Source organism: Blastopirellula marina (assembly GCF_002967765.1).
Classification (GTDB): Bacteria; Planctomycetota; Planctomycetia; order Pirellulales; family Pirellulaceae; genus Bremerella; species Bremerella marina_A.
In genome coordinates, this window is sequence record NZ_PUHY01000012.1 from 863922 (window position 1) to 921592 (window position 57671).

The following is a 57671-nucleotide window of genomic DNA, read 5'->3' on the forward strand; positions in this document are numbered from 1 at the left end:
CCGCCGGTGCAACCGTCGAAGCTGGTTGGCTCGATTCGGTTTTGCCTAAGTTCGATCGGGCAGAAGTTGGTGCGGTTGTGCCAGCGACCCTTTTTGCCGAACAGGACCAGCCGATCTTCGGTGTCCAGGCCGACGCGATGGGCGTCCGCGCTGCTGGCACCGCTAGCGAAACGCAAGGGCCAATGTGGCAGGCAGCGTTCTATCGATATTCGCTTCTAGAGGCTCTAGGAGGCTTCTGCACTCGTTTGGAAGAGTATGCCGATTTGGATGTCGCCTTGTGGGTCGCACAAGCTGGTGGTGTCTGTCAGGTGGCTCAGGACTGTCGGATCGAAATGAACGATCCATGTGATGTGAACCAGGTGACGACTCAGCGAATTCGCTTGGCGAAGACCCTGCAGATGCGTCATCAAAACTGGTTTGCCGCTCAAGGGAAGAGCAGCGGAAAGCTGGGCTGGCTGTCACGTAGCGTAGGAAGTGGCTCGTTGTCGACAATGATGTCTGCGTTGACGGCCAAGGCGGACACCAGTGCCGCTCAGCATCGTTTGCCCAACTTAGATGAGGTGCGCGCGGTAATCGCGGGTCAGGGGCAGACCTTTCGTTTCCAACCACGTCAAGAAGATCAACACACGCAACTTCACCGTCACGCTGCGTAACACTCGAAACGCCGGGTAACCGGTCTACTCGTTCGCTGCGTAGAAGTTGACTCAAAAAAAGCGAGGCCGGAACCATGGTTCCGGCCTCGCTTTGGTATGTAGTTGACGTAAATGCCTGAACTCAGTTGTTCGAGGCTTCCAGCTCTTCGGCACCAGCTTCTTCCTCTTCGGCCTTGGAAGCATAGAAGAGGTCGCGGGTTGCTGTCAGCAGTTGGTAGGCTTCCGACTCGCCTGGCTTTTCGTCGATCTTGCGACAGAGCGATTCCAGCATCGGTCGACCTTCCGGCCAGCGAACCGACATGATCTTCTGGCAATCTTCTAGCAGTTGGTAGATGCGAGCACGAGTAACACCCAGGTTACGTGCTTGCATGCGGACACTTTGTGGCGAACCTTCGATGCCAAGTCGACCAGCAGCCAAGTCATGAACCGTTTGCCCAGCGTCGACCAGGATCTGGTTCAGCATTGGGCGAGTCAGGTGATCCATCACGTCACTTCGGCTGATCGGTGTTTCACCCACCAGACGTTCCAAGCCCCAGGCCTGCAGGACTGGTACGAACTTAGGACGCAACAAGATAGCCAGATGCGGTTGGCCCTGAGCCAAGTCTAGCGTTTCGTGAACGCGGTAGAAGACTTCCAGAACAACGCGAATTCGTTTCTCGCCGTGCGTCTTCAGACGACGGATCTCGGCCAAGCTGTGCCCCATATAGAACTCAAGTGGCGTGTTCCAGATGACCGTTGGCAGCTCCACTAAGGTCGGGGCCAAGCGACCGAGGCATTCGTTGCCGAGGTTGTGACGGCGAACCGTTTCTCGCCAGCGAAGCCATAGCACCTCAGAGACGAGCGAAGGATCGAAGTTGCCTTCGCCATCAAGCGGGCTCTTCGTTGAGAAGCTATCGTCGGTGGCAACTTCTGGAACGGCCACGTGCGAGGGCTCGAAACCGGCGTCTTCCTTCGTCGCACGGTTCAGCAAAGTGACCAGCGAACTGATCTTCTTCTGACCGATGCCTGGCGTAGCCGAGAGCTCTTCAAATGGCGTGGCGAGCAGGTCTCCGATCGTGCGACCCAAGAAGGCCAGCGGAAGGCGACGATCGTTGGGAAGGGCCCAGTATGCCAAAGGCTTATCGAGACGATCCGAGTACTTAGTTTCTTCCAACAGGCGGCGCTTCACTTCATCAAAGCTATTCACCAGCTGGAAATCTTCGGCCGAAGTGATTTTATTGAAACGCATTCAATGCCTCTTCAAATCGTGACCACAACTTGGGTCGAGTTGCGTGGGCAACCTGCGGTCGCCCTAAGGGTTAAAAACAGCCCAGGAAATGTTCCGCGCTCCCTGGGTTAGATATCGCGTGAAATTCTATTCTAGTCTTACCAAAAAGAATTTCGCTACCTAAGAAACAAATTATTTCGAAAATTAACCAAAAGGCCAGTAATCTTATGTGGAAAACCGCTAACAGTCCCTAAATTGGTTCCCAAGGGGGGTAGTGGATTGCCTGAAGTAACAAATGTCACAGTGTTTACGATCACAAGGCAAAAATTATGGAAATAACCAATTCTAACTTTAAACACCGAGTGTTGCGGAATGTGTCGGTAAAATATCTACAATCAAGTGAAAAATATCTCTGGCTACTATGTGATCAGCTTTTGCTAGAGGAATCTCAAACAAGCTTCCAGATAGATTTATGGAATCTAATCTTCCGCTGGTCTGATCCTCACTCGATTATCAGCACTCGCTACAATGGTGGCCATGAATCATCCATCTGATCTCCAGGTGCTTGTTATCGGAGCTGGCCCATCTGGGCTCGTGACCTTGAAGACCTTGCGCCAATTAGGAATCAATGCAACATGCGTTGATCGAAACGAGCGAATTGGAGGAAATTGGGATATCGAGTCGCCGTTCAGCAGCGTTTATGAGTCGGCCCATCTGATTTCGTCTAAAGGGATGACCCAGTTCGCCGATTTCCCGATGCCCGAGGAGTACCCCGAATATCCCAGCCATCATCAAGTGCTAGCCTACCTCAACTCCTACGCGGAACGGTTTGATTTGGGTCAGTATATTCGCAAAAAAATCACCGTTAATCGAGTAGAAAAGGTGAATGATGGCTGGATCTTAACCATTTCCCCCTCGGACGGTTTGTCCTCAACAGTCGAGAAATACAATGCGATCGTCATTGCGAACGGGCATCACGCAGAGCCGATGCTACCAGAGGCGGTTGGCGAATTCTCTGGAGAGGTATTACACGCGCACGCTTATAAACATCATCGCCAACTTGCGGATCGCCGCGTCTTGGTCGTAGGGGCTGGAAACAGTGGCTGCGACATTGCTGTGGAAGCAGCTATCCATGGGAGATCGGCGGCGATCAGCATGCGGCGTGGATACCATTTCTTTCCCAAGTTTATTCGAGGAAAGCCCGCCGATGTGGTGGGAGATCGGGTGCGACGCTGGCCGATCCCTCGTTCCTGGCAGCGGCTTCTATCGCAGTTTGTCGTTGATTGGACGATCGGACGTCCGCATCGCTATGGATTGCCGAAGCCAGAGCATCGACTGTTTGAAGCCCATCCGATTATCAACTCGCAATTGCCTTATTACGCAGGGCACGGCAAGTTGTCAGTGTTTCCCGATATTCGACTGTTGGACGGCAATGAAGTCGAGTTCACGGATGGACGACGGGAGACGTTCGATACGATCATCTACGCGACCGGGTATCAGCTGACGTTTCCATTCATTCAGCCAGAGCTACTCAATACGGTTGATGGGATCCCTCAGCTTTATCTGCACGCGTTCCATCCCACTGATGACACACTGTTTGTCGCGGGAATGATTCAGCCCAACAGCGGCCAGTGGCCTCTGACCGATTTGCAGGCGCAAATCATTGCTCGTTACCTGAAGGCAACTCAGAGTGAATCGACGTCGGCGGACGCATTTCGCGAGGAGAAACGATCCGTCCAAAGTGCCGCGACATCGCGTGAAGGCTTTCTGGCCACGCCGCGTCATCGTTTGGAAGTCGATTATTTCGAGTACCGACGCACGCTGCAGAAGATTATTCGAAAGTTGGATGCGACCTAGTTGGTGGGTTAGAATGCACGGCATGCATTTGCGGTTTCAACAGAGGCCGTCGCCGCCCTATCCCACCTTCTGAAGGATTGCCCCTCCTTATGAATCGCCTACCAACGATTGCGCTGGTAGCTTTGATTCTTAGCACGCTGGTTACCTACTTACCGGCTGCGGAATCGAAGCGTCCGAACATTCTCTTTGCCTTCGCCGACGATTGGGGAAAGCAGGCCAGTATTTATGGTCAGCTTGAGCCTGGCGGAATCAATGACGTTATCCAAACGCCTCATTTCGATCAGATCGCCAAGCAAGGTGTTTTGTTCAAGAACGCGTTTGTAAACGCACCTTCCTGCACGCCTTGCCGTAGCTCGCTCCTTTCAGGGCAGTATTTCTGGCGAACTGGGCGGGGTGCGATTTTGCGAGGCGCGGTCTGGGATCCGACGATCCCCAGTTATCCGCTCCTGCTAAACGATGCCGGTTATCACATTGGTCAGACCTACAAAGTTTGGAGCCCTGGTACGCCGGTTGATGCTCCGTATGGAGGTCAGAAGTTTGCTTACGAAAAAGCAGGCGGGGCCTTCAATCAGTTCTCGCAGCGAGCAACTGCCCTCGTTAAGAAAGGCAAGTCGGTTGAAGAAGCGAAAGAAGAGCTGTACGGCCAGGTGCGTGGCAACTTCAAGGCGTTCCTCAGTGCCCGAAACGAAGGGGCGCCCTTCTGTTATTGGTTCGGTCCAACCAACGTCCATCGCAAATGGATCGCTGGAAGCGGCAAGGAACTGTGGGATATCAACCCAGACGATCTGGAAGGAAAGATGCCGAAGTTCATGCCCGACGTTCCTGTCGTGCGACAAGACTTAGCGGATTATCTTGGCGAGATCCAAGCGTTCGATGCCGCGCTCGGGATTTTGGTTGAAGAATTGAAGCAAGCGGGAGAGCTCGACAATACGATCATCGTGGTGAGTGGCGACCACGGCCCGCCTGGCTTTCCTGAGGGTAAGTGCAATTTATACGACTTTGGAACGCACGTTGCCCTGGCGATCGCTGGACCTGGTGTGAACGGAGGTCGCGTGGTCGATGACTTTACGATTTTGCCAGACCTGGCTCCCACCTTTTTAGAAGCTGCGGGCGAACCAGTCCCGGATGTGATGACGGCCAAAAGTCTGTGGCCGGTGCTGATGTCGGAGAAGGAGGGACTTGTCGACCCGGCCCGTACCGCGGCATTTACGGGACGCGAACGCCACGTCGAGATGGCACGGACAGGAAATAAGCCGTATCCAATGCGAGGGATTCAAACGGCTGACTATCAATTAATTGTCAACTTTCGGCCAGACCGTTGGCCAATGGGCAACCCGTACAATTTGGATGGAGATAATCCACCGACCAAGGATGAGTTGACCAATCAAACCTCGGTGACTTATCCCGACGACGATGCAAGTCCGACCAAGGCATTCCTGGTGATGCATCGAAACGATCCGGCGGTGAAGCCGCTGTATGAGCGGAACTATGGGAAGCGACCGCGAATCGAATTGTACGATTTGAAGAAGGATCCTAGTCAGATGACCAACGTGGCAGACGATCCGAGCTATGCCAAAGTCAGAGCTGAATTGACCAAGCGTTTGATGAACGAGCTTGAGGCCAGCGGCGACCCACGGTTGATCGAAGATGGTAAGTTCTTCGAGACACCTCCTATGGCAGGTCCGCTCCCGGATGACGTGCCGAAGCCGAATCGGCAACGTGCTCGGAAGTGATCAAAACAAAAAAAGGGCCTGCTTGATTGGCAGGCCCTTTCTAACTGGGGTCGTCGCTTTACGGAGCGACTTACTTTTCCGCTTCAATTTGGGCAAGCAGTTCTTTCAGTTCGTTGAACTTCATTTGATTCGCTTTGGAAACATCGGCCGTTTCACCTGGATCTTTGGCAAGATTGTACAGCGACAACTTGCTGTTCTTGTTACGGCCTTCGCGAACTAGCTTCCATTCGCCGACGCGTAAGCCAATTCCGCGTGGGGCTTCTTCCACAACGTAGTCGCGACCCTTCGCATCAGCTTCGCCGAGCAACGTTTCCGGCAAAGCTTCGCTATCAGGTAGAGCACCCTCAGGAACTTCTTGCCCAACGATCGATGCGAATGTAGCACCTAAGTCGGTCGTAGTGATCATCTTGTCCGAAGTTTGTCCTGGCTTCACGACCTCGGGCCATTTCACGATGAATGGCGTTCGGGTTCCCCCTTCAAACGGAGTGTATTTGCCACCACGATAAGGGCCAGCCGGCAGGTGATCTCCCAGTTTTTCGACCGCACCATCTTTGTAGCCGTCGTCCAGTACAGGACCATTATCACTGCAAAAGACGATCAATGTGTTCTCGGTAAGCTTCAATTCGTCGAGTGTCTTCACGAGTTCACCCACACACCAGTCGAGCTGAACAATCGCATCACCACGCAGGCCTACTGAAGTCTTGCCTTGAAATCGTTCGTGCGGCATTCGAGGGACATGCGTGTCGTGAGAGGCAAAGAACAAGAAGAACGGCTCGTCCTTGTTGGCTTTGATCCACTCGTTCGACTTTTTAACCCATTCGTCGGCTAGGTCCTCGTCGCGCCAGCGAGCCGCGTGCCCGCCGGTAAAGAACCCAATGCGACCGATGCCGTTGTGAATGGTGTTGTTGTGTCCGTGGCTCCAGTCGAGCTTGAGCGTATCACGCGCTGTCACGCCAGTCGGTTGACCGTCTGGATTCTTGTTACCAACCCACAGCGGATCGTTGGGATCGAGATCGCGAACGCGATGGTTTTCAACATAGACGCTTGGTACGCGATCATTGGTCGTGGGTAGGAGAAAGCAGTAGTCGAAGCCAATCTCCAGTGGGCCTGGTTTCAGTTCGCCATTCCAGTCGGGACCTTTTCCTTCGCCAAGGCCCAGGTGCCACTTGCCAACCACGGCCGTTTTGTAGCCAGCCTTTTGCAGAACTTCTGGGAAGGTTTCGGTCGATGGTTTGATAATCGAGGTAGCGTTCGGCGGAGCGATCCCGGTTCCTTGCTGGCGAAAAGCGTACATGCCGGTCAGAAACGCGAAGCGGGTCGGTGTGCAGGTTGAAGTCGAGCAGTAACCACTGGTGAACCGTAAACCGTCGCTGGCAAGGGCATCGATGTGTGGTGTCGGGATGGCCTTCGAGCCGTAGCAGCCAACGTCGCCGTAACCGAGGTCGTCTGCCATTATGACGATTATGTTAGGCGTCTTCGTTTCCGCAGATCCGGACGAGACAAGGCAACTAAGCACAATGCAGCATGTCAGGGCATGAAGCAGGGTCTTCATAAACCGATATCTTCCTAATGAGAGTGTCAGAGGGGAGCAGATAAGGTGAAACGTGACTCCTATTCTAACCTAAAGTTATGCGCAATATCTAACGTTCCATGCCATGGTGGGGTAAGGCAAGATGATCAATATTGATGAAGATGGTCGAAAACGCACATCGCCATTCGACGATTCCATGAACAGCAGACGATCTGATCTGCGATGTGTCAGTGGACCCATTTTGTCTAAGAGGAAAAGCTCGATGAAATACATCTTGCTGATGTACCATACCGAAGGTGTTTTCACGCCTGAAGAATTGCCGCGGGAAATGCAGTACTCCTTGGAACTGTGCAAGGAGCTGCATGCCAAAGGGCAGTTCCTCGGAGCTTCACCTTTGCTGCCGGTTAGTGCCGCGACCAGTTTAAGCAGTAAGTCCGGTCGACTCGACGTCGTCGACGGTCCATTCGCCGAAACCAAAGAACAGCTTGGTGGCTATGTATTGGTCGACGTTCCGAATCTGGACGATGCGATCGAGGTAGCTCAGAAGTTTCCGGCGGCGAAACGAGGAACGGTCGAGATCCGTCCTTTGTTCGAGTTGGAGGGGATTCCGAAAGTAACCGATTAGTTGGCTTCCCCAACCAGAACCCAGTCTTGCTGGTCAGGAGCCTGGAATTGGCCAGGCCTCTTGGCGTCGGCCGCGTTGCGTTTGCCGGTGCGCGGATCAAACCAGAAGAAATTTTTCACGCGAGCGATCTTCGACGTGTCGAGTACGACCTCGCCACCTACCGGCAAGTACGCCACGAATAGGTTGCCGTTGTCCGATCGCGCGGCCGAGATATGCTCGGCAGGCCTTTGTTTTCCGTTAGGTGACTTGACCACATCATTCGCTGGGCGAAGCTTCCACCAATCCAAGCTTGTGAAAAGCCGTGCCAGATAGCCCATGTCGGTACTGCCTGGCAGATTGATCGCTTCATTCCAGGGGTTGGCAATGCCAGATCCGCCATGGTTCTGCGGTGTGTTTGGTTTTGTTTCCCAACTCCAAACGCCGTGGGCACCATAGCTGACGCCGGCGGTTGGAGCGTTAAGTAAGCTCCAGTAGGCCGCTCGGCGAACGTTGTAAGCGGGATGTGGCTTCTTCGAATTGTATGCGATGTGCCCTTCGTAAGGAGGCTCGGAGTTGATGATTGGACGCGGCGGATCGTTTTGCCACAGCTTCGATGGCGGACCGGAATGAATCCAGCTTAATGCGGCGTCGCTATCACCGTGACCACTTTGATAGATCAGCACATCGAGCCATTTCTCATTCGTGAACGAATCGAAATGCCATTGCATGCCTTGGGGGTGCAAGGTAACCGGAGCATGATGCCGATTGGCAAACACCGCTTTGCCGATCGCTTTCCAATGCTCGGCCCGTTGGCCACTGTAATTCTCATCACCACCGAGAAACCAGAGCACATCGTTGCCGCCGTATCGTGCTTCGATGTACTTGGCCAGCTTGATTGCTTGATCGGTGGGAAGTTTGCCGGGCGTATAGCTTTCGTCTCCCAATGCCCAGAGCATCACAGGCGCTGCCAGGAGATTATGCTGGTTCACAGCGTCGATTCTGGCATCGAGCCGCTTGAAGAATTCGGGATGAATCTGGATCGCTTCACGTCCCTCGTAAGCGACTTGACCTTCCTGGTTTTTATAGGCCGTGCGCCACTGGGTAGTAACGAGTTGAATAGCCGTGAAGTGCTTCGCTTGGCGATCACTGAGGTAGGAGTCCCAGTCCTTTTCATCGGAAAGTAGGGCACCGTTCCACGCGGTATCCGCGAGCCAGAAGAAAGGAGTTCCGTCGGCATGTTGAAGATACCGTCCGTTTGTTGAGACCTCGATCGGACCATGCTGCTGAAAGATGGTCTGCCCGGTGTTTTGCACACAGCGGAAGTTGCCAGACTGATTGCTTAGGCCAGAGTAATAGGCATCAGAGCTCGTACTGAATTTCCAAATCCCGATCTCATCCGGCTTAAAGCGGACCTTCCAAGTACGACCGCCATCCCAAAAGGTCCGTCGCTGAAAGATTTTCCCAGATGGACTGGTCAGCGTTACAGAAACGTCGGCAGATTCTGGCGTCTTGTCGGATGCAGTGAACGAATGTTCCCAGCGATCCCACTTGCCCACATCATCGCCTAGCAAGCGTGACGACGTGAATTCCAGAAAAACGAGCGACACCACGATAAGAAGCAAAAAACGCATCGGAGCGAACTCCCTGAGAGGCGAGCATGTGGGGAAGAAGCTTCAACGAGGTGGGGCTCGTCTTGGAAGGACCATTCCGCGATATCGCGGAATGGTCCGCAGGTTAGTAGGTTTTGGCAAAAGCCGACTTGAGGCGAGTTAGCCCTGGTTCTTGAAAACCATGACCTGAACGATCGTTTTGGCTCGCTGCGAGTCCAATTCGAGCTTGATCATGAGGTCGTCAATAAAGGCCTTTTCATCTGCCTCGACGACACCATCCGCGAGGACGATATCGCATGCGTTGGCGAAAGCGGTCTCGCGTAATTCAGGAGGAACTGCAGGAATCGCCGATGCGATTAGTTTCTCAGGACCACCTCGCTTCAAAATGCCGAGCAGACGATCCATCATCGAGTTAAATCGATGAGGAGGAACATTTTGGTACATCTTCATGCGTGCCAATGCGGTAACCAGAGCGCCAACTTCTTCGTCGGCAATATGGCCATCGCAAGCGGAAGCCGCCAGCAGCGTGCCTGCAAAGCCTTCTTGAGGGCCGAATTGCTCAGGTGCGAAGGAGGAATCGTCGAGGACATCATCAAATAGTGACATAGGGATTTCCAAATCGTCTAAAGGTTCGATTGGCGATTGCGCGTTGCCGTTGTGCTTGGTACTAGCCTTTGTTCTTAATGACCATCACTTCGGCAATCGTCTTGGCAACCTTGGCGTCGAGCTGCAACTTGTCTCGCAGTCGTTCCATGAACACCTTTTCGTCTTGTTCAACAACTCCATCGGCCAGCACAATGTCGCACGCATTCGCAAACGCCGCTTTACGCAAGTCCTTGGGAAGCGTTTCCGTACAAGCATCGATCAGAGCGTCGACACCTTTCTTTTTCATAAAACCATGCAGCTTGTTCAAGGTTTTTCCGTACTGTCGTCCGTCGTACCGTTGGAAAAGTTTCATGCGGACTAGGCAGGTGATTAGGCCGTTGACTTCATCATCGGCGATGTGCCCATCACATCCGCTGGCTCCCATCAGGATGCCTGCGAACGACTCCTGCGGTGTGAGTTTGGAGGAGCTTTCCATTCCTCCGAACAGCGAGTCCAATAGTCCCATCGTGTTGGTTCCCTCTATTTAAGCTGGTACTTGGAGATAAGATGATTTGATAACGGAAATAGGTGTTCGTTGGGTCTCTTCAAATCTTGGAATCATTTCACCAAGAAAGTTGTCAATCAGGATGTCTATTACCTAATGTCCATATTAAACGGTTTCGTTTCTAAGGTCTTCCAAAATTCCCCTAAGTTGTCAAATTGCAACATTCCCCGTTGACGAGAGTTTGCCATGAATTAAGGGGGGAGTCTTCTGCCGAAGTTACCTCAAAGGAAGATAGATCTTCGTGCACCACTGATCGATTGGCAGCTCGTGTGGATCGTTGGTGTAGATTTCGAATGCACTACAGCCACTTTGTTTCATTCGTTTGTAGCGAACGTACTGATTCGCGGCGCTCCACCCATTGCCCAAATGCTTGTAGTCGCCAAGATGTTCGACACAAAGTGCTTTCAGTTCGGGGCACGACCAAACCTCCAATGGCGCGGTCACCGACTTGCTTTGATCATTGGGAACGATCTTGCCAACTGTGTAATCGCATGTCTGCGACTTTAAATTGAATTTGTGATAGGCCGACATCAATGCGCCATCATGGGCAATGCCATGCTTTTCGAGCAGCGGTAGCAGCTCGCTGACCGCAGCTTCCATCGATGGTCCGATCGCTTGAAGGGAACATGACTTTCGTATTCCAATCATTGTGATCGGAGCGACTTGCTCTACGCCAAGGATTTTGGTCTGCGAGTGAACCGTTCCGGTTTCGATATACTCCTTGAGCATCTTCAGGCCACGATCGTAGTCCATGCTGATGAACGTCTGCATCATGGACTTCATCCAAAACATGAACCAGGGAAGCGAGCCATCCATCACCCAGGTAAGTTTCGTGCCATTGCCTGTTCGCTCGATGTCGAATGCGACATTCGATTGCGATTTAAATGGTTTCAAAAATCGGATCTCGTCATCGATCCGCCGATCGGCTTCCAGTTTGACGTGTTCGATCTCGCCACTGCCGACGATTTGACCTTCCCAGGCATAGGTCGATCCGACTGAGTTCGAGTTCTCGCTGACCGTCACCTTGGCGGTTGGTTCCGAACAGAGCCATGGACTCCAACTTGTCCAAGTCTTGTAGTCGACAACTTTCTCGTAGACAGTTTCCGGCGAGGCTGCGATCTCGATCGATCTTTCGACGTGAAAACGGGGCATAACGGTAGCCGTATAGCGTGTGATGCAGAGAAAAGCAAATAGGATAAGAAGTTCTTGGCAGTCGAGATTATGGTGCCCAGAATGGGCTACGTCAAAGATTTTCGTTCCCAAAAGAAGGGCATCTTCGGCCCATTCATTCGATCGAGAAGTTGATAGGCAGAATCACCCTGGCAAGGGGAATATCTTGAACCAAGAGTCCCCTACGACTGATCCAAATCCAACGAACAGCAGCCGAAATCGATGCGGCGAGTCTGGGTTTCGGTGGCCTCTTGTCCGCAAGCGACAACATCGGGATGCAGTTGGTAGATGACGAAGCGACCTTGCTTCTGCGACTGGACGACCTGAGCGTGGCGCAAAACGCCTAGATGGTGGGAAATCTTGACGATTTCTTCACCCAGCTTCTCAGACAAATCGCTGACGTTCATCGCCCCTTGAAACAACTGTTCCACGATACGGAGCCTATCCGGGTCGGCCAGGGCTTTGAGACGCGTGGCACACAGTTCGTATTCGAGCTTCTTCTTCATCGAGCGACCGCGAGACTTTCCGATGCCGTCAACAATTGGCTTTTTAAGGATTCGCTAGGGCCAACGGCTGTCGCCCCAATTGTAAGCAGAAACGGCTTGATTCACCAGATGAACGCTCGGCCAACGATCGGTTCAGGACAACTTCATCGAATCGTCTGCGATTCGTCTTACGGAACATTGCGTGTATGATCGAAGTGCCCGAATGGGCCTGTGATGGTAGGTTGAACTAATTCGACGAAGTGGCACCTTTGATGACCGCAAATGGAAAGTGGATGAATTTATGGGACCGAGCCCGCTCTAGCCTGTGGTTTGTGCCGATTCTCTGCACGTTGGGGGGCATCATGTCCGCCGTCGTCATGTTGGCGCTGGACTATGCCTGGAAGAGTTCGTGGCAACTTCCCTTCTGGTTAGAGACCACTACCGACGGTGCGCAAACGATTCTCTCGACCATCTCAGGCGGGATGATCACCGTGGTTGGTGTGGTGCTTTCCATGACCATGGTGACGCTTTCAATTACCTCCTCTCAGTTTGGTTCTCGTGTGCTCCGTAGCCGTATCCGCGATCGGACGACGCAGTGGACCATCGGTGCGTTCCTCGGAACCACCGTCTATAGTCTGGTCGTCCTAAAGATGGTCCGTAAGATCGGGGAAGATGATTTCCTGATCCCCCATTTCTCCGTGATGGCGTCAATTCTGTTTGCGATTACCAGCTTGGTGATTTTGCTCTACTTCATCCATCACATCACCATGATCGCTCAGGCTCCAGAGATTGTGGCCAGCTTAGCGAATGACCTCAATCGTTCCATTGAAACGATCTTCCCGGAGAAGATCGGTGACCCGCCACCAGACGAAGCATCACCTCACGTGAAGGTAACCGATGCCCAGCGAGATGCGATCCGTGATGGCATCACAATTCGGTCAAAGGCGGAAGGGTATATCCAGACGATTGAGGCGGACGAACTGTTATCGTTGGCGGTGAAGCATAACCTGATCATTCAACTTCCTAAACGTCCTGGTGACTTCTTGGCACTCGAAGAACCAATTGCCCTTGTCGCAGGATTTCAGAACAAAGATGAGAAAGAACTGACGCTGGCCATCAACGAAGCGTTCTATCTCGGAAATAGTCGTTCGCCTCGGCAAGATGTCAATTGCTCAGTGCACGAACTGGCTCAGATGGCCGTGCGTGCCCTTAGCCCTGGGATCAACGATCCCTATACCGCGGTCAATTGTATCGATCGTTTGTCGGCGGCTCTTTGCCACTTGGCACGCCGAAAAATGCCTGATGCGAATCGATTCGATCCTGATGGGAACTTGCGTCTGGTGGTGGATCGCCAAAGCTTCTCCAGCGTAATGCACGCTGCTTTTGATCAGATCCGCAGCTACGCGACAAGCAGCGTCGCCGTTTCTCAGCGGTTGATGGAATGTTATTTACGAATCGCCGACAATGTTAGCGAACCGGAGCAAGCTGACGATGTATCGCACCAGGCTCGATTGACGCTGGAAGGTGTGCTTGAGGCCAAGCATCACCCGGCCGACGTGCATGTCCTGCACGAGCAGTTCAACCGTTTGAATAAGCAACTTGAGCCGCTTAAGGCGAAGCTGACCTCGCAACCAGAACAAAAACAGGCCGATTCGGAGAAGCAAGAGACGCGCAAAGAAGGAGAGGCCAGTGGCGAGGTGATTGGTTAGGTTTTCCTGTTCAACGGAGGATCTGCGGAAAAATCTTGCCCTTTCGGCGGACATTCTTCGCCATAACTGTTAAGCGGAAACTAGTCCTACCAACAATCGGAAGAACCGATGATCGAGTTGCAAGATATCAGCAAATCCTGGGATGGCGGCCGCAGCTTCGCCGTTAAAAACGTTTCGCTGCAAGTTCCGACTGGCAAGGTGCTGGCATTGCTCGGTGGTAGTGGCAGCGGAAAAAGTACCACCGTGAAGATGATCAACCGCCTGATCGAACCGACCTCGGGCAGGATCTGGGTCAACGGCGAGGACATCACGCAGCAGGATCCCGTCCAGCTGCGGCGCCGAATCGGTTACGTTTTTCAAAGTATCGGCCTTTTGCCGCACATGTCGGTGGCTGACAATGTCACGCTCTTGCTAAAGCTCGAAGGGGTGCCCGCTGCCGAGCGGAACGCGATCGCCAATCGCCTGCTCGATATGGTTGATCTGCCGTCGGCTACCTATGCCAATCGCCGTCCGAGCGAACTCTCAGGTGGTCAACGACAACGGGTCGGATTCGCTCGGGCACTAGCCGCCGAGCCGAAAGTCATGTTGCTGGACGAACCGTTTGGAGCGCTCGATCCAGTAACTCGAGATACGCTGCAAATCGAATTTCAGAAGATCCAACGCTCGCTCGGATTAACAGCCGTGATCGTCACACACGACATGGCCGAGGCACTACTGTTAGCTGATGTAATTGCCGTAATGAACGAAGGAGAAGTGTTGCGAATTGGCTCTCCGCGCGAACTGCTACAAAACCCTGGCGACGACTATGTCGCTAGGCTCCTAGAAACGCCCCGCCGTCACGGTGAATTGGTCCGAGAACTGAGTGCCTAGCTGGTTTGTTCCTCCAGTCACCCTGGTCTTCCCGCCTCGCTTCCACGCTCTAATGCTTCTGTTCCCTAACCTCCTGCTTAGTCGGAAGGACGGGAAAAGAAATAGGTGTCTGTTATGTTTGCTGCCGATTTTTGGGCTCGTGTGCCGCATCAACTTAGCTTCCTCCCAGATCGCTTGTGGGGACATGTGTTCCTAGCTTTCTCCTCAATTCTGGCAGGCGTACTCATCAGCATTCCGCTAGGGATCTACTGCTCGCGGCGACCGAAGTTCGAGAAAGTGGCCGTAACAATTGCGAACATCATCCAGACGATTCCCGGTATGGCTTTACTGGCTATCATGGTCTTCGCACTCGACCGGACTGGCATGGTTCCAGCATGGATTGCCTTGGTCTTATATAGCATTCTGCCGATCTTGCGAAACACAATTGCCGGGATGAAAACGGTTGACCCTGGCTGTTTGGAAGCGGCGGACGGGATTGGGTTGAACAAGTGGCAACGCCTGCGGATCGTCGAACTTCCCTTGGCTGCTCCAACCATCATCGCCGGCGTCCGAACTGCCTCGGCCTGGGTCGTGGGTGCTGCGACACTGGCGTATCCAGTCGGGGCAACCAGCTTAGGTGACTACATTTTTGCCGGTCTGCAAACCAGTAATCCGGTTGCGCTAATGGTCGGTTGTGTTTTCTCGGCTGGCTTAGCGCTGCTCCTTGATGGCATCTTGGGAGGGCTTGAGATTGCGTCGCAGAAACGAAGCTTAACCTGGGCGTTAGGTTCGGTTGGTTGCCTGGTCTTGGTGGCGATCAGTCCTTTGATGTTGAAAGTGTTTCAGCAGGACAAATTGCTGACGACGACCGATCGAGAGATCGCTTCGAATGACTTCGTCCAGGAGCGGCCGTACGTGATCGGAGGTAAGCCATTCACGGAGCAATACATTTTGATCGATTATTTGCAAGGCGTTTTGGCAGAAGAGAATCGTGAGACTGCGGTGAAATCAGGCTTGGGTTCGACCGTCGTATTGGATGCCTTGGAACGCGGCGATATTGATTGCTACGTCGACTACACGGGGACGTTGTGGGCAACGGAAATGCAGCGAACCGATAACGTTTCGACTGCCGAAATGATGATCGATATTGGAACTTATTTGAAAGAGGGTAGTGGTGTCTTGAACCTGGGACCACTCGGTTTCCGCAACGACTATGTTTTCGCGATGCGAAAAGAACAAGCCGACGAACTGGGTATCCAATCGATAGGGGATTTGGTCCCTCATGCCGACAAGCTGACGGCGGCCTGTGAGATTGAGTTCTGGTCACGACCGGAATGGGCCAACGTCCAGTCGAAGTATGGTCTCCAGTTTGGTAATACCAAATCGATGGATGCGAATTTGATGTACGGAGCGTTAACTCGCGGAGACGCCGATGTGATTGTGGCTTACCGCACAGACGGCCGCTTGGCCTCCGGAGAAATCGTGGAACTCGCGGATCCGCAATTCGCGTTGCCGCCTTACGATGCCGTGTTACTGATCTCCCCCCGACTGGCCAAAGACCGAGCGGCCACCGAAAAACTACGAAATCTGGTCAACACGATCTCGACCGAGAAAATGCGTAAAGCCAATGGTACGGTCGACATCGATAAGAAGCCGATCCCGGAAGCGGTTAAAGTTCTGAACAGTCAAGCCTCGTAGGCTGGTATCGGTCGCGGGGATCTCAGGGCACAATAAGCTCTTTGGAAGAAGGATTCGCCACACAGTATTCCAACAGCGCAAGGCGGCTTGGTGGCAAATCCTTCTTCTCTCTCTCAACTCTCCATCGAGAAGAGCCGCTTTGCCGTACTCTGACGCCGTCGATTGCTACGACTATCCCCAGTATTGGGACCTTTCATTCCGGGATGAAACGCCTATGGAATGTGACTTCTTCGAGTCGGCGTTCAAGCAGTTTGGGGAAGGACAATTTCGCCGTGTATTGGACATCGGTTGTGGTGGCGGTCGAAATGTGGTCGAGATGGCGGCTCGTGGTTACGACGTGCTCGGGCTTGATAACAACGAGAAGTCGCTTAAGTATCTTGAGAAGCGTCTTAAGCGTCGCGACTTGGGGGCTGAGATTCTGACCGCTGACATGGCGAATTTCACGCTCGACAAACCGATCGATGCGGCCCTTTGCACATTTAATACATTCCGGCACCTAGTAAGTGAGAACGACGCACTCAGTCATTTGCGAAGCGTGGCAAAGGCGCTTCGCCCAGGCGGACTTTACATTCTCGGTTTTCATATCATTCCCCTCGATGCCGATCCCGAGTGCCATGAACGTTGGACCGCGCAACATGGCAAGACGAAGGTCACCACCACGTTGAAAGTCGTTCGCTTCAGTCGTGCCGAACGTCGCGAGATCTTGCGGTTCAACCTGCATATCCGAAAGGGTGATGAGGTGCTGCGACTTAAGACCGAGTACCCATATCGTTTGTATACGGGAGACGAGTTCCGCAAGCTGCTTCGAAAGGTGCCAGAGCTTGAGATCCGCGAAGTCTACGACTTCTGGTATGAGATCGATCACCCGGTTCCATTTGATCACGAGTTAAGCGACGCGGTCTTCGTGCTGCAGAAGAAAGTGGATGCGTAACGCTCTGGTGTAAGATTCTTGTTCGCATCAAAGCGGATAACGGTAAGTACATAGAAAAAGCCGCCGTAATGTATCACGGCGGCTTTTCATATTTCGTTGGCCTTTACACCAAATTATTTGTCGTCTTTTTGCAGGTGAGCCAGGGCCAGCAATGTGTAGCCGGTCACCAGGTTGGGATCACCTTCCATCCAGCGTTCCGCATCGTTCACCCAGCTGCCGTTTTCTTTCTGGACGCTGATCAGTTGATCGGTGAACTCCGTTCGCCAGTCGTGCTTGGTGCCGTCTGCAGTGACGAAGGTGTCTTCGCCGTACGCATCCAGAGCTTTGGCAACCGTCTGGTAATAGTAGTAAAGGCCCGTCTCGCCCATGCCTGGGTTTTGCTTGGTGTCGTAGTTCTTGGCCAGCCAGGCGATTGCCGCTTTGACGCGTTCGTCATCTTTATCGACGCCAGCGTAGATCATGCTCTTCAGGCCAGCGTAGGTCATCGAACCGTAGCTTCTTAGACCGCCGTTTTCGGTCGGACCAGCTTGGCTGTTACCACCAGCTGCGATCGTGTAGTAGAAGCCACCATCCGGGTTCTTCGGAGCGAACTCGAATTGGTTGTGTGGCGACTCTAAGTTTTGGCAACGGCTGACGAAAATCAGCGCCTTTTGCATGGCTGGATCGTCGGCGCTGGTGCCGCTGGCCTTCAATGCTTCCATCAGGAAGGTGGTATTCGACATATCAGGGCGCGAGTGACCACCGTAGCCAGCACCACCGTAGAATGGATCGTCCTCGCTCTTGTCTTCCTTTTCGTCCCACTGCAGACCTTTGAGAAATGCATTGGCGTTTGCAATCAGTTCGTCGTACTGACCATCTTTGTTGGCAGCGCTGAAGGCCAAAAGGGAGAGGCACGTTTCATAGTTGCGGTGTCGGGTACCTTCAACATATATCCCACCATCTGGCTTCACATGCTTTTCCATCGCATCCAAAGCCTTCTTCACGGCGGGATCCAAGGTGGTGCGGCCATGTTCCAATAGACCCAACGTACAGATCGCAGTGACGCCGATGCCGGTGTTGCTACTGAACGTACCGTCGGCGGCTTGTCCTTGGTTGGTCAGAAAGTTAACAGCCTTCTGGACTGATTTTTCGTAGGCGGAGTTATCGGCAGCTTGCAGAGCAGCCGGAGCGAGTAAAAGCGAAGCAACCAGCATCGCGGTGCATAGGGAGCGGAAAGGGCTTACGAGCAACTGAGACATGAACGAATCCTCATTCTCTAAGGGGGACCAAAATCAACGCGGATGACACAGCCAGTGGTCATCGGGCGGATTGCTAGGTGCTCGTGGCTACTGGGATGCAGAAGCGGATCGACCGCGCGGAGGTCAATAGATACAACCCCGATCCCAATTTGGCACCGTTGCGAAGCCCAGGGCGAATCATAATATTCACCATGAAACCAAGCACTGGACCCAATATTGTAGAGCGCCGAATCGAATTGGGCCAACCGGCACGACCGAGATTCAGGGCGTCCGGTGCCTGGTGAAAGCATCCTCAATAGAGGGGGTTGAGCGCTAAACCTCTAAGACAAGGGGATTTAGCGAGATGCCAACACTTTCCACTGTTAACTGCGAATCGCCAAGATGTCCCCTTCGGCCATGATCAGCAGTTCTTCACCTTCGACCTTGATTTCGGTACCAGCCCAGCCGCTGAAGAAGACTTGATCCCCTTCTTTCACCGAAAGGGGGGATTTGGTGCCATCCTTCAAGACGTGACCATCGCCGACGCTGAGAACGCGGCCCTGTTTCATCTTCTCTTGAGCACTGCCAGGCAAGACGATGCCGCCGGCTGTGGTTTCTTCCGATTCCATCCGCCGGACGACCACATTAGCTCCCAGGGGAACAACTTTCATACTTGCTTCAGCTCCAGAGACAGAAAATCAAGGGACATTCGGAATAACAAGGTTTCCGGAAGAATGATTCTGACATCCCGGTGCCTAGCTTTCAAGAACTGACGAATCACAGAATGTAGATGGTTGGCCCATTACGGGGGGTGATTGTTCGGTTTAGGGGGTTCCGGCAGAAGAAAGTGCTAGCAAATGAAAGACTTTCGACCGCTTTATGGGATCCTGCCATCGAGTTATCGATTCATCGCAACCGTGACCGCAATGCTAAGCCAAATGCCGACTGCAGCAATTCCGATGAGGATCGGAGCCACGATCTTTACCATCATTGGCAGCGATGTTTGAAACAGCGAAATACTGATTCCGTAGGCCATTCCTCCTAATCCGCCCCCGATTGCGCCACCAAAGGCGACCAAAATCAACGGCCAACCGCACAAGAAGTGGGCCCAAATCGGGACGGGGACTTTATTCGCTGGTCCCATTGAGAATGTTCCTTGCTGAAGGGAGAGAGCCAAATGTTCCTCATGTTGCCGTATCATGGTCCGTGAAGACATCGTTGCCAAGACAAAAATTGGGGTTTCGTGTTTTTGTCCTCACGATTTGGCAGTTAGATCGGCTCTTGGATCCCTGATTCTGGCAAATAACACTCCAGCGGGCAGCCTTGGCACTTAGGTGTCTTGCGACAGAACTCGTTGCCGGTACGAACGATGAGGGCATGGAATTCGTTGTAGTGCTCGACCTCAGCGGGAACTTCGTTGACAAAATGTTCCTGAATCTGATGGTAGTCTGCCTCCCATTCGATCCAGCCATGCCGTTTTAGAATCCGGGCCGTATAGGCGTCGACCACGAAAGTCTTTAGGTTTCCGGCGTATAGCAGGATTGAGTCGGCGGTCTCTGGGCCAATGCCGTTGATTGCCAACAGTTCTTCGCGCAGTGTGGAAACATCGTGGCTGAACATCCACTCAAGGTCACCGTCGTACTTCGACATAACATGACTGACCAGGTTATGCAGCCGCTTCGCCTTGAGGCGGTAATAACCCGAAGGGCGAATGATCTCGGCGAGCTCTTCGACCCGCGTCGTATCCAGGCGGCCAAGATGAACCAAGTCGGCATCTTTAAGATTGGCGATTGCCTTCTCGACATTCTTCCACGAGGTATTCTGCGTCAGGACTGCCCCGATCATGATCTCCAGTGGCGATTCTCCTGGCCACCAATCTTGCGGGCCGTAATGCTCGAGCATTTTCTCGAAGACGGTGTTCAGCGAAACGTTCGAGTCAGTCAACGGTGAAGTCCTAGGCAGCATGAATGAGGAGATGAGTGTCCGGTCGTAACAGTTGTTCCAGTCAGGGGCTTAGGAATCAAGTCCCAGCCGGGCAAGTTCCGACTCGTATTAAATGACCTAAGCTCTCTCTCTGAACGCATCAAGATCGTCAGTAAAGCAATTCTCCATGCCGGCAACGGAAGTGGAACTCGAACAACTCCCGATGAACTATTGGCAGGCCACTTCACGCCCGCTGACTAGTTTGATCTTTGTGCTGCCAATGTTGGCAATTTACGAAACGGGCATCTTGCTGCTGGGGCCCGAAGCGATTCGCAATGGAGTCGACGTCTGGCTACGGCAGTTTCTGGGCCTGATGGGACTTGGTCAATACTTTCTGTTGCCGGTCCTGACGATCGCCATTCTTTTGGCGTGGCATCACTTGAAAGAATACCCCTGGCAGTTCAAGCCGACCAATCTTCCGTTGATGGCGGCGGAGTCGATGGTGCTCGGTTTGTTTCTCTTGTGTCTGGCCCACTTCCAAGCGTCGGTGATGAAGATGGAAGTAGTCGCTGCCGCCACCTCAGGCCAAGTCGACATGACCACCAAGCATGTGGTCGCCTATTTTGGAGCAGGTATCTACGAGGAACTGCTGTTCCGCTTGATGTTGATCCCAGTGCTGATTCTATTCATTCAGGGGTTTGCATTCCCAAAGGTGGTCGCCACGTTCGCAGCGATGATGATCAGCAGCTTGATCTTTGCGGCGGCCCACTACAACTTCTTCGTTTCTGGCGGCGACTCGATCGATGCCTATTCGTTTCTCTTTCGCCTCTCTGCCGGGCTGATCTTCGCCTCGATCTTCGCCCTCCGCGGCTTCGGCATCGCCGCCGGCTCGCACGCGATGTACGACGTGCTAGTCGCTTTCTCTTAACGAAAACCCTCGCCGGCAATTGACGTGCATTTCCTCCAAACGCTCGATATAACAGGTCGGAAGGAAGAGGAATGCTATGTCGGAATCAGAAGAACCTGCTAAACGGACCGGTCGTTGGCCGCTAAGTGTTGGGACATTCTTGGCGTCGTTTTTGTTGCTGGCGTTGCTGCTGGGATGGTGGGCAGACCATCAGCGTCTCGCGAATGAATTGGTGGATGCCAAGCTCGATCGAGAGGTGAAATCGCGGCAGATCCAGCGGCTGCGGGAGGATCGTTTCGATGCTAGATTCCAAGCCTTCAGCAGTTTCTCTTGGGAAACATTTGAGTCGAAGTGGACACCTGATACGTACGTCGTAGCGGTTGAGGAAAATCGAGATCGTGATGCATTACCCGCTTTGAGCAACGCCTTGTTTCTATCCGAGGAGGCTAGCCTCGATGCCGTGGTTGAACGTTTGATCCCGAAGGTTCTTTCGCCTTCGCCTCAGGTAAGGTTCAATGCACTCGCAACGCTTGTAGCCCAGTATAGACCCCGTTCAAGTCGGATGGAAAAACATACGCAGAATCTTACCGACGTCATCTTGGTTCAGTTGCGCGAGTCAAAGGACAATGTTGAGGAAGTCAAAACGGTACTTGACGCTTTGAAATCGATCGGTGCGAATCCGTCTCAAGCTGCCATCGATGAAGTTGCGAAAATCATGAACGACGGCCACCACCCGTTGGCGGTGCTGGCGACCTTGACGGCGGGCAAGATGGATGTTTCGCTGAAAGTGGGGCCACGTTTAATCGCCTTGATTGATCAAAAACACGAAGATTGGGCATTGGCCGCGAAGCATCTACACGAGCATTTTCCCAAGGCCGAGGCGTACGAATACCTGAAGTCGAAGTATCGCGAGCCGAAGTTCGGGCCGAACCAACTGACCTTGATCGAGGCAATGAATGAAATCGAGTGGTAGCCACGAGCCTGGTCACACGTCACGTCGGTTCCGGTTCTGGCAATTGCGGTTGAGTACGTTGCTGGCGATCGTGCTGCTGTCGGCCGTGGGAATGGGATGGTGGTCGGATCACGTCCGAATGGCTGAGGAACTCGCGGATGTCAAGCTCGACGCGGAAATGAGGTTTCGTCAGGTCAAAGACCTTTCCGGCAATTCTTCAGCAACGAGTTATTCTGTATCACGCAGCAGCGTCAGCTTTTCTGGTGCAGACTTCGAATCGAAATGGACACCAACATCCTTCGTCAAAGCCGTTTGCGAGCATGGCGACCATTACAATCTTTGGGGGATGGAAGAGGAGCTATCCCGTGCAGACGACTCCGATTTTGACGCAGTATTTAAACAGTTGGTCTCGCTCTTGCCATCTGCTATTCCGCCGTTGCGGAGTGAAATTCTTAATATCTTGGGAGTTCAATATCAGTTGAATTCGCAGCGGATGCAATTGTACGATTCAGACTTCACCAAGGTGCTCCTAAAGCTTCTCGATAATTCGCAATTCGATTTTGATCGAGGACAGGATGCCTTGTGTTCTTTGAGGCTAATCGGTGCCACGGAATCGAGTGATGCAATCGAAAAAGTTAAAGGCATCATGGAAAACGACGACCACCCATTGGCCGTTGAAGCGACAATAACGGCGGTGCGTTTGGACCCAACGATCGAGATTGGTCCCCGCCTCAAACAGCTTGTCGAGATCAGGCACCCGCAGTGGAGCACAGCCGCCGAGAGCTTGCATCACCATCTGCCGGATGAGGAAGTGTACGAATTTCTGAAAAGTGAATATGCCCAGGCCAAGACCGAGAACGACAAGCAAACGCTTGCTGGGGCGTTGAATAAGTTGGATCTGTGAAGGTCATCGCAGCTAGGCGGATCGATCATGTTTCAAAAAGGGGAACTGTCCTAAGCATGTCTTCTGACAATAAGACTTTCGTTCGTGTTGTAGCTTGGCTGCCGTGGATAGGTTTGCTGCTTGCCCTCGGTTTGTTGATCGCAGTGGCGCTGCGTTGGAGTTCGGAACAAGCTCGTTTTGAACGTGAGTTGGCCGAGGCCGAACTGGAGATCGATATCCAGTCGCGTCAGATCAAATACTTTAAGCAGCTTCCTCTCCGGATTTCTGGTGACGTCGGAAAGCCTGAGATGACGGCTACCCAGTTCAAGCGTACTTGGACAACCGAAACATTTCTCGAGGCGGCTCGTGAGTTTGAGAATAAGAAGGTCGTACAACAGTTGGGGCGGCAATTAAGCTGCGCGGATGATGATGAGTTTCATCCGATCATGAAAGAGCTCATCCCGCTGATGGCAGACGAGCAGATGCAGGTCCGCAGGAATGCGATGCTGATTGCCGATAAACAATTTACGGCATTCACGATGGAGCGAGCAAAGAGCTACCGAGAGCCACTTTCTGAAAACTTGCTGGCCGTCCTAAAGCGAGATGCCGCTAATCAAGAACAAGTATCACTCGCATTGGAACTGCTCCGAGATCTTGGTGCCAATACGTACCCAGGGGCCGTCGAGGTCGTAACGGCAATCATGGAGCAGGACGATCATCTCTTGGCGTTGGATGCAGCACTCGTTGCCAAGACGATGGACGATTCCATGGACATCGGACCGCGCCTAGTCGATCTCATTGAGGAACGACATCACGACTGGGTGTCCGCTGCGATGCATCTACAGCATCACGTGCCCCCGAAGCAGGCTTACGCGTTCTTACGGTCGCAGTTTGTTGCGTCCAACAACGATTCAGACCGCGACGAGATTGCTCGGGTAATGTCCTTCATCAGTCTCGAAGAGTAGCGATCGTTGAAGGATATCTTGGTTACACAAGAATCGCCTGACCGCAGCCGACATCGAACGGACCCCCTCCAGTTCGGCGTGGCTGCGGTCAGGTTTTCTACGTAGCTGCGCCTTCCTGGGAACGCAGCTACCTAATCGATCGAACGGCAATTGTTGGAACCTGACCGTTCGATCGTTCTTCCTCCTCACTGATGTATCGCTCGCGGCCGCGAGAGTGACGACCCGTTTCCCCTGCGAGTCAAAGAGGTTATCAGTGAAATTCCCGACTGGTTGCACAGTTTCCGCCGAAACCAGTGGGAAATGATGCGGTAGAGGGGTATAACATGCCTCGGGAGTAAGCTTTATGTCTGAAGCGGAACAAAAAAAGACAAGCCTCAAGCGAGCATTCATCGCGATCGGTTTCTCGGTCGTCACGCTGTTATTCACGCAGTTTCTCTTTGTGCAGTCGCGAATCGCGGTCTTGGAGAACGAGTTACATTCGTTGGATCTAAAAGTCGAAATAGCCCGAAAGAAAGCGAAAAGGGACGCGGAGACTGCTGAATTTGCAATGGAGACATTGCAGTTTTACAACGCCAAGCTGGACGCCGAGAATGTCGTTGAAACGGTGGTTGTTAAGCTGCAACCAGAAAATGTTTTCCCATTCACATACCGCGAACTCAATTTGCAACTGGCTCAGGCCTCAGATGCGGACCTACAAGCGATCGTTGACAAATTGACCAAGCGAAGGTCAGGCTCGTCGATGAAGGAACGAATGGCTAGATCCTCCGTTTGTCGTTTCTTCGGTCGATTTGCGGAGTTGTATCCGAAACGTACTGAGGCGATCGCTCCTAAAGTCATTTCATGGCTCGTTGGCCAGGTCGATTCGGATATCTCCTACGAGGTTGGCAAGGTACTGCCTGCTTACGGTTTGACAGTCAAGGAAGCGAAGGCCATGGCTAAGCAAAAAAATGCGGTGGATGCTCGAAATCGGGCAACCTACTTGGGGCCAGTATTGACAGTAATGTTGTCGCCGCCAGTAGATACTCGGCCGATCGCTTTTTGGCTCGATCTTCATGCCCAAGAAATTGCGGACGATTTCGGGAGGAGCTATCGATGGACGACACGTTAGAACACGATTTGCACCACCGATACTTCGAGCGGTCTGGAGTCTTTTTGGCATGGGGACTGGCCATTGGGATTATCCTCGTAGGTCTTACTCTGCAAATCGGTTTTGATTCGCAATTTCCCAATCAACGCGTCAAGGAGTTGGAAACTCAGATTGCCGAAGCGAGTCAGCGGCTTGAGCAGCTTAAGTCCTTGCCCCGAGGGAAAGATACGTTAACAACCGAGGAACAGCATGAGTTACAGGCCATGCAGCAGCTTGTCCTGCAAAAGGTACAGGATGGTGTGCCAGTTCCCCTGGGGCCTCTATTCGTAGAGGTGGCGGAACTAAGTTTGATCGAAGAGCTTGAGCGAGCTTATTTGCCACTCTTGGATAGTCCCAATCCATACCATCGATTGGCTGCGGCCGGAGCGCTTGTTGATTTGGCCAGAGATCGTCCTGAACAGTTGCTGGCAATTCTGCCCAAGGTAACTGAAAACTGTGTTTACGCCGTTGGCTACAATCTCACAGACATTCATCACACGGCATTTAGTGCTCTCGATATCAAGGTTGACTTTCGGCAAGAAGCGATCACTGAGACTCGAAAGTACTTGAAAAGCGACGATCCGGCGATCCGAGTTGGCGCCGCGGAGTTGTTGATGTACGTCACGACTATAGACCTTCGCCTTCGAAGTGAATTCCAAACTCAGTTATTTGAATCGCTAATTCCTGTTATCGAATCAAAAGGAGATTCCTATCTCGTTTATAGCTCTGTTTATATGTTGAAATCCATGGGGCCTGAGGCGGCTCGGCTGATTCCCGTGCTCCGGCAAAGGATAAAACGAACGCCAAGTTGGGAGCAGCCCACCTACGCAGAATACTTGCTGGAAATCGACTCGAGAGATAAGCAAGCAATCCAGCTCTTGATTGACGCGATCTTGAGTGATCACATTAACGCTAGGCAGGCTGTGCGCATCCTGGTCGACCATGTTGCCGAAGCAGACCTACGACAGGCAATTGATCAAACGGTACAGAGGCGACGTTTGAGTGAGGGAAAGCGAGCCAAGTTACTGAGTATCCTGGACGAGATCGAAAGGAATTCAGCTGCACCCGATTGAGAGGCCGTAATGTTTTCGATTCCAGTGCAGCTTGGCACTTCTTTGGTCGCGAGCTGCGAAATGGATAGGACCAGGAATACTTGGAGTTCGTGGTCCTCTGCCCAGACGTCGAAATAACGTCGTGGACAATCGCGATGATCGGGCCAAAGTATATGCCCGGAGGGATAAGGCGAAGCAGATTTCGGCGAACCATCGAACTAAATAGGTAGTGAGATGATGGGTTCTGAACGAGCAAAAGCGAAGTGGCGACTGCAATATCCCTTGTGGGTTGTCTTGTTTGCGGTCCCCGCCGTCATTGCTTGTGTGATTGGCTATTGGTCCGCTCGTTCGCGGATGTATACAGAGCGTGAGCAGCTACTCGCGCAGGCGTTACAACTTCATAATGAAGCCCGCATTTATGAGCAGCAAGCCACTCAGATTCGTCTCGCCCACGAATGGAACGAAACGAGATACCAACATTGGCAGTCACCGGAATCAGTTGTGAGATTCATTCGTTCTTCTTCAAAGCTTGCTGATTTTTCGAATGATGTTCCTCGTAAGTCGTTTGACCTGTCAGATTTGATTTTCTTCTTTGCTCAGGCGAGTGATCAGGACCTGCGTACGCTCATGGACAAGCTTGAGGCGATGGACGTGGAACATTGGCCTCAAACGAGAGCTCGTCGATTGGAAGTCTTAGGAATGATGCCTGAGCAGATACCGAATCGCTTGAGTCTGGTCGAGCAATCAGCGAGAAGGCTAATTGAACAAGATCGCAGCCATCTCTATCCAGCCGTTGCGTCCCAAGCATTGATCGCCTGGGAGGCATTCGAGAAGGCCGCGCCGGAGACAACAGCCCGATCGCAATCGGAAAATGTCTACCAGGAGTTGGGACGATGAAGCCAAATACGCGACCTTCGAAGTCGAATTCGGGCATCAATCGTTCGATTCGCATTTGGACCTGGTGGCTTGTCTTAGGCTTATCGCTTCCCGCCGTGTATTACACAGCACGGTATGTGTATCGCGATCTATCAGCGATTGCCCAAGAGAATGAAAGTCTCCGTGTTGCGCAACGGTGGTCCGAAAGCGTCATTGCCGGGCACGAAAAGGTGATCACCGATTACGAAACTTGTTTGCTTCGGCGAATGGAAGACGAACTACCCCTGGAGTTATCGTGCCCTTTAGAACGCCTTTCAACACGTGATCGACTGATTGAAGGTCTTCTGGCGCCCGTTGAGAATAAGAGCAAACCGTGGCAGGTCAAACGATTCGAGAATCTCCATACGCTTATTCAAACCCCTGAACAAAAGATACGCTGGGCTCCTAGGGTTGTTGAAATGATCGACGATGGCCTCGTGGGCGAGCCTCATTCATGTTGGGCGACTTTTCAACTATTGGCGTCTTTCGGCTCTGCTGCTAAGTCGGCTATTCCCAAACTCGAACGGAAGATCGACTACGAGTATCCACAAGGTGTTATCGATGTTGGTAGTACCATATTGGCAATCGATCCGAACTTCGACATGATGCCCCATTTGGTCAAGACAATTGAAACGCACCCCGATAATGGTCCCAAAATCACGATGTTCCTGAAACGTGTCATTCCTCGAGAGCACGCCATTAGAATGCTCCGTCAGGCGATCGATAAAGCAACGGATCCGGCTCAACGGAATCAGCTCAACGATGTGTTGTTAAGCATTCTGTAGATTACTATGCCCACGATAGACGACAGCACAAAAGAGTTTCGTTTCCAGTTCCCTCTCTGGATGTTGATGTTCGTTCTACCAACGATCGCCGGGCTTTCGTTCGCAATCTACGCCAAGCATCAGCGTCAACAGGAAGCTCAGGAGGAACTCATGGCGATCCAGGCCGGCTTGGTCGAAGAACAGCACGCGATTGCGATGCAACTGGCTAATTTGACGCAAGTCCCCGATTCCATGCAGCAAAATCTGCAAAACTTCAAAAGCCCAGAGCAGGTTATTGCTAGACTTCAGAATCCGCTTGTCCCGCAGATGAACCCGAATGGGGGAGGCGGCGGATATCATGAAATCGAAGATGCTTCCGATTTCATGTTCTTCTTTGTGCAGGCCAACGACGACGACGTGCGAAAACTCTTCGCGCGAATGCAAGAGTTGTACCCTCACACAACCCGCATCACGCAGTTTCAAATCTTGAACCTACTCGCCAGATTGCCAGAGTTCGCGCCGGATCGCCTCGATGCGATCGCCGGTGAAGTCAAAGCGTTTGTTGAGCCAATTCGCGAGAGTAAGAATCAGACGTTAGCAAAGCAAGCTGAAGCGGTTTGGAAAACGTTTGACTTCGATTCCACAAGCGGGGCCCAGCCATGAGTCAATTGAAACCGAGCCGTGTCTCGAAGTGGTTGTGGGAGGGTTCGATCCTGGTGATCGTGATACTCGCAGGCGTTCTTTTTTGGCAGTATCAATCGGCTGATAAGGCGAATCGTGCCCTGTATCAGCAAAATCAACAGGTCGAACGGGCGATTGCTGAGGAGAAGGCAAAGCTTGCTTCCCTACGCAATCAGGTCACGGCGGATCTTCGCGCCGGCATTCCATTAGCGTCGGTTCATCGTCCTAGTAACTGGTCAGTCGATTCTGCCTCTCATCGTGAGATTATCTCGGCTTTGATCCAACAGTTGAAAGACGACCGCCAGCAAGTAAAAGCCCATGCGTTGGTGGCCCTACAACGACATGCCTTTAATGGAGGAGGGAAAGCACCGTTTGAACCAACGATTGTCGAGTCGGTAACGCTGTGTCTCTACAATCCGCGTCTCAAGTACTTTGCTCGAAGCGTGTTACGACAGCTTGGGACGGCCGCGAAACCTGCCGCTTCGGATATCTTGGCGACCTGTTCTGGAGAAGCCTGGTACACGGTGCGACAAGCGGTGATGGAAGCTCGGCACGCGGATCCTAATTGCGATGTAAATCCGCTGTTAGCTCGCTACATTGCCGAGGATCGTTATGGCAAAGAGACGTTCAAGAATCTCGTCGAGAACTTTCAGCCGTTCGAAGTCGTAGAAGCGTATCGTAGTGCTAAAGAAATCGCCGAGACTCGCGAGAAACAAGAGCACGTTTACCAAGTTTTAGATTACCTAACCACTCAAGCGTCGCGAGCCGGATCGTGGTCCGAGGTCGACTTACAGCGTTACCTAAAAATGAAGGAAGAAGCGAAGGGCACCAAGTGAACGAGACCAGTGAGCCGCAGCCGAACCTTTTACGCGGACAATTTCCGTTGTGGGTGCTGTTGTTCGTAGTGCCGACGGTTATTGCAATCAGTTGCGCGTTGTATCTGACATTTGATGCTCAGGCGAAAGAGCATGCCCGCCTTTTGGAAGAAGCGGCAGTCGCAAAGCAAGCGCTAGCCGCGGCGGAGAACCGACGAGACCGCCTCAATCGTCTCAACGCCTCGCTCGATATAAAGCAAGCCCAGTGGCGCTCGCCTGAAAGTATTGTGCTGATGGTGAAGGCTCGACTTCCAAGGATGCCAGGAGCACCCCCGGACTACTGGGAGCCTCTTTACCTCGTACATCCATCGATGCATTTCTATATACAAGCAACGGACGATGATCTTAAGCAGCTTGTAGCGCGTTTGATCGAAGTCTATCCAGATCTCCAACCGGAAGCGAAGTTCCGGGCCTTGGACTGTCTCGCGAAGCTTCCAAATTACTTCTTACCGCATCGAGTTGAACTTGTTCGTCCGGAGATCCAAGAATTCGCCGAACGGTTGGGCGATTCTCTCGATGCAAGATTACGGAACAAGGCAACTCAGCTATCGGCTCAGTATTCTCGGGCTGAAATGTAGTACGGGGAAAACTGATGTCGCCCTATACGAAGCGCATTCTGATGTTAATTCCGTTGGCTCTGCTTGCGGTGAGTGCCGGTTGGATTGTCTATGCAAAATACGAAGAACAACTTGTCCTTAATCGCAGCCTCAAGAAGCGGATCGCGAACACCCAGTCCCAGATCGAACAAGTCAACCAAGATGCCAAGCATTTTGAGGATGATGTTATCGCCAAAATGAAACGCAATGTGCCCGTTCATCCGGTTGGAAACTCACCCCTCAACGAGTCGACATTGAAAGAACGTGGCGTCCCGATATTACTGGAGCAGTTGCTCGACGAAAGGCAAGCAATTGCTCTTTACGCAGAACACGACCTTTTCCGGCTAAACTTCACGCAAGAGGAAACAACGCAGGTTGTCACGAAGTTAATAGACAAACTGAATGATCCCCAGCATGTCCATCACGTGACCAACGTCTTCTGGCGATTGAAAGTTGATCCGAAAGAAGTCGTTCCTAAACTGGTGGCCGCGATTGATCGAGATACGTTCGAGAATCTCCCCATCATGTCCGTAAGGATTCGGATGTTTGATCCGGAATACAATCTCCTCCCCCTGTTCATCGAAGCGCTTAAGCAACAAGACGTCGAAGGTGAAGAGTTAATCCGTCGAGGGCTGATGAGTCGGTATTTTCAACGCCACGAGTTAGAGAAAATGCTCAAGAGAGCAATCGCGGAAAGCAGTGACTTCCAAGAGGTCGCACAACTACAGCATTGGGTTGAATATGTCCAGGCAGGCCCGACCCAACAGCCATCAACCGGGCCGGTCACTTCGTACTAAACTCTTGACGATGGCAAGTGCCTGCCCCTAGCGATATGCCAGAGGGGATAGACCGTGGCCATTTTGGGAGGCTCCGGATCTCTTATGCGAGCGCTCGTCTCTAGTGTGCCGTAATAGCCTGCGGTGGTAGGAAACTCAAAGAAGACAAGCTGGTACTTTCATCTATCGGAGCGGTCGAAATGCGCTCGAGCAAATCGTAGGGCATCTCAGGATCGTAGCGATCTTCGAACCGTTCTTGTAGCGAAGCGAGCATGGCAGCGATGGCTGGTATGACAGAGCCTCAAGTCAGGCAAATTGGGAGGAATGCGAAAGAATGGTAGCAAGGTATTGAGGTCAATTCTGCATTGATTCCCATGGTTCACCACAAGCTTTGCTCAACGGCCTTTCCGCATGTAAAAAATCACTTCGTAAATTGGCAATTGCCAAGAACTTAGCACTTCTCAGAAACGGCCTTCCCCCGGTAGTTTACGGCCACTGGATTTGGTACATTACAGCGTGCAAAAAATGCGGCCTTTCACGCCTGGGAAAACGTGGTTTTTCACGGCGTTTTTGCCCCTTTTCGGCACCCTTGAACCGCTCAGAAAGAAGATAGCTCCAGGCTGGCTTGGCCTGCAGCTGACGAACACCTCCGAAAGGACGCTCACTTGGCAACGGACGGGAACAACGGAAACGGTAATGGAGCTGATGGTGGATCGCCGGAAGATCCGACTCGGCTGTTCACAATGTCGATTGAGGATGAGCTGAAGGAGAGCTACCTCACCTACGCGATGAGCGTGATCGTCAGCCGGGCTCTTCCGGACGTTCGCGACGGGCTGAAGCCTTCTCAGCGGCGAATTCTGGTCGCGATGAACGACCTGAACCTGACGCCGGGCGCCTCCCGAGTTAAGTGCGCGAAGATTAGTGGTGATACATCGGGTAACTACCACCCTCACGGTGAAAGTGTGATCTACCCGACACTCGTTCGTATGGCCCAGGAATGGAACATGCGGTACGTACTGGTCGACAAGCAGGGGAACTTCGGTTCAATCGCCGGTTTGCCTCCGGCCGCTATGCGATATACGGAAGCTCGTATGTCCAGCTTTGCTCAGCTGTTGCTGGAGGATTTGAAGCTGGACACAGTCGACTTTGTGCCGACCTACGACGAACAACGCACGGAACCAACCGTGTTGCCCAGTAAGTTCCCGAACTTGCTAGTCAATGGTGCCAACGGTATCGCCGTTGGTATGGCAACCTCCATTCCGCCAAATAACCTGCGTGAAGTTTGCCGAGCTGTGATTCAGTTGATCGACGATCCTGACACATCGCTCGATGAAATGCTGAACATCATCCAAGGTCCTGACTTCCCGACTGGCGGTATCATCTGCGGTCGGGCGGGGATTCGCCAGGGATATCGCACTGGCCGCAGCACGATTGTTGTTCGATCGCACACGACAATCGAGGAAGGGAAAAGTGGCGCCAAGATCATCATTCACGACATCCCCTATCAGCAGACACGGGATCGCGTGGAAGAGAAGATCGCGGCCCTCGTGAATGAAGGTCGTATTCAAGGTATTCGTGGCGTCAGCAACCTTTCCGACCTGCAAGAGCCGGTTCGGATTGTGATTGAGCTGAAGCGAGACGCTGATCCCGACGTGGTGTTGAATCAGCTGTACCAGTTCTCGCCGATTCAAGATACTATCTCGATTATTCTTTTGGCCCTGGTCGACGGAAAGCCGCGGACGATGTCGATCAAGGAATTGATCGAAGAGTTCATCCGTCACCGCGTCACGGTCATTCGCCGCCGGACGCAGTTTCTTTTAGCGCGTGCCCGTCAGCGGAAGCATACCGTTGAAGGTTTACTGCTTGCGTTGGCCGATATCGACGAAATCATTCGCATCATTCGTGCTTCGAAGACGCAGGCCGAAGCGAAGGTCGGTTTGATGGGCGTTGAGTGTCCTGCTTCGATGATGGCGCGGGCCCTCGGCGAGCAGGGGTTTGCGTTGTTCCAGCAGGAACGGGGCGAAGCCGACGTCTATCACCTCACTTCGGTGCAGGCGGATGCCATTCTGCGAATGACGCTTGGCCAATTGGTCAATCTCGAACAGGAACGCCTGGGTAACGAACACGCCAAGCTGCTCGAAGAGATCACCGAGTACCTTCGCATCTTGTCGGATGAAGCCAATATTCTGGCCATCATTCGCGAACAGATGGAAGAAATCGACCGTCGTTTCGGTGACGATCGCCGCACCGAGATCTCGCACGAAGAGATTGGCAACATCGATCTGGAAGACCTAATCGAAGAAGAAACGATGGTGGTCTCGATCAGCACAAAGGGGTACATCAAACGGACCCCGGCCAGCATCTACAAATCGCAACGTCGCGGTGGCAAGGGCATCAAAGGAGCCAAAAGCGAAGAAGAAGATCCGATTCGCCACTTGTTCGTCGCTTCGACACACGCCTACGTCTTGTTCTTCACGACCAAGGGCAAGGTGCTGTGGCAAAAGGTATACGACCTGCCAAACCTCAGCCGCGAAAGTCGTGGCCGTGCCGTGGTAAACTTGCTGCAGTTGGAAGCAGGCGAGCATATCGCTGACTGCCGGGCTGTGCGTGATTTCGACATGCCAGATCACTATCTGGTGATGGCAACCCGCAAAGGTTTGGTCAAGAAGACGGCGCTAGAAGCTTATAGCCGACCGAAAAAGAACGGCATCATCGCGATCAAGTTGCGCGAGGATGACGAGTTGGTCGACGTCGCGATTACCAAGCCCGGGGACGAGCTGGTTCTTTCCACCGAGCAAGGGATGGCCATTCGCTTCCGTGAAGACGATGCCCGCGCCATGGGACGCAACTCAAGCGGTGTGAAGGGGATCAACCTTTCCGCTGGCGACAACCTGGTCGGCATGGTCGTCGCTGATCCAGATGCTCAGCTGCTCACGGTTTGCGAAAATGGTTACGGCAAACGAACCAACTTCGGTCCCGGTTTGTCGGCTGAGGAAGACGATTCCTCGGCAGCTGAAGGTGCGGACGAGGGTGGCTCGGAAGAGGAAAGCTCATCCAGCGGAAATGCTCGTTATCGTACGCAAAGACGTGGCGGTAAGGGCTTGCGAGACATCAAAACGACCAAGCGGAATGGTAAGGTTGTGGCCGTAGCCCGCGTTGATGATTCGGACGAGATCTTGATGATGACCGCTCGTGGTAAGATTCAGCGAATCGCGGCCAGCGAAATCAGCATGGTCGGTCGTAACACGCAAGGTGTGCGAATCATGTCGATGGACGATAGCGACAGTCTGGCAGCCGTGGTGCGTGTGCCGAAGGAAGACACCGACGACGAAGCGGTGGAAGGTGCAACTCCAGCGCCCGCTGCTCCCGAAGGATCGGCCGCTCCACCTGAGGCGGATGAGCCTAAGGCCGATGCACCAGAGTCTCCCTCCGATGAAGACGACACCGGCGAAGACTCAGGCGAGGAGTAATTGGTGATGCGAGTCGCACTGATCACCGGTATCACCGGGCAAGACGGAGCTTACTTGGCCAAGCTGCTCCTGGACAAAGGGTACCAGGTGCACGGCATGGTCCGCCGCGGCAGTACGCTCCCTTTCGAGCGGATTGCCGATTTGACCGATTTGATCACGCTGCACCAAGGCGACTTGCTCGATCAGATGGCTCTCATTCGCCTGCTGGAAGAAGTGAAGCCGACCGAGGTGTACAACCTGGCCGCGCAGAGCTTCGTCCCTACCAGTTTCGATCAGCCGATCCTGACGGGGGAAGTCACCGCTTTGGGCATCACGCGCATCTTGGAAGCGATCCGAACGGTTGATCCGAACATTCGCTTTTACCAAGCGTCTAGTAGCGAGATGTTTGGTAAGGTTCAGGAAGAACCGCAAACCGAGAAGACACCCTTCTGGCCGCGTAGTCCGTATGGTGTATCCAAGATGTACGGCCATTGGATGACGGTGAACTATCGCGAAAGCTACAATATGTTCGCGTGCAGTGGAATTTTGTTTAATCACGAATCACCGCTACGTGGCATTGAGTTTGTCACGCGAAAGATCTCCTACGCGGTAGCGCGCATTGCCCATGGATTGCAAAAGGAACTGCGATTGGGCAATCTCGATGCCGAACGCGACTGGGGTTTTGCTGGCGACTATGTCGAAGCGATGTGGCTGATGCTGCAAGCCGAAAAGCCGGACGACTATGTTGTTGCCACTGGCAAGAAATATACCGTCCGCGAATTCGCCAAGTTGGCTTTCGATCGTGTGAATATAGACTGGGAAGAGCACGTCGTCGTCGACGAAAGGTTCTATCGCCCTGCCGATGTGAATACGCTCTGCGGCAATCCTGCGAAGGCCAAGAAGGAATTGGGCTGGCAGCCAAAGGTCTCTTTCGAGCAGCTCGTACACATGATGGTGGACGAGGACATGAAGCGGGTTAAACTCGAGTTGAAGATGAAACAGGAGCAGCCGTGAATTCCCTGATCACCGGCATTAACGGATTTGTCGGCCAACACCTTGCTTCGCATTTGAGTGATTGCGGAGACAATGTCTGGGGAACCTGCATCAGCCGTCAGCCAGCGACCGCTGACAAGTTGGCTTGGGATATCTCGCAGCCCGCTACGCCTAGTTTAATCGATGCACTCAAAGAGTTTTCACCCGATGTGATCTATCATCTTGCGGCGATCAGTCATCCCGGCAGCTGTGGAGATGACTTGCCGACCGATACCTGCCAAGCCGTGAATATCCTCGGAACTCGCCATGTTGCAGAGCTGGCGCTCGCCCTTCCTTCCGCGCCAAAGGTTGTGTTCGTGAGCAGCAGTAAGGTGTACGGCTCCCGCACGGCCGAGCACCCACTGGCAGCGGAAAGCGATCCGCCGCAACCCAAAGGGGGCTACGCCCATAGCAAGTGGGCGGCAGAAAATGTCCTCCGCGATCGTATTTGTGAAGGGCTTCAAGTACTTATCGTTCGGGCTTTCAATCACACCGGTCCCGGGCAAAGTCCGATTTACTTGGTTCCGGAATGGTGCCGGAAGGTAGCTTCAGGTGTCTCACCGCAAAAGGTTCGCTCGCTGACGACCTCTCTCGATCTGAGTGATGTCCGCGATGTCGTTCGAATCTATCGATTACTCGTTGAGAAAGACGTTTGGGGTGAGACGTTCAATGTCGGTAGCGGCACTGCTGTGACGACCGCGGACATCTGGAACGTCCTGTGCGAGATTAGTGGTAATGCGATTGAGGCTGTTGCTGAAAAGCCAGAGCCAGCACAGCAGCCGATCGCCGATGTAAACAAGCTGAAAGATGCGATTGGCGAGCTTACGCGCTTGACGCTAAAGCAGACGCTGGCCGACGTTTACCGCAGTGTAACGCCTGCGTAGTCTTTACTGCTTAGCCTGCTGGGCTGCCAAGCCGACGCCACGAAGAACTAAGTGGTCGACGGTTTGAATCTCAAGATTCATCCAAGGGGCCAGGTAGTTTACATCGCCTCCAGAAATGAATATCTGTGGTGGATTATCTGAGCCAAGTTGTTCGGAGACGCGATGAATCGTTTCTCGGACCGCTCCGACTGAGCCCCAAAACAGCCCGCTTTGCATGGCTTCCGTGGTGTTGGTGCCGATCGCTTGCGGGCAATTCTGCAGGTCGACTTCAATCTGCGGTAAGGCATCAGTTTGAGCCGCCAATGCCTTGGCCGACGTTCGCATGCCAGGCAAGATAGCTCCGCCGACAAACTTACCATCAACAGAAACCGCGTCGACCGTAATGGCAGTTCCGGCGTCGACGACAATCGCCGGTCGATCAGTCGCGCGTAAGGAATTCGCGGCCACGGCGGCAGCTAATCGGTCGGCGCCAACTTTGCCTGGCTCTGGCAATGCGATTTCAATCGGCAGTTGCTGGTAACCAAACGCCTGAAACGACGCCACGCGATGTTCGATTTTCGAGAATGCTTCGAGCGAGGCCAGGGCAGGGCGGTGAACACTAACCGCAAACCAAGGCAGTTTCTCTTCGCTGAGCCAGGCTCGCAAGCCTTTGATGTCGGTCGACGACGTTGGGTAAGAGAACGTAGAAACAGGCGGACTAGCCTCGTCGGCGCTGAACCCTTCAAATCGGCCAAAATGGACTCGTGAATTGCCGATGTCGATGGTGACGAACGATTCAAGTGACACTAAGTACCCTCCGTTTCGCGCTTGGCGGCCTCCAGTTGGGAGGCGACTTCTCGAACCAGCTGATTGAGACCCTGCCCGGTAACGGCCGAGATCAAAAACATTTCACGGCCTAGTTCCTGTTGTAACTTTGCATGAGTCTCCTCCGCCTCGGGGAGCTCAGCTTTCGTCACGCAGGCAATTTCAGGACGCGCCGCCAGCTGTGGATTATACGCTTCAAGTTCGTGTCGAATTGAACGATAGTTCTCAAGAGGATCCGAACCATCAATTGGGGCAGGTTCTACCAAGTGAACCAGCAGACCGGCTCGCTCTACGTGACGCAGGAACTCGTGTCCTAGGCCAACCCCTTCGGATGCTCCCTCGATTAGTCCTGGGATATCGGCTAACACGAACGAAGTGTCCATGTCGACTTGGACCTGTCCGAGATTTGGGAACTTTGTTGTGAACGGGTAGTCAGCGATTTCTGGACGAGCCCGCGATAGTCGCGAGAGCATCGTGCTTTTGCCCGCATTAGGCTTGCCGATCAAGCCAACATCGGCGATTGACTTCAGTTCGAGTGTCAACAGTCGCTTTTCGCCGGGATCGCCTGGTTGGCATTCGCGAGGCGCTCGATTGGTTGAGGTCTTAAAGCTCTGATTGCCACGGCCACCTTTACCGCCGCGAGCCGCAATCAGTTGGTCGCCATCTTTGGCCAAGTCCTTAAGGACGAAGTTTTCCTTCGCATCGTAAACGACTGTTCCGGGGGGAACCTTGATGACGATGTCCTCGCCTTTGCGACCAGTTCGATTGGCACCTCCCCCGTGGCCCCCGCGTTTTCCACGCCAGTGATGCTGGTGCGACAGCTGGACGAGGCTGTTCACTCCTTCTTCGGCGACGATCAAGATGCTTCCACCGTCGCCGCCATCGCCGCCGTCAGGTCCCCCTTTGGGGATGTATCGCTCTCGGCGAAAGCTGGAGCAGCCATTTCCGCCACTGCCGGCTTCAACTTCGATTTGTACGCGATCGACAAACATGTTTGCTTTGTGATGGGGAGAGTGAAGGGGATCGGCAACGCCAGCGATTCACAGGGCGAATAAAAATAGGGATGGTCGAGTCGACCATCCCTATTTGGTGTTCTACTGCTGCGAATCGTACGTCCCAGCCCTGAGAAGGGAAGGAGCGGACTCGCTAAGCTAGTTCGCTTCCGCGGTGACGATGTTTACGCGACGGCTACCTTGGTCGAACATGACGGTGCCTTCGGTGAGAGCGAACAGGGTATAATCCTTGCCCATGCCGACGTTCTTGCCCGCACGAAACTTGGTGCCCAATTGGCGAACGAGAATGCTACCAGCCTTCACTGCTTGGCCGCCGTACTTCTTAACACCACGATACTGTGGGTTAGAATCGCGACCGTTGCGGCTGGAACCTTGACCTTTCTTATGGGCCATGACATCTGCTCCTGAGGTATCTTTACGAGGCCGCAATTGAAAGATGCGGCGTTAGCTTTATTGGATCTTGATTTCCCCGGACGGGAATAAGTTGCCCAGGGAAAACTCGTTTTTTACCGGAAGATCCACTCGTAGTCAACCTGCCCCGGGGCACCGAAGCGGATTTCCCGCTCGTTTTCGTCCAAACGATCGCCTGGACGCCAGAAATTGAGTTTCAGCGTCTTTTGCTGGTACTGACGATAGGTCAGCGGGGCGGCACTGGAATCGAATTGTTCGTCCTTGTCGTTCCAGCGGAACGCATTGGTTAGGCCATCGATGTAGATGCTGAAGAAGTCGGTTTCCGGATCCACATCTTCCCACATCACGACGCCCCAGATGCTGTTGTCCTGATCCTCGCCAGTAACGGGGATATCAAAACGGCTGATTTCAACCGAGTTGTACAGCTTGCTGCCACCCGTTTCTCGCTGGGCAATGGCATCCATCGCGGCTGGAATGATGCGGTCCAAGTACTCCTTTTTTACCTTTGTGTCCTGAGCTTCGAGGACAAAGCGAGGGAAGAAGCGGATCGGGGCAGACGGCAAACCTTCAATCTGCTTCACTTCATATTTGATATTATCGAACTTGTCTTTCACCGGAACGCGGCGAAGGGGTTCGCCATGATTAGTCACCTTGTAGACCATGTACCACACGAGCTTCTTCTGAAGTTTACCACTCGGTTGGGGCACGCCCACTTCGATCATGCGGACTGGCTTGAATGCGAATTCCAGGCCCCAGACGTCACGGCGGAAGATGACTTTGCTGGCCATCGATTCCAGCGTCCGGGTGTCGGACATGAAGTTGGGCGTCCAATTTAGATTCGGAATGCCCTTCAAAATGTCTTGGTACTGCTCAGCAGGCGAAAACGTGTCCTTCGCCTCGTATTGCATCGGGATCGTGGTCAGCACCCCGTCGGCAAACTTACGATTCGGTGGGTTGGCTTGAGCGAGGCGAATCGCGTCTTGGGCAGTTTCCTGAACCTGTTCGGGAGCAGCAACTTCGGCGAGAGAAATCGACATCGCAGATGACGCGAATACAAACGTCAAAGCGAGTAGCAACCAGGAAGTGCGAATCGTGCGAAGAGTCATGCGGAAACCGCCTGCGGGTTGGAAAAGGGGCTTACCGTTCCAGCGCATAGGCACTGGCCGAATTTATCTCAAAGTCTAATATAGTTGCCCAATTTAACAAGCGTCAAGTTTTTGAGCACTTTACAGTTAGGAAGCCCGCAGAAGACCTCTTTAGGGTGGGGCGGGATGTTCGCACACTGCCCGCCTCAATGACGCATTGCTCTGTCTTTTTCGGTTATGCCGAAACTTCCAGCATCCGTTCGAGGGCAACCCGCGACCACTTGGCGGTTTCCTCGTCGACATGGATTTCGTTGACGGGAGTGCCAGCGGCCAGATTTTCCAGGGACCAACAAAGATGAGCCAAGTCGATGCGGTACATCGTGGCGCACATGCAAACCACCGGTGAGAGAAAGTGGATTTCTTGCTCTGGATGTTCCTTCTTAAGTCGATTCACCAAATGGAGTTCCGTTCCAATTGCCCACTGGGTACCGGCCGGGCTATTGCGAACTGTTTCGATGATCTTACCAGTCGATCCCGAGACATCGGCGATCTCGTTCACTTCTCGCATGCACTCAGGGTGGACGAGAATCTTGATTCCAGGGTGATTTTGCCGAAATGCTTCCACATGCTCCTTCTTGAACATCTGGTGCACGCTGCAATGGCCCTGCCACAGAATTACTTTGCTATCAACGAGTTGCGCCTCTGTGCTGCCACCTAGATCGCCAGCGTAAGGGTTCCAGACCGGCATTTGTTGTTCCGTAATTCCCATGGTCAACGCCGTGTTGCGTCCTAGGTGCTGGTCAGGGAAGAAGAGGACGCGACTGGTTCGGTTGAACGCCCATTTCAAGGCTTTATCAGCGTTACTTGAGGTACAAACGATGCCGCCATGCTTGCCCACAAATGCTTTCAGGCTGGCGGCGGAGTTGATATAGGTGACCGGCGTAATATCGTTGGTGTCGATCACTTCCCCGAGATCGTCCCAGGCGTTCTCTACCTGCTCGATCGCGGCCATATCAGCCATTGAACAACCTGCGGCCATGTCAGGCAGGATTACCGTGACTCGCTGACCCTCTCGCTCGGCAACCTTCTCGGGACGATTTGCCAGGATATCGGCGGTTTCGGCCATGAAATGGACGCCACAGAACGCGATGAACCGGCAGTCGCTGCTTTCAGCTGCCAATTTGCTCAATTGATAGCTATCACCGCGCAGGTCAGACAGTTCGATTACCTCGTCCTGTTGGTAGTGATGTCCCAGGATCAGCAATTTGCTGCCCAAATCCTCGCGGACTTTCTGGATGCGTTGATGGAGTTCTTCGTTCGAAAGGGACCGATAAGGGGCAAAATCGTACGATCCCAAGGAAACGGTCGACATGATGGATTCTCGCGGATAGCTGCCAAACCGGCGAATGGTCGGTTGCTTTTAGGAAGCAATGTGACGACAAGGGGTTAGGCAAAAAGGTTCTGTCGCCACGTGACCTTATTATAGGCATCTGGAGGCGACTTCCGTACCCACTAAGATCTAGTCCACGCTGGTAGTTGCTAAACGTTTTCGCTGGAAGAGCCGCTTTGATAGGGAAGTGATCTTCCGTAAGTGGCGTTATTTGCTTAGGTTAGCGGCAACACACAAGTCACTAAGACCTTAGGATAATCCCGATTTGGCCGGCTTGTTGTGAACTTGTGAGGGTGAGATTGGCTGGGTATACTGCTAAGCTTTAATTTCCCGGCGGAAGGTCCCTAAGGACATTGGCAAAACATCGGAATCGCTAGTGAGCTGAGATGAAGTTCTGTCTGATCGATCAAATCTCGGAGATTCATCCTGGCGAGCGGATTTCAGCGGTCAAATGCTTGAGCCTTGCCGAAGAGTATCTTCAGGATCACTTTCCACGGTTTCCCGTCATGCCTGGCGTATTGATGTTGGAAGCCATGACACAGACCGGTGCCTGGCTCGTTCGTGTCACCAACAACTTTAGCCACAGCCTGACCGTGCTGAAAGAAGCACGCAACGTCAAGTATGGCAACTTTGTCGAACCAGGAGAAATCCTGATCGTCAAAGCCGAACTGCTGAAAACCGACGGCAACCTGGCTTCGCTGAAAGTATCAGGCGAAGTGAATGGAAACGTTGCAGTCAGTTCTCGCATCGTACTGGAAAGTTACAACTCGTCTGGTACCGACCAGCCGAACACCACGGATCAATGTGCGATCCGCCAACTCAAACAACAATACGATCTGCTGTGCCGCCAGAATTCGTCGGTGTAGACAATCGTTACCCAAGTCGCAGCGTGCGGCATCCCTGAGTCGCTTAGGGCCAACGTTTTTCAGCTAGATAAGCCAGTCTTTTCCCAAGTCGGAGAGAAATCAATTATGGCACCCTCGGATGACGAAGTTTTTGAAAAGGTCCGCGAAGCCTTGGTAGACGCTTTGGGCGTCGACGAGGAAGAAGTGGTACCAGAGGCGACCATGGTGGGCGATCTAGGTGCCGAATCGATCGACTTCTTGGACATCGTGTTCCGCCTGGAGAAGGCGTTTGGTATCACCATTCCGCGTGATGAGCTGTTCCCGGAAGACATTCTGACCAACGCCGAATACGTTCAGAACGGTAAGGTCACTCCAGAAGGTCTGACCGAGTTGAAGAAGCGGATGCCGTTTGCTGATCTGAGCAAGTTTGAAGCGAATCCAGTCGTTTCCGATTTTGGCAATCTGCTGACCGTCAACGACATGTGCAGCTACGTTAAGTCGAAGCTGGCCTAGTTTTTACAAGGCAAACAGTGCAATCAATCGGTCCGCCCGTCTTTGGTGCGGACCGTGTTGCGTAACAGGCCAAAGATTAAGAGGCGAAGGAAGCTGCTGAAATGCGCTGGTTTTGGATCGACAAATTCATTGAGTTCGAGAGCGGCAAATCCGCTAAGTCGGTCAAGTGCATTTCGTTGGCTGAAGACCACCTGCACGATCACTTCCGCTACCTTCCGGTCATGCCGCATTCGCTGGTGATCGAAGGAATTGCTCAGACCGGTGGTGTTCTCGCAGGCGAGGTCTATGACTTCCGCGAACGGGTTGTCTTGGCCAAGGTTGCCAAGGCGACGTTCCACGGTACCGCCCATCCTGGCGACCGTCTGACTTACACTGCCGTGATGAACGACATTCGCGAAAACGGAGCGTACGTTTCGGCCACTAGCCACATTGGCGACAAGCTACATGCGGAAGTCGAGCTGTTCTTTGCTCACTTGAGCGACAAGGGAGAGCAACGCGAGTTGTTCTATCCGGCCGACTTCCTCTCGATGCTCCGGTTGATGGGGCTGTATGAAGTTGGGAAAGCGAAAGATGGCTCTCCGCTTCAGCCTCCCGATTACATGGTTCAGGCAGAAATCGAGTTGGCCAAAACCCCTTCGGTTTCGTGAGTTTTGCCGCCTGCGATGGGCGGAATAGAATTTAAGTGTAGCCAGTCAGGCGGGCAACTTCTGTCCCGTCGGCAGCGATTGAACGCGGAGAGAATCTTCTATGACGAGGCGAGTCGTTGTCACCGGTGTCGGCATGGTCAATCCCATGGGGCACGATGTGGAAACGGTCTGGAAAGGCCTAAAAGAAGGTGCCTCTGGCGTCGGTTACACGACCGTCTTCGATGCATCCAATTTCCCCACTAAGATCTCGGCTGAGGTCAAGGACTGGGACGTCACCAAGTGTGGCGAGAAGATCGCTGATTGGGAGAAAGCGGGTCGACATACACGCTTTGCCATCGGTGCTGCCAAGCAAGCCGTAGAATCTTCCGGCGTGCTCGATGCGATCAAAGATCCTACGCGCTTTGGTGTTTACCTGGGATGCGGAGAAGGGGATCAAGATTTCCATACGTTCACCAATATGGTGGTCGCGGCGATCAGCAGCAAAGAAACCGATTGGGACAAAGCCGCGTTCATTCGCAAAGGTTTGGCTACGCTCGATCCACGTCGCGAAATGGAACAAGATCCAAGTATGCCATGCGGTCACTTGGCTTCGTTGTTCAACGCTCAAGGGCCTAACCTCAATTGCTTAACCGCTTGTGCTGCTTCAAGTCAGGCGATTGGTGAAGCTCGCGAATTGATACGCCGCGGCACCGTCGACGTGATGCTCTCTGGTGGGGCTCACTCAATGATCCATCCCTTCGGCGTGACCGGCTTCAATCTGCTGACCGCGTTGTCCACGCGTAACGACGAGCCTACCAGGGCATCGCGTCCGTTCGACCGTGAACGCGATGGCTTTGTGCTCGGTGAAGGTGCTTCGATGGTCGTTCTCGAAGAGTTGGAGCACGCCAAAGCCCGCGGCGCCCAGATCTTTGGCGAGATTATCGGTTATGGCACGACGGCGGATGCTTTCCGCATTACCGACACCCACCCAGAAGGTCGTGGCGGTATCGCCTGCATGAAGATGGCGATGCAAGATGCTGGGATTACGCCAGAGCAAGTTAACTATGTCAACGCTCACGGTACCAGCACCACGGTTAACGATAAGGTCGAAACCCTTTGCTGCCATGAAGCATTCGGCGAACTTGCCAAGAAGATTCCGGTTTCTAGCACGAAGAGCATGATGGGACACCTGATTGCCGCCGCTGGAGTGACCGAAGCGATAGTCTGCTTATTGGCCATCCGCGATAAGGTTTTGCCGCCGACAATCAACTACGAAAATCCAGACGACAATTGCGATCTGGATTACATCCCGAACGAAGCCCGCGAAGCAAAATGCGATATCGCATTAAACAACAGCTTTGGCTTCGGCGGTCAGAATATCACGCTCGCTCTTAGTCGTTTCAACGGCTAAGACTGCGGTAAATAGTTGCTTTGAGGGGTGTTGCCCTGTTTCGTGGGCGACACCCTTTGCCTTGCGCCCGTTACGGCGTCATTTTGATGGACGCAAACGGGCGCCGTTTCTATAATCAACTACTGATCCTTCCCTTAATCCCGCCTTTATCTCTCGAATTCTTCCCCATCAGGACTCCCGACCGATGTTGTGGTTTCTGCGTGGACGCTTGTGTCGCGTTGCGCTTTCATTCCTGGTCCCTCTTGCTTGCGCGTTGTGGACGTTGCCTGCGCGAGCGGCAGACCGTACCGAGCTGGACCGGGCCTATCACGGGAAGATTGTTCCATTTCTCAAGACCTACTGCATCGACTGCCACTCCAGCGATTCCCCTGAAGCAGGGCTCGACCTGACAAAGTTCCGCAACTTTGACGAGGTCACCACGGTGGGTCGTAAGAAGTGGACTTCTGTGCTGGACATGTTGGTCAACGGAAGCATGCCCCCAGAAGATTCCGACCAACCAACGGCCGAGGAGTTACGAGCCGCGTTAACGTGGACGCAGGACGCCCTCTCAAGCATTGATTGCGACAGACCGATTAATCCTGGTCGAGAAACGATTCGCCGTCTCAATCGTGTTGAGTACGAGAACACCATTCGAGATCTGATGGGCATCGCCTATCAAGCGACCGAAACGTTGCCCGCTGATGACGTCGGCTACGGCTTTGATAACATCGGCGATGTCCTTTCGACGTCACCTTTGCTGTTTGAAAAGTTCTATGAAGCTGCGGACGAGATTGCCTCGCAGGCGATCGTGGTCGATGAGACTTCGCTAATTCCTCGTCGCGACCTTCCACTGGCCAAGTTCAATCTGAAGCATGGCAAGGCCTCCGGGAGCCAGTTGTCGTTCGCCTCAAACAACACGGGACGGTTCGATGTCGAGCTCGAACCTGGTCGCTACAGGTTGGCCGTTTACGCATTCGCCAGTCAGTCTGGCGACGAGCCCGCCAAGATGAGCGTTCAATTGGGTGGCAAGGAAAAGGAGACCTTCAGCGTCCGCAATACCTCGGCAATCGATAGTCCGTTTGAAATCACGGCGCGATTCCCACGGGGCAAGCAAACGGTTGAAGTCGCCTTTCTGAACGATCATTACGATCCTGGCAGTGCAGATCCAAATCGACGCGATCGTAATTTGTTCATCAACAAGATCGTCCTAATAGGTCCTGATCACAATCTCGGTGATCGCTATCCCGATGCCCACAAACGCATTATTTTCGTCCGGCCTGGCGAGAAGGGATTGGACGAACTTCAAGCCGCTCAGCAAGTAATCGCTCGTTTCGCCTCACGTGCATTTCGGCGCCCAGTGACCAACGGCGAGATGGAGCGTTTGATGATCCTATACGGCATGGCCAAAGAAGATGGACTCAACTTTGAGGGTTCAATCCGTGAGGTTGTTGTCGGGATCCTTTGCTCACCCCACTTCTTATTCAAAGTGGAAGCTGGGCAAACGGAAGGCGAAAGCTACACCCTCAGCGACTATGAACTCGCCACGCGGCTAAGTTACTTCCTCTGGAGCACGATGCCCGATGAAGAGTTGTTGGAGCATGCCTGGAAAGGAACACTGCGACAAAACCTAGATGCTCAAGTGACGCGCATGCTGGCCAATCCGAAAGCAATCGCGCTGACCAAGAACTTTGCCGGTCAGTGGCTGGAAATGCGGAAGCTGGAAACGGTGCAGCCTGATCGCCGAAAGTTTCGTGATTACAACCCGAAACTGGCCGAAGACATGCGAACCGAAACCGAGCGATTTTTTCAGTCGATTGTCGAGGAAGATCGTAGCGTTCTCGATTTGATTTCAGCCGATTACTCGTTCCTCAATGAGCGTTTGGCAAAGCATTATGGTATCGACGGAGTTTATGGTGAGGAGTTCCGTAAAGTCCCGCTCAAAGATCCAAACCGCGGCGGCATTTTGACCCAGGCCAGTGTGCTGACGGTCACCTCTAATCCAACGCGAACCAGCCCGGTGAAGCGTGGTAAGTGGATCCTCGACAACGTGCTGGGGACGCCACCGCCCGATCCACCGGCCAACGTGCCCACGTTGGAATCACAGAAGAAGTTAAGTGGCTCTTTGCGTCAACGTATGAAAGAGCATCGCGAGAACGCTGCTTGTGCTTCGTGCCATGCTCGAATGGACCCGATCGGATTTGCTCTGGAAAACTACGATGCGATCGGCAAGTGGCGGACCAAGGATGAAGGATTCCAGATCGACGCCAGTGGCGAGTTGCCCAGTGGAACGAAGTTTGACGGAGCTGGCGGGCTCAAGAAGATTTTGCTCGATGAACGCAAAGATGAATTCATCCACAACCTGATTTCCAAGACGATGACATATGCCTTGGGACGAGGTGTTGAATATTACGACGAGTGTGCAATCCGGCAGGTTCAAGCCGAGATGGCCAAGCATGACTTTCACTACTCCTCAATGATCCACGCGATCGTTCACAGTCCATCGTTTCAGAAACGTGGCGGATAAATAGAGGGAACGAATATGTCGCAGACACCTAATTCGACGACCATGCTCAGCCGACGAACGATCTTGCGAGGCATGGGAACTGCCTTGGCATTACCTTGGCTGGAAAGCATCTGTCCAGTTGCGCGCGCTGCCGGAACCGATTCACCTGCCGCGAAACCTCCGGTGCGGATGGGATTCTTTTACGTGCCCAACGGGATGCACATGGCCGATTGGACGCCGAAAGGGGAAGGGGAGCTGAAAGAGCTTTCGCCTACGTTGTCGCAATTGTCCAAGCATCGTTCCGAGATCATGCCCTTATCGGGCTTAGAGCTTCATAACGGTTGGGCATTGGGAGATGGTGGCGGCGATCACGCCCGTAGTGTGGCATCATTCTTGACGGGTGCGCACCCCAACAAGACCGACGGAGCCGATATCCGCAATGGCGTATCGGTCGATCAGTTCGCCGCATCACAGCTTTCGCACTTAACGCGATTCCCATCGCTGGAGTTAGGACTCGAGCCGTCTGCCCAGTCGGGCAACTGTGACTCGGGCTATAGCTGCGTCTATTCTTCAAACGTCAGCTGGCGGAACGATACAAACTTCGTCAACAAAGAGGTCAATCCGCAGGCCTTATTCGATCGGCTATTTGGCAACGGCAATAGCGCAGAAGAAGCCGAGAACAAAGCCCTCCGTAATCGCCGAAAGAAGAGTGTGCTCGATTTCGTACTGAACGATGCCAAGCGTCTTCAAGATACGATGGGAAGTGTCGATCGCCGGAAGATGGACGAGTACCTGCACAGCGTCCGGGACGTCGAGCGTCGCGTCGCCCACGCAATCAAGCTGGAAGGGAAAGAGATCGAGGCTCCTGACTATGCTCGTCCTGAAGGCGTCCCCGCTGAATTCCAGGAGCATGCTCGTTTGATGATGGATATGCTGGTCCTGGCTTTCCAAACTGATGCGACACGCATTGCGACCTTCATGATGACGAACGCCGGCAGCAACCGCCCTTATCCGCAGGTCGAAGTCAGCGATGGTCACCACGACCTGTCGCATCATCAAAACGATGGGGAGAAGCAAAAGAAGATTGCTAAGATCAACCGCTTCCACATCCAGCAGTTCGACTACCTGCTAACCAAGATGCGGGAAGTGAAGGAAGGGGAAGGGACGTTACTGGACAACTGCATGCTGATGTACGGTAGCGGCTTGTCCGACGGTAATCGCCACAACCACGACGATCTCCCAATCGTGCTCGCGGGACGGGCTGGCGGCGCGTTTAAGCCAGGGCGTCATCTTCGCTATGCCGACAAGACGCCACTTTGCAATCTGTACGTCAGCATGTTGGAGGTTATGGGGATCAACGCTGACAACTTCAGTGACTCCAACGGGCGGCTGACGAACCTGGGTTAAGTCCCGCTGTAGTCGAGAGATGGATCACTTTGGCCGTTTAATCGTTGCGACCCGCTTAGGTGGTCCGGTTTGGCTGGTTCTGCTGGGCTGCGCTTGGACCAATTTCCCCCTCGGCGTATATGATGGAGGAAGGCGTTTCCCTTTCTTTCATCAGGTATCCGGTGCACTCTCGGCAGCATTTCTTCGTTCGAGCTAGTCTCCTATTGGTTTGCCTTGTGGCGGCTATTTGGACCGGTCGCGCGTGCGCAGACGAAGGAAAGATCGATTTCGCCCGTGATGTACAACCTATTCTGGCTCGTAACTGCTACCAGTGCCATGGTCCGGATGCAGCGACTCGGAAAGGGGATGTTCGCTTTGATCGTCAGGAGGATGTCCTGCTACAGATCGAGTCTGGTAAACCAGACCAGAGCGAGTTATATCGCAGGCTTGTCGCGAGTGATCCCGAGATTCATATGCCTCCACCGGCTTCGGAGAAGCAGCCGACCCTCAAAGAGATCGCAACCTTAAAGCGTTGGATTGAAGAAGGGGCCCAGTGGGAAGGGTTGTGGTCGCTCAAACCGCTGCAAAGTGGCAACCTTCCAACTGTAAATGACGAAGCATGGGTAAAGACGCCAATCGACCGATTTGTACTTGCCAAACTTGAGCAGAACGGTCTTCACCCCACGTCGCCCGCGACCAAACACGAGTGGCTCCGCCGCGTCACGTTTGACCTGACCGGCTTGCCGCCAACCTTGCCGGAGATCGAAGCTTACCTCGCCGACGATTCACCGGAAGCAGACGCGAAGGTCATCGACCGTTTGCTCGCGTCACCGGCCTACGGCGAGAACTTCGCGCGGAAGTGGCTCGACTTAGCTCGTTACGCCGACACCCATGGTTACAGCATCGACGGACATCGCGATGTTTGGCGTTACCGCGATTGGGTGATCGACGCGCTCAATCGAAATATCTCCTTCTCTGACTTCGTTACGCATCAGCTTGCCGGCGATCTGATCGAAAACCCGACCATCGACAGCATGACAGCCACCGGGTTTCATCGCAACGCACCGGTGAATGACGAAATGGGAGCGATCGCCGAGGAGTATCGTCATGCTTATGTCGTCGATCGAGTGAACACAACCGGAACAGTTTTCCTTGGGATGACTTTGGCGTGCGCTCAATGTCACGACCATAAGTATGATCCCATTTCGCAAAAAGACTTTTACCGGATGGCCGCCTTCTTCGACAACATTGATGAAAAGGGGCTGGACGGGAAGTTCGGCAACGCTGCGCCACTGTTCAAAAGCCCGCTCCCCGAACAGCAGCGTGAACTCGACAAGATTCAGCAGCAAATCGATTCGTATGAGAATTCAATGCATCAGGCGATCGAGCAGTCGCGACATAAGCTTTCGCAATGGGAAGCGGAAGCAATGCAAGGTCATCAGATGCTGACGATTTCCAGTAGTCAACTGATCGAGAAGCTTAATTTCGATCGGCTGCCAATCGAATCAAAAGTAGTATCGTTAGAGCGTGCCGAGGGTGAGCCACTGCTCGTCGCTGGGCTCTATGGTGAGGCATTGCTCTTCGATGGTAAGACCCATTTGCAGTTAACGCGCGACATCGATCGAACGCTGTCTGTGAGTGTGTGGATTTACCCCACCATCAACAGTCAGGCCATGTTGTATTACTGGCACGCGAGCGATGGCGAGACGGTCGAACTCTCGCAGAAGGGAACGAAGTTTACGCTGTCGCAGATTTCCACGGTTGGTGAAGTCACAAAGTGGGAAACGGAGGCTGAGGGCTGGGAAACCAATGAGTGGCAGCATTTGGCGTGGTCGATCGATCTGCCGCAGCCAGGTAAGACAGATCTATGGGTACGTGGAAAGCGATTAACGTGGAGCGAGCCAACAAGCGAGCGGCAAGAGGCAGAACTCAGCGGTGAGACCGCCCCCCAGCGCAGTGAAACCATCTTAAAGCTTCGCGGACTGGTGGATGAGTTACGTCTTGACCAACGTCGACTTTCGGAACATGACGTCGCCGTGCTCCAAGGTGGCAATCCAGTTCAAGAGATCCTGGCGATCTCGCCTGATGAGCGAACCGCGCAGGAGCGTGACTTGCTCCTTCGTTACTTTGTCCGCAAGAAGCTGGATTGCTTTTCAAAACTAGAACGACAGAAGCAACTCGCCGAAGACCAACTGAGTGGACTTCGGGCACAATTCCCTGAGACGATGGTCATGCGTGAACGAGCCACTCCGCGTACGACGCATGTGCGTATTCGCGGACAATGGGATCAACTGGGCGAAGAGGTTTCGCCCGGTGTTCCCTCGCAACTGTTCCCTCATTCGTCTAAAAATGCGAGTAATCGATTGGCTTTGGCACGTTGGCTAACCGATGACGAGAGTCCTTTGCCTCATCGAGTCTGGGTGAACCGAGCCTGGCAGCATTTCTTTGGAACAGGCATCGTGAAAACGGTTGACGATTTTGGAACGCGTGGCGATCTGCCAAGCCATCCGAGATTGTTCGATTACCTGGCAACGCAGCTTGCCGAAGAAGGGGATATGAAGGCGATTCATCGCTTGATTGTCTCAAGTGCGACCTACCGCCAGTCGAGCCGTACCGGAGCGGACGCCTACCAACAGGATCCTGAGAATCGCCTGCTGGCACGTGGTCCTCGCTTGCGATTAGCTGCCGAGGAGATTCGCGATCAAGCACTCGTTACAAGCGGGTTGCTGGTAGACGAGATCGGCGGACGGAGTGTGAAACCCTATCAACCACCCGGCTTATGGGAAGAGATTTCAATCGGTGACGACGAGTTCTCGGCTCAAAAGTTCGTGCAGGATCACGGGGATCGGCTGTACCGCAGAAGTTTATACACCTACTGGAAACGATCAAGTCCGCCGCCCAACATGACCGCTTTTGATGCACCTAATCGTGAAGTATGTGTCGCTCAGCGAAGTCAAACCAATACGCCCTTGCAAGCCCTCGTGCTATTGAACGACGTAACGTTTGTCGAGGCGGCGAAGATGTTGGCGGCTGATGTTTGGACCAGGCATCAAGGTCATGTTGAAGATGCCATTGATGAAGCGTTTCTGAGAATCGTCTCTCGGCCAATTACTGATGACGAGCAAGCGTTACTCTGCGAACTGTTCCAACAAGAGCTTGCTCGGTATCAAGCGGATGCAGAGGGAACGCGAGCACTACTTTCCACAGGTGAGGCAAAGGTGGAACCAGATGCCGAACTAGCCGCAATGACGATTGTGTGCCACGCGATGTTTAACCTTGATGAGGCGATCACGACGCCCTAAAGCGGATCCGCAAAAACTATGCCCAACGAACTGAAACAATTTGCCGACCACCAAACACGACGATCCTTTCTAGGTTCGGCCGGGGTGGCCGTGGGAGCATTGTCATTGCATTCGTTGTTGGCCAATACCGAAGCGGCGAATGAGCCATCGTTGCCACACTTTTCGCCGAAGGTTAAGCGGATCATCTATCTCTGTCAGTCCGGGGCTCCTTCGCAGCACGATTTGTTTGACTACAAGCCGGCCCTGCTCGCACGTCAGGGGGAAGAATTGCCTGAGTCGATTCGCATGGGGCAACGCCTTACGACGATGACAGCCGATCAGGATTCCTTGCCACTGACGCCTAGCCCTTACGCGTTTTCGCAACATGGCGGGGCGGGAATGTGGTTTAGCGAGTTGGTTCCGCACCAGGCGAAGATCGCCGATCAAATGTGTCAGATTCGTTCGATGCATACTGACGCGATCAATCACGATCCTGGCATGACTATGTTATTCACCGGACACCAGTTGCCCGGCCGCCCTAGCCTGGGCAGTTGGTTGAGCTATGGTCTGGGAAGTGAAAACGAAGAACTGCCAACCTTTGTGGTTTTGGTGTCTCAGGGAAGTGCCAAGCTAAGTCAGCAGCCGATTTTTGATCGTTTATGGTCGAGTGGATTCTTGCCGTCACGCTTCCAGGGCGTTCGATTCCGTGGCAACGGTGAGCCCGTTCTGTATTTGAATAATCCGGCTGGCGTTTCCTTGGATGATCGACGACGCGTGCTTGATGTGTTGGCAAAGCTGAACCTGCGACAAGCCGAGCAGGTTGGTGATCCAGAAATTGAGACGCGGGTGGCGCAATACGAAATGGCGTATCGGATGCAGATGTCGATTCCGAACTTAACCGACTTCTCGGATGAGCCGGAATCAGTATTTACGGCTTACGGTGAAGACGCGCGGAAGCCAGGCAGCTATGCCGCGAACTGCTTATTGGCTCGACGTCTCGCAGAAAGAGGCGTGCGGTATATACAGCTGTTCCACCGCGGCTGGGATCAGCATCGTAGTCTCACAACGCAGTTGCCGCTTCAGTGCCGGGATACCGACCAAGCGTCCGCGGCATTGGTCAGTGACCTCGCACGACTTGGTTTGCTGGAAGATACGCTTGTCGTTTGGGGTGGCGAGTTTGGCCGTACAGCCTATGCGCAGGGGGACTTAGTATCCGGTAATTACGGACGGGATCATCACGGTCGCTGCTTCACCATGTGGCTATCCGGTGGTGGCGTTAAAGGCGGTCATGTGCATGGAGTGACCGATGAGTTGGGATACAACATCTCAGAAGATCCAGTCCATGTTCACGACTTGAATGCAACGCTACTGCATCTGCTGGGAATCGATCACAAGAAGTTTACGTACCGCTTCCAGAGCCGCGATAATCGGTTGACTGATATTCACGGCAAGGTTGTCGATGCAATTCTGACCTAGGCCACTATCAAGCCCACACCATCCACCAAGGTCGTTTCACTACATGCGGCTTCGGCTTAAACGGCTTGTGCTTGGCACATGCGTTAATAGCCCGCTCGACGTACGTTCCTTCCAGGATCGCATCAGTCATGGTGGCATCTGTGAAGTTCGCTTCGTCAACCTTTGCCCGCGATAAATTAGCCCGGGTTAGGTTCGAACCACGTAGATCGCATCGAGTGAGGTTGGCATCTTTCAAATCGCATTGCAGATCGCACATGCTGATATCCGCCTCAACAAGCCGAGCTCCGGTCAAATCACAATTATGCAACTTGGCGTAGCGCAGATTTGCGTTGCTAAGGTTTGTCTTGACGAAAGTCGACTCATTCAAGATCGCATCGGTCATCACTGCGCGGGTCAAATTCGCACCGTCGAAACAGGCGTGTTTGACACTGGCACCCATGAACGTCGCGCCTTCTAAGTTAGATTTCTCGAATGATACTTCATCAAGGTTGTCGCTATCAAAAACACAATTGCGAAGTACCATCCGAGACAGATCGGCACCTGCTAGGTTTTTGCCGACTAGCTTCACGCCAGCCAGCGACTCTGCATCAATCTCGAAAAGCACCTCTCCTGTGTTCCGATGCTTAATCTGAATCATGGCGTCACTCCCAAGGATAATTTACTGGCCAAGAATGGGGGTGGTCCGTCGCGGGAAAGTCCAGCAACGGCTATGGGACGCCTCGACAATATGTTCCGTAGACGAAGAACCGTCTGACATTTCGTCGGAGGGCTCTTCAGATTGAACCGAAAAGGGGCGGGAGAGTTTCCGTGCAGGTGACAAATTTTTCTCCTGCACTTTTTGACACTCTAACTGATAAGTGAGTTCGGCTCAAATGTCAAAACATGAAGACTCGTGAATTCTTTTGTAAAAAGTTAGATAGTATGCTTATGGTTAGCAGTACAGCATTGCACTGCATTTCCCCTGGTTTTTACGGGGTATATGCCGTTCTGTAGAGGTGTCGAGACTTATAGCAACTCGACACATATGGTATCGCTTAGTAGTAAGCCCTCTTGCGTTAACCTTAAGCGATCACCCACTCTTTCGAGTAGCCAATGATCCAGAAATTGATCAATTGTTGATCCGCATAACTGCTCTGGAGTTGTGCCCGTATCCTGCTGGAAGGTGGGTAAGTGAATCCCTTCCAGCATGCGAAGCCCAAACACTAAACGCTCCCGAGCTTTCATTTCGGGGGTGAGCAGTTCTTGCTCAGCGACGGGAGACTCGCCTTGTTGCATACGTTTAATGTAAGTCGTGGTGCTTCGATGATTTGTCTCGCGAAGCATTCCAATGTGGCGTGATGCACCAGGACCAGCAGCGAAGTAACGGCGTCCTAGCCAGTACTGCTGATTGTGTTGACTGCGAAATCCAGGTCGGGCAAAGTTTGAGACCTCGTAATGTTCAAGCCCGTGGGAAGTCAACGAATCGATTGCCGTCAGGTACATATCGCGTTGCAGTTCTTCGTCCGCTTCGAGAAGCTGAGAACGCTCGCGACGGCTCCAGAACGAAGTCCCCTTCTCGAAGGTCAGGCCGTATGTCGAGATATGATGCGCCCCAAGACGGATAGCAGATCGGAGATCTTCTTTCCAATCGTCGAGTGATTCCCCCGGGGCCGCGAAGATTAAGTCGACACCCAGATTAGGAATCTTGGGCAGGATCAAAGAAGCCGCGGCTTCGACTTCACGTTGACGATGATCGCGTTCGAGCAGCTTCAGCTTGTCATCGTGAAACGATTGCACGCCAAGGCTGATTCGGTTGATGCCTGCTGATGCAAGAAGCTCGACCTTTTCCGTGGTGATGTCGATGGGATTCGCTTCGACGCTTAGCTCAGCACCGATTGCCGGCGGAAACCATTTGGTCGCCAAAGCCAACAGTCGGTTAAGTTCCTTGGGCGATAAGTGGGTAGGTGTTCCGCCGCCAAGAAATAGCGTATCGACTTCGTGGGGTGTTTCGAGCAGTTCTAGCTCTTGCTCGATCGCATCGAGATAGGCCGCCGTCAAATCATCCCGCCCCGCAATAACGGTGAAGTTGCAGTACCCGCAGCGATGCGTGCAGAAGGGAACATGCAAATAGGCGCTGCGAGGAGGATCGATCATGACAGGTTAGCCGCCAGGGCAACGTATTTGCGTCTGCAAGCGACGTCGCGAAATTCTAAAGCCACAAATGCAGCCGTCCGTCTAGCATATCTGGCAGTTTGGCTTTGACATGCTCGTGAACTTGATGCCCGGTGTAACGGGTACTGAAGTGCGAAGCAATGATCTTCTGATTCTTGAATTTATCACGCCGTGCGACGACGTCGTCGAGGTGGATATGACCCATCTTATGGATCTTTTCCTTACGATGATCAGGAGCGACGAAGGTCATCTCCATGATCAAGATATCCGCGTCGTAAAACTCAGGCGATTGATCCATGGCCTCGGCCCGGCTGTCACCGAGATAGGCAAGCAGCGGGTGGCGATGTTCGTCGGTAACCTCCGTACCGCTTTGACGTAGGTCGCGGATCTCGTCCCCTTTCAGGTTCTGGTATTCCGCTTTCAGCTTGCGCCGTCGCTGCGAAACAATGTAACCGACCGAAGGAATTGTATGTTTGGTCGGAAGGACCTTCACGACCAGTTCGCGCGAAAGTTCGATCTCTTGACCAGGGGTAACAGGCTCAAGCGTGCAAGGCATTTTACCTCGATCGAGGCGACTGAACGCTTTGAGTACCTGCAGCGCGGGACCAATCGCAATCTCTGGCATATAGATCGTCGGCGGCGGCATCTTCATCAGGCGGCGACGCGAGACGTAGACCGGCAGGGCAGCGATATGATCAAGATGGGTATGGGAGATGAACCAGGTGGCGGTGCCCATGAAATCCCACGGCTGCAAGCCGAGGTCAAAGCCAAGCTTCATTTCGGGAATTCGCCAATAGGTTTGCACCGCCGCGCGGGAGTAACCTTCGATGGTGAAGCCATTAAATTCGAGTTTTCGCAGGGGTGCGTTATCAAGCATGAGTTATCGAAAGTATCTTGAATGCAGGCTCGTCCGCTCCCAACAGTTGAGAGCAAGTAGAGCTAGGAAGAAGGGGACTCATCTCCCCGGTTCGAGGTTCACGGGGATGACGGTTTGCCCGCCTCGTATTCGTCGACGTCTTCAAAGTGAACTTCGTTTTGGAATCCCTCGCCGGCGGTGATCCAGATTTCCTGGTCATCATCGTCTTGGTGAGCCAGCGTATTATAGTGCCGAATCAATTCGAGTAGGGCGAGGAAGATACCAATGATGCGAGTCTTGACCGCATCTGAAGGAAAAAGCGTAGAAAACCGAACCTTCCCCTCGCTGACGATCCGCGCGTGGACCTGCTTCATATGGACCCGAATGGGGGTATCGTCATAAACGATGTTGGTTGGCTGGGCTTGTTTGCTGTCACGTAGCAAACGATTGAGCGCGCTAACCAAGTCCCATAATTCAACTTCGTTGATCGGCTGATCGGCCATGTCGACCTTCCGCGGAGGAAGGTCGTCGGCAATACGGGAGAAACGTCGCTGCCAATCTCGGCCATGATCTTCCAACAAGCTGGCTGCGTCTTTGAAACGTTTATACTCCAGCAGGCGTTCGACGAGTTGATCGCGTGGATCATCGATTGCTTCTTCGTCGAGGTCTTCCTGTTGCGGTAGTACGAGTTTCGATTTGATTTCGATCAGCGTGCTAGCCATTTCCAGGAAGTCGGCCACGCTGTTGACGTCCATCGCCTTTAGAATCTCGAGGTATTGCAGATATTGCTGCGTGACCTGCGAGATGGGGATATCAACAATGTCCAGTTCATGTTTGCGAACCAAGTACAACAGCAAATCGAGCGGCCCGCGATAGATCGGGATTTCGACTCGAAAGTTCATGTTGAATTACCTTGGCGTTCTCAATCGGACGGAATGCCAGCATCCAGTAGTGACGAATTGCTGGAGGGGACTCGTCTTGAGTTCTCAATACAGAGGAAGAATCTTTGGAGCGTTGATCCGTGTTGCCGCGGGACAGGTAAAACGGAACGCTTCAAACCATGGTTAATTATTCCTCGTCTTCCTCGTCCTCGGAAGAGAAATGCGTCGTCCAAGAGTCGATTTGGTCGTGAACCGCTTCCAGGGAAAGCTTCCTCAGCGGAATAGCTTCGCTAGGTTGCCAAGATTCGTTCTCGGAAGCGAAGGTTTCCTTCAGTTCGACCTTGGTGACTTCTTCGTCCAATGCCTTGAGCCAGGTCGGAATATCGAGACCAACACCGCTTGGTTCCTGGACTAATGCTTCCGCCTCGTCGTAGAGTAAGTTGAACGCAATGCTAGCTTCTTCGGTTCCCATGTCGGTCATCGCTCGTTCCACCAAAGAGCAAATGCGGTCGACAGCCAAGGGGCGGACGAAACGTTCTTGAATGCGATCGGCGACGGTTGGCATCTGCATCGCATACTCGCGCTGCAGATCCCGTAATTTTCGAACGTACTTGTCGGCTTCGTCTTCGATGCGATCGGCCAAAGCTTTCCGCCACATCTGCGCTGCTTCAGCGTGGCCTGTTCGGACAAGCACTTCATGGGTCATGACGATCGGTTTAAGGTTCCATGAAACGCGATCATACGCCGTACGTAAACGCAAGAAGTCGAGGAACATGTACAAGTACTCGCCCCGATCGCTTTGCGTCGTCGTGCTGTTGTAATCGCGGTACTCGGCGAAGTTTTCGAGGACTGCTTCCAAAACCATGCTGAAGCAGG

At 53.2% G+C, this 57671-nt stretch carries 51 protein-coding genes and 1 pseudogene (2 of these 52 cut by a window edge); 31 read left to right on the forward strand and 21 right to left on the reverse strand.

Translation table 11 applies throughout. The annotated features are described in order from the left end of the window. On the forward strand, positions 1 to 653 hold the 3' portion of the coding sequence (locus C5Y83_RS20060; protein WP_105331522.1) for a glycosyltransferase. It extends 247 nt beyond the left edge of the window; 653 of the gene's 900 nt are visible here — the last part of the coding sequence; its start codon lies off the left edge, out of view; the stop codon is at positions 651 to 653. Positions 654 to 774: 121 nt separating this feature from the next. Here C5Y83_RS20060 and C5Y83_RS20065 read toward each other — a convergent pair whose 3' ends face one another. Continuing rightward, positions 775 to 1881 (reverse strand): hypothetical protein, encoded by a 1107-nt coding sequence (locus C5Y83_RS20065; RefSeq protein WP_105331523.1) that lies wholly within the window; start codon positions 1879 to 1881, stop codon positions 775 to 777. Positions 1882 to 2397: 516 nt separating this feature from the next. On the opposite strand from C5Y83_RS20065, the gene C5Y83_RS20070 reads away from it, so the two are divergent. Both C5Y83_RS20070 and C5Y83_RS20075 read left to right on the forward strand, forming a co-directional pair. Further along, positions 2398 to 3717, forward strand: a complete 1320-nt coding sequence (locus C5Y83_RS20070; protein ID WP_158262425.1) for a flavin-containing monooxygenase — start codon at positions 2398 to 2400, stop codon at positions 3715 to 3717. An 89-nt stretch (positions 3718 to 3806) separates the two neighbouring features. After that, the gene (locus tag C5Y83_RS20075; protein ID WP_105331525.1) at positions 3807 to 5450 is read left to right on the forward strand and encodes a sulfatase; all 1644 of its coding nucleotides are present in this window, start codon (positions 3807 to 3809) and stop codon (positions 5448 to 5450) included. Positions 5451 to 5520: 70 nt separating this feature from the next. Here C5Y83_RS20075 and C5Y83_RS20080 read toward each other — a convergent pair whose 3' ends face one another. Continuing rightward, the gene (locus C5Y83_RS20080) at positions 5521 to 7002 is read right to left on the reverse strand and encodes a sulfatase family protein (protein WP_105331526.1); all 1482 of its coding nucleotides are present in this window, start codon (positions 7000 to 7002) and stop codon (positions 5521 to 5523) included. A 241-nt stretch (positions 7003 to 7243) separates the two neighbouring features. Here C5Y83_RS20080 and C5Y83_RS20085 point away from each other — a divergent pair, with 241 nt between their 5' ends. Continuing rightward, positions 7244 to 7606, forward strand: a complete 363-nt coding sequence (locus C5Y83_RS20085) for a YciI family protein (RefSeq protein ID WP_105331527.1) — start codon at positions 7244 to 7246, stop codon at positions 7604 to 7606. Here C5Y83_RS20085 and C5Y83_RS20090 read toward each other — a convergent pair. The 5 genes from C5Y83_RS20090 to C5Y83_RS20110 form a co-directional block, all read right to left on the reverse strand. Then, positions 7603 to 9216 (reverse strand): DUF4038 domain-containing protein, encoded by a 1614-nt coding sequence (locus tag C5Y83_RS20090; protein WP_105331528.1) that lies wholly within the window; start codon positions 9214 to 9216, stop codon positions 7603 to 7605. The two genes, C5Y83_RS20085 and C5Y83_RS20090, sit on opposite strands and share 4 nt — an antisense overlap. 138 nt (positions 9217 to 9354) lie before the next feature. Continuing rightward, on the reverse strand, positions 9355 to 9801 hold the full coding sequence (locus C5Y83_RS20095) for a tellurite resistance TerB family protein (RefSeq protein ID WP_105331529.1): 447 nt from the start codon (positions 9799 to 9801) through the stop codon (positions 9355 to 9357). A 61-nt stretch (positions 9802 to 9862) separates the two neighbouring features. Then, positions 9863 to 10306 (reverse strand): tellurite resistance TerB family protein, encoded by a 444-nt coding sequence (locus tag C5Y83_RS20100; RefSeq protein ID WP_105331530.1) that lies wholly within the window; start codon positions 10304 to 10306, stop codon positions 9863 to 9865. Positions 10307 to 10561: 255 nt separating this feature from the next. Further along, the gene (locus C5Y83_RS20105; RefSeq protein ID WP_146117848.1) at positions 10562 to 11497 is read right to left on the reverse strand and encodes an SRPBCC family protein; all 936 of its coding nucleotides are present in this window, start codon (positions 11495 to 11497) and stop codon (positions 10562 to 10564) included. Positions 11498 to 11697: 200 nt separating this feature from the next. Next, the gene (locus C5Y83_RS20110) at positions 11698 to 12021 is read right to left on the reverse strand and encodes an ArsR/SmtB family transcription factor (protein ID WP_105331532.1); all 324 of its coding nucleotides are present in this window, start codon (positions 12019 to 12021) and stop codon (positions 11698 to 11700) included. A gap of 272 nt (positions 12022 to 12293) precedes the next feature. Between C5Y83_RS20110 and C5Y83_RS20115 the strand changes: the two genes are divergently transcribed. The 4 genes from C5Y83_RS20115 (at position 12294) to C5Y83_RS20130 (ending at position 17187) form a co-directional block, all read left to right on the forward strand. After that, entirely contained in the window at positions 12294 to 13709 is a 1416-nt protein-coding gene (locus C5Y83_RS20115; protein WP_158262426.1) for a DUF2254 domain-containing protein, read from the forward strand. A gap of 108 nt (positions 13710 to 13817) precedes the next feature. Further along, positions 13818 to 14579, forward strand: a complete 762-nt coding sequence (locus C5Y83_RS20120) for an ATP-binding cassette domain-containing protein (protein WP_105331534.1) — start codon at positions 13818 to 13820, stop codon at positions 14577 to 14579. Positions 14580 to 14693: 114 nt separating this feature from the next. Next, positions 14694 to 16256, forward strand: coding sequence for an ABC transporter permease/substrate-binding protein (locus C5Y83_RS20125; RefSeq protein WP_105331535.1), 1563 nt, complete (start codon positions 14694 to 14696; stop codon positions 16254 to 16256). 139 nt (positions 16257 to 16395) lie between these two features. Continuing rightward, complete coding sequence (locus tag C5Y83_RS20130; protein ID WP_233207293.1) at positions 16396 to 17187, forward strand: class I SAM-dependent methyltransferase; 792 nt, start codon at positions 16396 to 16398, stop codon at positions 17185 to 17187. A 113-nt stretch (positions 17188 to 17300) separates the two neighbouring features. On the opposite strand, the gene C5Y83_RS20135 is transcribed toward C5Y83_RS20130, so the two are convergent. The 4 genes from C5Y83_RS20135 to C5Y83_RS20150 all read right to left on the reverse strand — a co-directional run bounded on the left by C5Y83_RS20135 (position 17301) and on the right by C5Y83_RS20150 (position 20348). Further along, positions 17301 to 18425, reverse strand: a complete 1125-nt coding sequence (locus tag C5Y83_RS20135) for a prenyltransferase/squalene oxidase repeat-containing protein (protein ID WP_105331537.1) — start codon at positions 18423 to 18425, stop codon at positions 17301 to 17303. Between the two features lie 362 nt (positions 18426 to 18787). Next, entirely contained in the window at positions 18788 to 19075 is a 288-nt protein-coding gene (gene groES, locus C5Y83_RS20140) for a co-chaperone GroES (RefSeq protein WP_105331538.1), read from the reverse strand. Positions 19076 to 19302: 227 nt separating this feature from the next. Then, complete coding sequence (locus C5Y83_RS20145; RefSeq protein ID WP_105331539.1) at positions 19303 to 19548, reverse strand: hypothetical protein; 246 nt, start codon at positions 19546 to 19548, stop codon at positions 19303 to 19305. A 125-nt stretch (positions 19549 to 19673) separates the two neighbouring features. Beyond that, on the reverse strand, positions 19674 to 20348 hold the full coding sequence (locus C5Y83_RS20150; RefSeq protein WP_233207294.1) for an endonuclease III domain-containing protein: 675 nt from the start codon (positions 20346 to 20348) through the stop codon (positions 19674 to 19676). A gap of 166 nt (positions 20349 to 20514) precedes the next feature. Here C5Y83_RS20150 and C5Y83_RS20155 point away from each other — a divergent pair, with 166 nt between their 5' ends. The 15 genes from C5Y83_RS20155 (at position 20515) to C5Y83_RS20225 (ending at position 36184) form a co-directional block, all read left to right on the forward strand. After that, complete coding sequence (locus C5Y83_RS20155; RefSeq protein WP_105331541.1) at positions 20515 to 21255, forward strand: CPBP family intramembrane glutamic endopeptidase; 741 nt, start codon at positions 20515 to 20517, stop codon at positions 21253 to 21255. A 76-nt stretch (positions 21256 to 21331) separates the two neighbouring features. Further along, positions 21332 to 22207 carry a hypothetical protein gene (locus C5Y83_RS20160; protein ID WP_105331542.1) on the forward strand — a complete coding sequence of 292 codons (876 nt, stop codon included), beginning with the start codon at positions 21332 to 21334 and terminating at the stop codon, positions 22205 to 22207. Continuing rightward, the gene (locus tag C5Y83_RS20165; RefSeq protein WP_105331543.1) at positions 22191 to 23090 is read left to right on the forward strand and encodes a hypothetical protein; all 900 of its coding nucleotides are present in this window, start codon (positions 22191 to 22193) and stop codon (positions 23088 to 23090) included. The genes C5Y83_RS20160 and C5Y83_RS20165 overlap by 17 nt, the downstream gene beginning before the upstream one ends. A 56-nt stretch (positions 23091 to 23146) precedes the next feature. Further along, positions 23147 to 24034 carry a hypothetical protein gene (locus C5Y83_RS20170; protein WP_105331544.1) on the forward strand — a complete coding sequence of 296 codons (888 nt, stop codon included), beginning with the start codon at positions 23147 to 23149 and terminating at the stop codon, positions 24032 to 24034. Between the two features lie 343 nt (positions 24035 to 24377). Further along, positions 24378 to 25142, forward strand: coding sequence for a hypothetical protein (locus C5Y83_RS20175; RefSeq protein ID WP_105331545.1), 765 nt, complete (start codon positions 24378 to 24380; stop codon positions 25140 to 25142). After that, positions 25127 to 26233, forward strand: a complete 1107-nt coding sequence (locus C5Y83_RS20180) for a hypothetical protein (RefSeq protein ID WP_105331546.1) — start codon at positions 25127 to 25129, stop codon at positions 26231 to 26233. The genes C5Y83_RS20175 and C5Y83_RS20180 overlap by 16 nt, the downstream gene beginning before the upstream one ends. Positions 26234 to 26446: 213 nt before the next feature. Next, positions 26447 to 27109 (forward strand): hypothetical protein, encoded by a 663-nt coding sequence (locus tag C5Y83_RS20185; RefSeq protein WP_105331547.1) that lies wholly within the window; start codon positions 26447 to 26449, stop codon positions 27107 to 27109. Continuing rightward, positions 27106 to 27912 carry a hypothetical protein gene (locus C5Y83_RS20190; RefSeq protein WP_105331548.1) on the forward strand — a complete coding sequence of 269 codons (807 nt, stop codon included), beginning with the start codon at positions 27106 to 27108 and terminating at the stop codon, positions 27910 to 27912. The genes C5Y83_RS20185 and C5Y83_RS20190 overlap by 4 nt, the downstream gene beginning before the upstream one ends. A 66-nt stretch (positions 27913 to 27978) precedes the next feature. Then, on the forward strand, positions 27979 to 28554 hold the full coding sequence (locus C5Y83_RS20195; protein WP_146117850.1) for a hypothetical protein: 576 nt from the start codon (positions 27979 to 27981) through the stop codon (positions 28552 to 28554). Further along, positions 28551 to 29408: a hypothetical protein gene (locus C5Y83_RS20200; RefSeq protein ID WP_105331550.1), complete on the forward strand. Its 858-nt coding sequence runs from the start codon at positions 28551 to 28553 to the stop codon at positions 29406 to 29408. The genes C5Y83_RS20195 and C5Y83_RS20200 overlap by 4 nt, the downstream gene beginning before the upstream one ends. Beyond that, the gene (locus C5Y83_RS20205; RefSeq protein ID WP_105331551.1) at positions 29405 to 30025 is read left to right on the forward strand and encodes a hypothetical protein; all 621 of its coding nucleotides are present in this window, start codon (positions 29405 to 29407) and stop codon (positions 30023 to 30025) included. The genes C5Y83_RS20200 and C5Y83_RS20205 overlap by 4 nt, the downstream gene beginning before the upstream one ends. 14 nt (positions 30026 to 30039) lie before the next feature. Next, a complete protein-coding gene (locus tag C5Y83_RS20210; RefSeq protein WP_105331552.1) occupies positions 30040 to 30840 on the forward strand; it encodes a hypothetical protein in 801 nt (266 codons plus the stop codon). Between the two features lie 722 nt (positions 30841 to 31562). Next, positions 31563 to 34289 (forward strand): DNA gyrase subunit A, encoded by a 2727-nt coding sequence (gene gyrA, locus C5Y83_RS20215; RefSeq protein WP_105331931.1) that lies wholly within the window; start codon positions 31563 to 31565, stop codon positions 34287 to 34289. A 6-nt stretch (positions 34290 to 34295) separates the two neighbouring features. Beyond that, a complete protein-coding gene (gene gmd, locus C5Y83_RS20220) occupies positions 34296 to 35282 on the forward strand; it encodes a GDP-mannose 4,6-dehydratase (RefSeq protein WP_105331553.1) in 987 nt (328 codons plus the stop codon). Next, the gene (locus C5Y83_RS20225; RefSeq protein WP_105331554.1) at positions 35279 to 36184 is read left to right on the forward strand and encodes an NAD-dependent epimerase/dehydratase family protein; all 906 of its coding nucleotides are present in this window, start codon (positions 35279 to 35281) and stop codon (positions 36182 to 36184) included. The genes gmd and C5Y83_RS20225 overlap by 4 nt, the downstream gene beginning before the upstream one ends. A gap of 3 nt (positions 36185 to 36187) precedes the next feature. On the opposite strand, the gene C5Y83_RS20230 is transcribed toward C5Y83_RS20225, so the two are convergent. The 5 genes and pseudogenes from C5Y83_RS20230 to nadA all read right to left on the reverse strand — a co-directional run bounded on the left by C5Y83_RS20230 (position 36188) and on the right by nadA (position 40869). Further along, on the reverse strand, positions 36188 to 36970 hold the full coding sequence (locus C5Y83_RS20230) for a type III pantothenate kinase (RefSeq protein WP_105331555.1): 783 nt from the start codon (positions 36968 to 36970) through the stop codon (positions 36188 to 36190). Between the two features lie 8 nt (positions 36971 to 36978). Further along, positions 36979 to 37980 (reverse strand): annotated as a pseudogene (obgE, locus tag C5Y83_RS20235) (GTPase ObgE); the annotation flags it as partial. A 159-nt stretch (positions 37981 to 38139) separates the two neighbouring features. After that, positions 38140 to 38394: a 50S ribosomal protein L27 gene (rpmA, locus tag C5Y83_RS20240; protein ID WP_105331557.1), complete on the reverse strand. Its 255-nt coding sequence runs from the start codon at positions 38392 to 38394 to the stop codon at positions 38140 to 38142. A 113-nt stretch (positions 38395 to 38507) separates the two neighbouring features. Further along, entirely contained in the window at positions 38508 to 39518 is a 1011-nt protein-coding gene (locus tag C5Y83_RS20245; RefSeq protein WP_146117851.1) for a hypothetical protein, read from the reverse strand. A 214-nt stretch (positions 39519 to 39732) separates the two neighbouring features. Then, a complete protein-coding gene (nadA, locus tag C5Y83_RS20250; protein WP_105331559.1) occupies positions 39733 to 40869 on the reverse strand; it encodes a quinolinate synthase NadA in 1137 nt (378 codons plus the stop codon). 404 nt (positions 40870 to 41273) lie between these two features. Here nadA and C5Y83_RS20255 point away from each other — a divergent pair, with 404 nt between their 5' ends. From C5Y83_RS20255 to C5Y83_RS20290, 8 genes are all read left to right on the forward strand, one after another. Beyond that, a complete protein-coding gene (locus C5Y83_RS20255; RefSeq protein ID WP_105331560.1) occupies positions 41274 to 41753 on the forward strand; it encodes a 3-hydroxyacyl-ACP dehydratase FabZ family protein in 480 nt (159 codons plus the stop codon). 105 nt (positions 41754 to 41858) lie between these two features. Further along, a complete protein-coding gene (locus C5Y83_RS20260) occupies positions 41859 to 42245 on the forward strand; it encodes an acyl carrier protein (protein WP_105331561.1) in 387 nt (128 codons plus the stop codon). A 101-nt stretch (positions 42246 to 42346) separates the two neighbouring features. Beyond that, the gene (locus C5Y83_RS20265; RefSeq protein WP_105331562.1) at positions 42347 to 42892 is read left to right on the forward strand and encodes a beta-hydroxyacyl-ACP dehydratase; all 546 of its coding nucleotides are present in this window, start codon (positions 42347 to 42349) and stop codon (positions 42890 to 42892) included. 100 nt (positions 42893 to 42992) lie between these two features. After that, entirely contained in the window at positions 42993 to 44282 is a 1290-nt protein-coding gene (locus C5Y83_RS20270) for a beta-ketoacyl-[acyl-carrier-protein] synthase family protein (protein WP_105331563.1), read from the forward strand. Positions 44283 to 44466: 184 nt separating this feature from the next. Further along, positions 44467 to 46785 (forward strand): DUF1592 domain-containing protein, encoded by a 2319-nt coding sequence (locus C5Y83_RS20275; RefSeq protein ID WP_105331564.1) that lies wholly within the window; start codon positions 44467 to 44469, stop codon positions 46783 to 46785. 15 nt (positions 46786 to 46800) lie between these two features. Beyond that, positions 46801 to 48171, forward strand: a complete 1371-nt coding sequence (locus C5Y83_RS20280) for a DUF1552 domain-containing protein (RefSeq protein ID WP_105331565.1) — start codon at positions 46801 to 46803, stop codon at positions 48169 to 48171. A gap of 215 nt (positions 48172 to 48386) precedes the next feature. Continuing rightward, positions 48387 to 51452, forward strand: a complete 3066-nt coding sequence (locus tag C5Y83_RS20285) for a DUF1553 domain-containing protein (RefSeq protein ID WP_158262427.1) — start codon at positions 48387 to 48389, stop codon at positions 51450 to 51452. 18 nt (positions 51453 to 51470) lie between these two features. Then, on the forward strand, positions 51471 to 52907 hold the full coding sequence (locus tag C5Y83_RS20290) for a DUF1501 domain-containing protein (protein ID WP_105331567.1): 1437 nt from the start codon (positions 51471 to 51473) through the stop codon (positions 52905 to 52907). Between the two features lie 7 nt (positions 52908 to 52914). Here the strand turns inward: C5Y83_RS20290 and C5Y83_RS20295 are convergent, their stop codons facing one another. From C5Y83_RS20295 to C5Y83_RS20315, 5 genes are all read right to left on the reverse strand, one after another. Continuing rightward, complete coding sequence (locus C5Y83_RS20295) at positions 52915 to 53544, reverse strand: pentapeptide repeat-containing protein (RefSeq protein ID WP_105331568.1); 630 nt, start codon at positions 53542 to 53544, stop codon at positions 52915 to 52917. Positions 53545 to 53912: 368 nt separating this feature from the next. Continuing rightward, entirely contained in the window at positions 53913 to 55040 is a 1128-nt protein-coding gene (hemW, locus tag C5Y83_RS20300) for a radical SAM family heme chaperone HemW (protein ID WP_105331569.1), read from the reverse strand. A 55-nt stretch (positions 55041 to 55095) separates the two neighbouring features. Then, positions 55096 to 55935, reverse strand: coding sequence for an MBL fold metallo-hydrolase (locus C5Y83_RS20305; RefSeq protein WP_105331570.1), 840 nt, complete (start codon positions 55933 to 55935; stop codon positions 55096 to 55098). 98 nt (positions 55936 to 56033) lie between these two features. Beyond that, the gene (locus C5Y83_RS20310; protein WP_105331571.1) at positions 56034 to 56816 is read right to left on the reverse strand and encodes a segregation and condensation protein A; all 783 of its coding nucleotides are present in this window, start codon (positions 56814 to 56816) and stop codon (positions 56034 to 56036) included. A 166-nt stretch (positions 56817 to 56982) separates the two neighbouring features. Then, positions 56983 to 57671 carry the 3' portion of a hypothetical protein gene (locus tag C5Y83_RS20315; protein WP_105331572.1) on the reverse strand. Its footprint extends 3313 nt past the window's final position, so only the last 689 of its 4002 coding nucleotides appear in the window; its start codon lies beyond the right edge, outside the window; it ends in the stop codon at positions 56983 to 56985.

What these genes read in the sequence shown, in the direction of transcription:
- C5Y83_RS20065 (WP_105331523.1), bottom strand. Translation starts at nt 1,881, where the DNA reads ATGCGTTTCAATAAAATCACTTCGGCCGAAGATTTCCAGCTGGTGAAT.
- C5Y83_RS20070 (WP_158262425.1), top strand. Translation starts at nt 2,398, where the DNA reads ATGAATCATCCATCTGATCTCCAGGTGCTTGTTATCGGAGCTGGCCCA.
- C5Y83_RS20075 (WP_105331525.1), top strand. Translation starts at nt 3,807, where the DNA reads ATGAATCGCCTACCAACGATTGCGCTGGTAGCTTTGATTCTTAGCACG.
- C5Y83_RS20080 (WP_105331526.1), bottom strand. Translation starts at nt 7,002, where the DNA reads ATGAAGACCCTGCTTCATGCCCTGACATGCTGCATTGTGCTTAGTTGC.
- C5Y83_RS20085 (WP_105331527.1), top strand. Translation starts at nt 7,244, where the DNA reads ATGAAATACATCTTGCTGATGTACCATACCGAAGGTGTTTTCACGCCT.
- C5Y83_RS20090 (WP_105331528.1), bottom strand. Translation starts at nt 9,216, where the DNA reads ATGCGTTTTTTGCTTCTTATCGTGGTGTCGCTCGTTTTTCTGGAATTC.
- C5Y83_RS20095 (WP_105331529.1), bottom strand. Translation starts at nt 9,801, where the DNA reads ATGTCACTATTTGATGATGTCCTCGACGATTCCTCCTTCGCACCTGAG.
- C5Y83_RS20100 (WP_105331530.1), bottom strand. Translation starts at nt 10,306, where the DNA reads ATGGGACTATTGGACTCGCTGTTCGGAGGAATGGAAAGCTCCTCCAAA.
- C5Y83_RS20105 (WP_146117848.1), bottom strand. Translation starts at nt 11,497, where the DNA reads ATGCCCCGTTTTCACGTCGAAAGATCGATCGAGATCGCAGCCTCGCCG.
- C5Y83_RS20110 (WP_105331532.1), bottom strand. Translation starts at nt 12,021, where the DNA reads ATGAAGAAGAAGCTCGAATACGAACTGTGTGCCACGCGTCTCAAAGCC.
- C5Y83_RS20115 (WP_158262426.1), top strand. Translation starts at nt 12,294, where the DNA reads ATGAATTTATGGGACCGAGCCCGCTCTAGCCTGTGGTTTGTGCCGATT.
- C5Y83_RS20120 (WP_105331534.1), top strand. Translation starts at nt 13,818, where the DNA reads ATGATCGAGTTGCAAGATATCAGCAAATCCTGGGATGGCGGCCGCAGC.
- C5Y83_RS20125 (WP_105331535.1), top strand. Translation starts at nt 14,694, where the DNA reads ATGTTTGCTGCCGATTTTTGGGCTCGTGTGCCGCATCAACTTAGCTTC.
- C5Y83_RS20135 (WP_105331537.1), bottom strand. Translation starts at nt 18,425, where the DNA reads ATGTCTCAGTTGCTCGTAAGCCCTTTCCGCTCCCTATGCACCGCGATG.
- groES (WP_105331538.1), bottom strand. Translation starts at nt 19,075, where the DNA reads ATGAAAGTTGTTCCCCTGGGAGCTAATGTGGTCGTCCGGCGGATGGAA.
- C5Y83_RS20145 (WP_105331539.1), bottom strand. Translation starts at nt 19,548, where the DNA reads ATGGGACCAGCGAATAAAGTCCCCGTCCCGATTTGGGCCCACTTCTTG.
- C5Y83_RS20155 (WP_105331541.1), top strand. Translation starts at nt 20,515, where the DNA reads ATGCCGGCAACGGAAGTGGAACTCGAACAACTCCCGATGAACTATTGG.
- C5Y83_RS20160 (WP_105331542.1), top strand. Translation starts at nt 21,332, where the DNA reads ATGTCGGAATCAGAAGAACCTGCTAAACGGACCGGTCGTTGGCCGCTA.
- C5Y83_RS20165 (WP_105331543.1), top strand. Translation starts at nt 22,191, where the DNA reads ATGAAATCGAGTGGTAGCCACGAGCCTGGTCACACGTCACGTCGGTTC.
- C5Y83_RS20170 (WP_105331544.1), top strand. Translation starts at nt 23,147, where the DNA reads ATGTCTTCTGACAATAAGACTTTCGTTCGTGTTGTAGCTTGGCTGCCG.
- C5Y83_RS20175 (WP_105331545.1), top strand. Translation starts at nt 24,378, where the DNA reads ATGTCTGAAGCGGAACAAAAAAAGACAAGCCTCAAGCGAGCATTCATC.
- C5Y83_RS20180 (WP_105331546.1), top strand. Translation starts at nt 25,127, where the DNA reads ATGGACGACACGTTAGAACACGATTTGCACCACCGATACTTCGAGCGG.
- C5Y83_RS20185 (WP_105331547.1), top strand. Translation starts at nt 26,447, where the DNA reads ATGATGGGTTCTGAACGAGCAAAAGCGAAGTGGCGACTGCAATATCCC.
- C5Y83_RS20190 (WP_105331548.1), top strand. Translation starts at nt 27,106, where the DNA reads ATGAAGCCAAATACGCGACCTTCGAAGTCGAATTCGGGCATCAATCGT.
- C5Y83_RS20195 (WP_146117850.1), top strand. Translation starts at nt 27,979, where the DNA reads ATGTTCGTTCTACCAACGATCGCCGGGCTTTCGTTCGCAATCTACGCC.
- C5Y83_RS20200 (WP_105331550.1), top strand. Translation starts at nt 28,551, where the DNA reads ATGAGTCAATTGAAACCGAGCCGTGTCTCGAAGTGGTTGTGGGAGGGT.
- C5Y83_RS20210 (WP_105331552.1), top strand. Translation starts at nt 30,040, where the DNA reads ATGTCGCCCTATACGAAGCGCATTCTGATGTTAATTCCGTTGGCTCTG.
- gyrA (WP_105331931.1), top strand. Translation starts at nt 31,563, where the DNA reads ATGTCGATTGAGGATGAGCTGAAGGAGAGCTACCTCACCTACGCGATG.
- gmd (WP_105331553.1), top strand. Translation starts at nt 34,296, where the DNA reads ATGCGAGTCGCACTGATCACCGGTATCACCGGGCAAGACGGAGCTTAC.
- rpmA (WP_105331557.1), bottom strand. Translation starts at nt 38,394, where the DNA reads ATGGCCCATAAGAAAGGTCAAGGTTCCAGCCGCAACGGTCGCGATTCT.
- C5Y83_RS20245 (WP_146117851.1), bottom strand. Translation starts at nt 39,518, where the DNA reads ATGACTCTTCGCACGATTCGCACTTCCTGGTTGCTACTCGCTTTGACG.
- nadA (WP_105331559.1), bottom strand. Translation starts at nt 40,869, where the DNA reads ATGTCGACCGTTTCCTTGGGATCGTACGATTTTGCCCCTTATCGGTCC.
- C5Y83_RS20255 (WP_105331560.1), top strand. Translation starts at nt 41,274, where the DNA reads ATGAAGTTCTGTCTGATCGATCAAATCTCGGAGATTCATCCTGGCGAG.
- C5Y83_RS20260 (WP_105331561.1), top strand. Translation starts at nt 41,859, where the DNA reads ATGGCACCCTCGGATGACGAAGTTTTTGAAAAGGTCCGCGAAGCCTTG.
- C5Y83_RS20265 (WP_105331562.1), top strand. Translation starts at nt 42,347, where the DNA reads ATGCGCTGGTTTTGGATCGACAAATTCATTGAGTTCGAGAGCGGCAAA.
- C5Y83_RS20270 (WP_105331563.1), top strand. Translation starts at nt 42,993, where the DNA reads ATGACGAGGCGAGTCGTTGTCACCGGTGTCGGCATGGTCAATCCCATG.
- C5Y83_RS20275 (WP_105331564.1), top strand. Translation starts at nt 44,467, where the DNA reads ATGTTGTGGTTTCTGCGTGGACGCTTGTGTCGCGTTGCGCTTTCATTC.
- C5Y83_RS20280 (WP_105331565.1), top strand. Translation starts at nt 46,801, where the DNA reads ATGTCGCAGACACCTAATTCGACGACCATGCTCAGCCGACGAACGATC.
- C5Y83_RS20290 (WP_105331567.1), top strand. Translation starts at nt 51,471, where the DNA reads ATGCCCAACGAACTGAAACAATTTGCCGACCACCAAACACGACGATCC.
- C5Y83_RS20295 (WP_105331568.1), bottom strand. Translation starts at nt 53,544, where the DNA reads ATGATTCAGATTAAGCATCGGAACACAGGAGAGGTGCTTTTCGAGATT.
- hemW (WP_105331569.1), bottom strand. Translation starts at nt 55,040, where the DNA reads ATGATCGATCCTCCTCGCAGCGCCTATTTGCATGTTCCCTTCTGCACG.
- C5Y83_RS20305 (WP_105331570.1), bottom strand. Translation starts at nt 55,935, where the DNA reads ATGCTTGATAACGCACCCCTGCGAAAACTCGAATTTAATGGCTTCACC.
- C5Y83_RS20310 (WP_105331571.1), bottom strand. Translation starts at nt 56,816, where the DNA reads ATGAACTTTCGAGTCGAAATCCCGATCTATCGCGGGCCGCTCGATTTG.